Annotated in this window: 56 protein-coding genes and 3 pseudogenes (1 of these 59 cut by a window edge); 29 read left to right on the forward strand and 30 right to left on the reverse strand. The window is 61.8% G+C overall.

Going from position 1 to position 55,645, the window contains the following annotated elements; all coding sequences use genetic code 11:
• The first annotated feature begins 298 nt into the window (after positions 1-298).
• From J7E83_RS12410 to J7E83_RS12440, 7 genes and pseudogenes are all read left to right on the forward strand, one after another.
• Positions 299-730 (forward strand): LexA family transcriptional regulator, encoded by a 432-nt coding sequence (locus tag J7E83_RS12410; protein WP_214962509.1) that lies wholly within the window; start codon positions 299-301, stop codon positions 728-730.
• A 10-nt stretch (positions 731-740) separates the two neighbouring features.
• Positions 741-947: pseudogene (locus J7E83_RS12415) on the forward strand (DNA polymerase V subunit UmuC); the annotation flags it as partial.
• 640 nt (positions 948-1,587) lie between these two features.
• Entirely contained in the window at positions 1,588-4,350 is a 2,763-nt protein-coding gene (locus J7E83_RS12420) for a DEAD/DEAH box helicase family protein (protein ID WP_214962510.1), read from the forward strand.
• Positions 4,351-4,667: 317 nt separating this feature from the next.
• Positions 4,668-5,678, forward strand: coding sequence for a restriction endonuclease subunit S (locus tag J7E83_RS12425; protein WP_214962511.1), 1,011 nt, complete (start codon positions 4,668-4,670; stop codon positions 5,676-5,678).
• 118 nt (positions 5,679-5,796) lie between these two features.
• Positions 5,797-7,308, forward strand: coding sequence for a class I SAM-dependent DNA methyltransferase (locus J7E83_RS12430; protein ID WP_214962512.1), 1,512 nt, complete (start codon positions 5,797-5,799; stop codon positions 7,306-7,308).
• Between the two features lie 157 nt (positions 7,309-7,465).
• Entirely contained in the window at positions 7,466-8,200 is a 735-nt protein-coding gene (locus J7E83_RS12435; protein WP_214962513.1) for a hypothetical protein, read from the forward strand.
• 57 nt (positions 8,201-8,257) lie between these two features.
• The gene (locus tag J7E83_RS12440; protein WP_214962515.1) at positions 8,258-8,395 is read left to right on the forward strand and encodes a hypothetical protein; all 138 of its coding nucleotides are present in this window, start codon (positions 8,258-8,260) and stop codon (positions 8,393-8,395) included.
• Between the two features lie 140 nt (positions 8,396-8,535).
• Here J7E83_RS12440 and J7E83_RS12445 read toward each other — a convergent pair.
• From J7E83_RS12445 to J7E83_RS12460, 4 genes and pseudogenes are all read right to left on the reverse strand, one after another.
• A pseudogene (locus J7E83_RS12445) lies at positions 8,536-9,096 on the reverse strand (amino acid permease); the annotation flags it as partial.
• A gap of 53 nt (positions 9,097-9,149) precedes the next feature.
• A complete protein-coding gene (locus tag J7E83_RS21420) occupies positions 9,150-10,013 on the reverse strand; it encodes an alpha/beta hydrolase fold domain-containing protein (protein ID WP_311379661.1) in 864 nt (287 codons plus the stop codon).
• Between the two features lie 280 nt (positions 10,014-10,293).
• Positions 10,294-11,187 carry an SDR family oxidoreductase gene (locus J7E83_RS12455; protein WP_214962519.1) on the reverse strand — a complete coding sequence of 298 codons (894 nt, stop codon included), beginning with the start codon at positions 11,185-11,187 and terminating at the stop codon, positions 10,294-10,296.
• Positions 11,188-11,195: 8 nt separating this feature from the next.
• Complete coding sequence (locus J7E83_RS12460; protein WP_214962527.1) at positions 11,196-11,633, reverse strand: nuclear transport factor 2 family protein; 438 nt, start codon at positions 11,631-11,633, stop codon at positions 11,196-11,198.
• A gap of 51 nt (positions 11,634-11,684) precedes the next feature.
• Between J7E83_RS12460 and J7E83_RS12465 the strand changes: the two genes are divergently transcribed.
• Both J7E83_RS12465 and J7E83_RS12470 read left to right on the forward strand, forming a co-directional pair.
• Positions 11,685-12,374, forward strand: a complete 690-nt coding sequence (locus tag J7E83_RS12465; RefSeq protein WP_214962529.1) for a TetR/AcrR family transcriptional regulator — start codon at positions 11,685-11,687, stop codon at positions 12,372-12,374.
• 91 nt (positions 12,375-12,465) lie between these two features.
• Positions 12,466-12,783, forward strand: coding sequence for a hypothetical protein (locus J7E83_RS12470; RefSeq protein ID WP_214962531.1), 318 nt, complete (start codon positions 12,466-12,468; stop codon positions 12,781-12,783).
• Positions 12,784-12,899: 116 nt separating this feature from the next.
• Here J7E83_RS12470 and J7E83_RS12475 read toward each other — a convergent pair whose 3' ends face one another.
• The 5 genes from J7E83_RS12475 to J7E83_RS12495 form a co-directional block, all read right to left on the reverse strand.
• On the reverse strand, positions 12,900-13,220 hold the full coding sequence (locus J7E83_RS12475) for a GYD domain-containing protein (RefSeq protein WP_214962533.1): 321 nt from the start codon (positions 13,218-13,220) through the stop codon (positions 12,900-12,902).
• A gap of 155 nt (positions 13,221-13,375) precedes the next feature.
• A complete protein-coding gene (locus J7E83_RS12480) occupies positions 13,376-14,539 on the reverse strand; it encodes a methyltransferase (protein WP_396020540.1) in 1,164 nt (387 codons plus the stop codon).
• Positions 14,540-15,343: 804 nt separating this feature from the next.
• Positions 15,344-17,803 (reverse strand): SAM-dependent methyltransferase, encoded by a 2,460-nt coding sequence (locus J7E83_RS12485; RefSeq protein ID WP_214962535.1) that lies wholly within the window; start codon positions 17,801-17,803, stop codon positions 15,344-15,346.
• A gap of 4 nt (positions 17,804-17,807) precedes the next feature.
• Complete coding sequence (locus J7E83_RS12490) at positions 17,808-18,227, reverse strand: hypothetical protein (protein WP_214962537.1); 420 nt, start codon at positions 18,225-18,227, stop codon at positions 17,808-17,810.
• Positions 18,228-18,725: 498 nt separating this feature from the next.
• Positions 18,726-19,445, reverse strand: coding sequence for a GntR family transcriptional regulator (locus tag J7E83_RS12495; protein ID WP_214962539.1), 720 nt, complete (start codon positions 19,443-19,445; stop codon positions 18,726-18,728).
• 256 nt (positions 19,446-19,701) lie between these two features.
• Between J7E83_RS12495 and J7E83_RS12500 the strand changes: the two genes are divergently transcribed.
• From J7E83_RS12500 to J7E83_RS12515, 4 genes are read left to right on the forward strand one after another with little or no spacing between them, the layout of a single operon-like run.
• The gene (locus tag J7E83_RS12500; protein WP_214962542.1) at positions 19,702-20,619 is read left to right on the forward strand and encodes an ABC transporter substrate-binding protein; all 918 of its coding nucleotides are present in this window, start codon (positions 19,702-19,704) and stop codon (positions 20,617-20,619) included.
• A 6-nt stretch (positions 20,620-20,625) separates the two neighbouring features.
• Positions 20,626-21,588: an amino acid ABC transporter permease gene (locus tag J7E83_RS12505; RefSeq protein ID WP_214962544.1), complete on the forward strand. Its 963-nt coding sequence runs from the start codon at positions 20,626-20,628 to the stop codon at positions 21,586-21,588.
• Positions 21,585-22,349, forward strand: a complete 765-nt coding sequence (locus tag J7E83_RS12510) for an amino acid ABC transporter ATP-binding protein (protein ID WP_311379662.1) — start codon at positions 21,585-21,587, stop codon at positions 22,347-22,349. Before J7E83_RS12505 ends, J7E83_RS12510 begins: the two co-directional genes overlap by 4 nt.
• A gap of 30 nt (positions 22,350-22,379) precedes the next feature.
• Positions 22,380-23,558 (forward strand): alpha-hydroxy acid oxidase, encoded by a 1,179-nt coding sequence (locus J7E83_RS12515; RefSeq protein ID WP_214962546.1) that lies wholly within the window; start codon positions 22,380-22,382, stop codon positions 23,556-23,558.
• A 150-nt stretch (positions 23,559-23,708) separates the two neighbouring features.
• Here J7E83_RS12515 and J7E83_RS12520 read toward each other — a convergent pair whose 3' ends face one another.
• Positions 23,709-24,017: an Ltp family lipoprotein gene (locus J7E83_RS12520; protein ID WP_214962548.1), complete on the reverse strand. Its 309-nt coding sequence runs from the start codon at positions 24,015-24,017 to the stop codon at positions 23,709-23,711.
• Between the two features lie 340 nt (positions 24,018-24,357).
• On the opposite strand from J7E83_RS12520, the gene J7E83_RS12525 reads away from it, so the two are divergent.
• The 3 genes and pseudogenes from J7E83_RS12525 to J7E83_RS12535 form a co-directional block, all read left to right on the forward strand.
• On the forward strand, positions 24,358-24,573 hold the full coding sequence (locus tag J7E83_RS12525) for a hypothetical protein (RefSeq protein ID WP_251043825.1): 216 nt from the start codon (positions 24,358-24,360) through the stop codon (positions 24,571-24,573).
• 103 nt (positions 24,574-24,676) lie between these two features.
• A complete protein-coding gene (locus J7E83_RS12530; RefSeq protein WP_214962550.1) occupies positions 24,677-25,774 on the forward strand; it encodes a glycosyltransferase in 1,098 nt (365 codons plus the stop codon).
• Between the two features lie 20 nt (positions 25,775-25,794).
• Positions 25,795-26,082 (forward strand): annotated as a pseudogene (locus tag J7E83_RS12535) (Clp protease N-terminal domain-containing protein); the annotation flags it as partial.
• 122 nt (positions 26,083-26,204) lie between these two features.
• Here J7E83_RS12535 and J7E83_RS12540 read toward each other — a convergent pair.
• Together J7E83_RS12540 and J7E83_RS12545 are read right to left on the reverse strand one after the other, a co-directional pair.
• Positions 26,205-26,411: a DUF4177 domain-containing protein gene (locus J7E83_RS12540; protein ID WP_214962552.1), complete on the reverse strand. Its 207-nt coding sequence runs from the start codon at positions 26,409-26,411 to the stop codon at positions 26,205-26,207.
• 384 nt (positions 26,412-26,795) lie between these two features.
• Positions 26,796-27,440: a DNA alkylation repair protein gene (locus J7E83_RS12545; RefSeq protein ID WP_251043845.1), complete on the reverse strand. Its 645-nt coding sequence runs from the start codon at positions 27,438-27,440 to the stop codon at positions 26,796-26,798.
• 188 nt (positions 27,441-27,628) lie between these two features.
• Here J7E83_RS12545 and J7E83_RS12550 point away from each other — a divergent pair, with 188 nt between their 5' ends.
• Positions 27,629-29,044, forward strand: coding sequence for a S9 family peptidase (locus J7E83_RS12550; RefSeq protein ID WP_214962554.1), 1,416 nt, complete (start codon positions 27,629-27,631; stop codon positions 29,042-29,044).
• 56 nt (positions 29,045-29,100) lie between these two features.
• Here the strand turns inward: J7E83_RS12550 and J7E83_RS12555 are convergent, their stop codons facing one another.
• From J7E83_RS12555 to J7E83_RS12565, 3 genes are all read right to left on the reverse strand, one after another.
• On the reverse strand, positions 29,101-29,655 hold the full coding sequence (locus tag J7E83_RS12555; protein WP_214962556.1) for a pyridoxamine 5'-phosphate oxidase family protein: 555 nt from the start codon (positions 29,653-29,655) through the stop codon (positions 29,101-29,103).
• 141 nt (positions 29,656-29,796) lie between these two features.
• Positions 29,797-30,606 (reverse strand): alpha/beta fold hydrolase, encoded by an 810-nt coding sequence (locus J7E83_RS12560; RefSeq protein ID WP_214962558.1) that lies wholly within the window; start codon positions 30,604-30,606, stop codon positions 29,797-29,799.
• A gap of 189 nt (positions 30,607-30,795) precedes the next feature.
• Complete coding sequence (locus J7E83_RS12565; protein WP_311379663.1) at positions 30,796-31,209, reverse strand: helix-turn-helix domain-containing protein; 414 nt, start codon at positions 31,207-31,209, stop codon at positions 30,796-30,798.
• 86 nt (positions 31,210-31,295) lie between these two features.
• On the opposite strand from J7E83_RS12565, the gene J7E83_RS12570 reads away from it, so the two are divergent.
• From J7E83_RS12570 to J7E83_RS12580, 3 genes are all read left to right on the forward strand, one after another.
• Positions 31,296-32,111: an NAD(P)H-binding protein gene (locus J7E83_RS12570; RefSeq protein ID WP_214962560.1), complete on the forward strand. Its 816-nt coding sequence runs from the start codon at positions 31,296-31,298 to the stop codon at positions 32,109-32,111.
• A gap of 157 nt (positions 32,112-32,268) precedes the next feature.
• Complete coding sequence (locus J7E83_RS12575) at positions 32,269-32,868, forward strand: class I SAM-dependent methyltransferase (RefSeq protein ID WP_214962562.1); 600 nt, start codon at positions 32,269-32,271, stop codon at positions 32,866-32,868.
• A gap of 232 nt (positions 32,869-33,100) precedes the next feature.
• Positions 33,101-34,087, forward strand: coding sequence for a S66 peptidase family protein (locus J7E83_RS12580; RefSeq protein WP_214962564.1), 987 nt, complete (start codon positions 33,101-33,103; stop codon positions 34,085-34,087).
• Positions 34,088-34,197: 110 nt separating this feature from the next.
• Here J7E83_RS12580 and J7E83_RS12585 read toward each other — a convergent pair whose 3' ends face one another.
• Positions 34,198-34,668 carry a nuclear transport factor 2 family protein gene (locus J7E83_RS12585; RefSeq protein WP_214962566.1) on the reverse strand — a complete coding sequence of 157 codons (471 nt, stop codon included), beginning with the start codon at positions 34,666-34,668 and terminating at the stop codon, positions 34,198-34,200.
• Positions 34,669-34,766: 98 nt separating this feature from the next.
• Between J7E83_RS12585 and J7E83_RS12590 the strand changes: the two genes are divergently transcribed.
• Positions 34,767-35,345, forward strand: coding sequence for a TetR/AcrR family transcriptional regulator (locus J7E83_RS12590; RefSeq protein WP_214962568.1), 579 nt, complete (start codon positions 34,767-34,769; stop codon positions 35,343-35,345).
• A gap of 152 nt (positions 35,346-35,497) precedes the next feature.
• Here the strand turns inward: J7E83_RS12590 and J7E83_RS12595 are convergent, their stop codons facing one another.
• From J7E83_RS12595 to J7E83_RS12610, 4 genes are all read right to left on the reverse strand, one after another.
• On the reverse strand, positions 35,498-36,061 hold the full coding sequence (locus tag J7E83_RS12595) for a dihydrofolate reductase family protein (RefSeq protein WP_214962996.1): 564 nt from the start codon (positions 36,059-36,061) through the stop codon (positions 35,498-35,500).
• A 141-nt stretch (positions 36,062-36,202) separates the two neighbouring features.
• Positions 36,203-37,243 carry a protein kinase domain-containing protein gene (locus J7E83_RS12600; RefSeq protein WP_214962570.1) on the reverse strand — a complete coding sequence of 347 codons (1,041 nt, stop codon included), beginning with the start codon at positions 37,241-37,243 and terminating at the stop codon, positions 36,203-36,205.
• A 335-nt stretch (positions 37,244-37,578) separates the two neighbouring features.
• A complete protein-coding gene (locus tag J7E83_RS12605; protein WP_214962572.1) occupies positions 37,579-37,815 on the reverse strand; it encodes an AAA family ATPase in 237 nt (78 codons plus the stop codon).
• Between the two features lie 515 nt (positions 37,816-38,330).
• Complete coding sequence (locus J7E83_RS12610) at positions 38,331-39,140, reverse strand: aminoglycoside 6-adenylyltransferase (RefSeq protein ID WP_214962573.1); 810 nt, start codon at positions 39,138-39,140, stop codon at positions 38,331-38,333.
• A gap of 73 nt (positions 39,141-39,213) precedes the next feature.
• Between J7E83_RS12610 and J7E83_RS12615 the strand changes: the two genes are divergently transcribed.
• Positions 39,214-39,420 (forward strand): hypothetical protein, encoded by a 207-nt coding sequence (locus J7E83_RS12615; RefSeq protein WP_214962575.1) that lies wholly within the window; start codon positions 39,214-39,216, stop codon positions 39,418-39,420.
• On the opposite strand, the gene fdhA is transcribed toward J7E83_RS12615, so the two are convergent.
• Positions 39,413-40,624 (reverse strand): formaldehyde dehydrogenase, glutathione-independent, encoded by a 1,212-nt coding sequence (fdhA, locus tag J7E83_RS12620; RefSeq protein WP_214962577.1) that lies wholly within the window; start codon positions 40,622-40,624, stop codon positions 39,413-39,415. The two genes, J7E83_RS12615 and fdhA, sit on opposite strands and share 8 nt — an antisense overlap.
• A gap of 277 nt (positions 40,625-40,901) precedes the next feature.
• Between fdhA and J7E83_RS12625 the strand changes: the two genes are divergently transcribed.
• On the forward strand, positions 40,902-42,203 hold the full coding sequence (locus J7E83_RS12625) for a hemolysin family protein (RefSeq protein ID WP_214962579.1): 1,302 nt from the start codon (positions 40,902-40,904) through the stop codon (positions 42,201-42,203).
• Between the two features lie 28 nt (positions 42,204-42,231).
• Here J7E83_RS12625 and J7E83_RS12630 read toward each other — a convergent pair whose 3' ends face one another.
• The gene (locus tag J7E83_RS12630) at positions 42,232-43,743 is read right to left on the reverse strand and encodes an MFS transporter (RefSeq protein ID WP_214962580.1); all 1,512 of its coding nucleotides are present in this window, start codon (positions 43,741-43,743) and stop codon (positions 42,232-42,234) included.
• Between the two features lie 345 nt (positions 43,744-44,088).
• On the opposite strand from J7E83_RS12630, the gene J7E83_RS12635 reads away from it, so the two are divergent.
• Both J7E83_RS12635 and J7E83_RS12640 read left to right on the forward strand, forming a co-directional pair.
• Positions 44,089-45,327: an MFS transporter gene (locus J7E83_RS12635; RefSeq protein ID WP_214962582.1), complete on the forward strand. Its 1,239-nt coding sequence runs from the start codon at positions 44,089-44,091 to the stop codon at positions 45,325-45,327.
• 173 nt (positions 45,328-45,500) lie between these two features.
• Entirely contained in the window at positions 45,501-45,827 is a 327-nt protein-coding gene (locus J7E83_RS12640) for a hypothetical protein (protein WP_214962584.1), read from the forward strand.
• Between the two features lie 55 nt (positions 45,828-45,882).
• On the opposite strand, the gene J7E83_RS12645 is transcribed toward J7E83_RS12640, so the two are convergent.
• Both J7E83_RS12645 and J7E83_RS12650 read right to left on the reverse strand, forming a co-directional pair.
• On the reverse strand, positions 45,883-48,015 hold the full coding sequence (locus J7E83_RS12645) for an Ig-like domain-containing protein (RefSeq protein ID WP_311379664.1): 2,133 nt from the start codon (positions 48,013-48,015) through the stop codon (positions 45,883-45,885).
• Positions 48,016-48,602: 587 nt separating this feature from the next.
• A complete protein-coding gene (locus J7E83_RS12650; protein ID WP_214962586.1) occupies positions 48,603-49,478 on the reverse strand; it encodes a serine hydrolase in 876 nt (291 codons plus the stop codon).
• Between the two features lie 164 nt (positions 49,479-49,642).
• Here J7E83_RS12650 and J7E83_RS12655 point away from each other — a divergent pair, with 164 nt between their 5' ends.
• Entirely contained in the window at positions 49,643-50,389 is a 747-nt protein-coding gene (locus J7E83_RS12655) for an N-acetyltransferase (RefSeq protein ID WP_214962588.1), read from the forward strand.
• A gap of 47 nt (positions 50,390-50,436) precedes the next feature.
• Here the strand turns inward: J7E83_RS12655 and J7E83_RS12660 are convergent, their stop codons facing one another.
• Complete coding sequence (locus J7E83_RS12660) at positions 50,437-51,096, reverse strand: dihydrofolate reductase family protein (RefSeq protein WP_214962590.1); 660 nt, start codon at positions 51,094-51,096, stop codon at positions 50,437-50,439.
• Between the two features lie 153 nt (positions 51,097-51,249).
• Positions 51,250-51,804 (reverse strand): AAA family ATPase, encoded by a 555-nt coding sequence (locus J7E83_RS12665; RefSeq protein ID WP_214962592.1) that lies wholly within the window; start codon positions 51,802-51,804, stop codon positions 51,250-51,252.
• Between the two features lie 258 nt (positions 51,805-52,062).
• Between J7E83_RS12665 and J7E83_RS21425 the strand changes: the two genes are divergently transcribed.
• The gene (locus tag J7E83_RS21425; RefSeq protein ID WP_285289348.1) at positions 52,063-52,191 is read left to right on the forward strand and encodes a hypothetical protein; all 129 of its coding nucleotides are present in this window, start codon (positions 52,063-52,065) and stop codon (positions 52,189-52,191) included.
• Between the two features lie 143 nt (positions 52,192-52,334).
• Here J7E83_RS21425 and J7E83_RS12670 read toward each other — a convergent pair whose 3' ends face one another.
• The 4 genes from J7E83_RS12670 to J7E83_RS12685 are packed head-to-tail and all read right to left on the reverse strand — an operon-like array spanning position 52,335 to position 54,664.
• On the reverse strand, positions 52,335-53,099 hold the full coding sequence (locus J7E83_RS12670; protein ID WP_214962594.1) for an ABC transporter permease: 765 nt from the start codon (positions 53,097-53,099) through the stop codon (positions 52,335-52,337).
• The gene (locus J7E83_RS12675; RefSeq protein WP_214962595.1) at positions 53,096-53,920 is read right to left on the reverse strand and encodes an ABC transporter ATP-binding protein; all 825 of its coding nucleotides are present in this window, start codon (positions 53,918-53,920) and stop codon (positions 53,096-53,098) included. Before J7E83_RS12675 ends, J7E83_RS12670 begins: the two co-directional genes overlap by 4 nt.
• Before the next feature lie 25 nt (positions 53,921-53,945).
• A complete protein-coding gene (locus tag J7E83_RS12680; protein WP_214962597.1) occupies positions 53,946-54,311 on the reverse strand; it encodes a DUF1048 domain-containing protein in 366 nt (121 codons plus the stop codon).
• A gap of 2 nt (positions 54,312-54,313) precedes the next feature.
• Positions 54,314-54,664: a PadR family transcriptional regulator gene (locus tag J7E83_RS12685; RefSeq protein WP_214962599.1), complete on the reverse strand. Its 351-nt coding sequence runs from the start codon at positions 54,662-54,664 to the stop codon at positions 54,314-54,316.
• A 138-nt stretch (positions 54,665-54,802) separates the two neighbouring features.
• Between J7E83_RS12685 and J7E83_RS12690 the strand changes: the two genes are divergently transcribed.
• The gene (locus tag J7E83_RS12690) at positions 54,803-55,156 is read left to right on the forward strand and encodes a hypothetical protein (protein WP_214962601.1); all 354 of its coding nucleotides are present in this window, start codon (positions 54,803-54,805) and stop codon (positions 55,154-55,156) included.
• 299 nt (positions 55,157-55,455) lie between these two features.
• Positions 55,456-55,645, forward strand: partial view of a YciI family protein gene (locus J7E83_RS12695; protein WP_214962603.1) — the 5' portion only. It continues 146 nt past the right edge of the window; only the first 190 of its 336 coding nucleotides appear in the window; the start codon lies at positions 55,456-55,458; its stop codon lies off the right edge, out of view.

Below are 55,645 nucleotides of genomic sequence, written 5' to 3' on the forward strand. Positions count from 1 at the left end.
CACTGCCTCTTCCTCGTCAAGAAGAACGACACTCCGGGCGTGAGGAACAACGATGCCGCCCCTACCAAGACAGTTTTAGACCTCAAAACCTTCCTCCTAATGCAGTATTCCTGCATTAAACGCAGGAATAGAGCGGGCCGTCAAGCGGGGTAAGGTCAACTGCAGGCCTCCCCAAGGATCATGAAGCCTTCTGCCCGCGCCGATCCTGCATCAAACGCAACATGGTGGAGAGGGTTCTTTTGTCAGTGCCAGGGCGTAGCATTAAAGATTCGAACATATATTCGAATAAAGGTGTGTTGTGGGCGTTATTGTCGGTCCCCGCGTGATAAATCCGGGCATCTCATTGTTGTCGGTACTGATCTCCCCCGTCCCCGTGGCCGCGGGGTTTCCATCGCCGGCGCAGGACTATTTTGATGGCCGGATCGATTTGAACGAACACCTGGTTAAGGACATCACCAGTACCTATGTGGTGCGGGTGTCCGGGGATTCCATGGAAGGCGCCGGGATCAGCGACGGCGATGAACTGATCGTGAACCGGGCTTTGGAGCCGCGGGACAGGTGCGTCGTTGTCGCGTTCTTGGACGGGGAGCTCACGGTTAAGCGGCTGCGGATTACGGCCACCGGCGTGGTGCTGCAAGCAGAGAACCCGGCATACTCGGACATCCAGGTCCCGGCCCTGTCAGACCTGGTCATCTGGGGAGTCGCTACACGGTGCCTTCACCATGTCTAAGCCGACTGTGATGCAGCGGATGCCGCAGATCGCGCACGTGGATGTGAACTGCTTCTACGCCAGCGCTGAGCGCGCGTTCGACCCGTCGCTGGAGGGCAAACCCGTCATCGTTTTGTCCAATAACGATGGCTGTGCCGTCACCCGCTCCCCTGAGGCGAAAGCCCTGGGCATTCCCATGGGCGAGCCATGGTTCAAAATCGCACCGCGGCCCAAGGAATTGCTGGTATGTGGCGGTATTCAAATCAGCGGTATAGCGGCTCGGGAGTCGGACCCCTGTCGGCATCACCCAAGCCGTCGGCAACCATACCGTGAGGCATTCGAAGGAGCGCAGCTACCCGACTACCTGTTGCCAAGGCGCGTACACAAGCACAGGAGTACTACAGTCACACTGCTGGCCCTGCGGATGAGATCGAGTACTACGGCAATCCATTCTTGTCGCTTTTCCTCCGATCTTGCTCCAACAGCCGGGTTACGACGCTTTCGAGTTCAAGCCGCCCCGGGAAGCGATTTGGGCTGGACGGCACCTTCTTCACGCCTCGAGAGCAGTGCAAGAAAGCGGACGGCAGATACTAGTGCCGGATCGGTTGATCGGTATCTCCCAGGCGCCGTCCTCTGCAATATCCCGCGCCAGGGCTCTCTAGCAATCCACGCAAATCAGACCTGTTGATGCGGGCGGCGGCGGAATGTCATTCATATTAAGAACTCCAACATCAATGCACCGGCACGGAGATCGGACTGCATCGGATACAAATAGCCGACGCGCCGACCTCAGTTGAGGAAAATTCAGGTCTCGTTCCGATGGCGCAACACAAAGGCAACGCAACATCAATCTGATCCCGATTCAATAGACTGAGGCGATGACCTCCAGCGAAGAAGAACAGCGACTCGCCGCCGAACAGCGCGCCCGCGTACTTATCGACCGACAGTTGACAGACGCTGGCTGGGTCGTGCAGGACAGGAAAAACCTAAACCTCTTCGCCAGCCAAGGCGTCGCCTGCCGTGAAGTGACCATGGCCACTGGACACGGAAGAGCAGATTATCTCCTTTATGTGGACAAGCAGGTCGTAGGCGTCATTGAAGCGAAGCCCGTAGGAACGACGCTTCGGGGCGTCGAGTGGCAGTCAGCCATGTACGCAAGTGGACTGCCTGCAGAAGTTCGTCTAAGAGCCCTTACATTGGATGGTCGGCTTCCGTTTGTCTTCGAAGCCTCCGGTTCAGAAACGCATTTCACGAATGGGTACGATCCAGATCCCCGGGCCCGCAGCATCTTCAATTTCCCGCAACCGGGCACCCTCTCTCGCCTCCTGCGCGCAGTGGATGCGGAACCCGGGTGTCCGACTTGGCGAGGACAAGTACAGACCATGCCGGAGCTGGACAAGGCTCCCCTGCGCCCAGCGCAGATCACCGCAGTTGAGGGTGTTGAAAAGAGTCTCCGGGAGCAGCGATTCGACCGCTCCCTGATCCAGATGGCCACCGGCGCCGGCAAGACCTACACCGCGGTGACGCTCGCATACCGCCTCCTGAAGTTCGGAGGATTCCGTCGCATTCTTTTTCTCGTCGACCGGAACAATTTGGGTGACCAGGCATTGGCAGAGTTCCAAAACTATCGACTACCGGATGACGGGCGCCGGTTGACTGAGTTGTATAACGCCGACAAGCTCTCGGGAGCAGGAATGCTGGCATCCTCAGCAGTGGTCATCTCCACGATCCAGCGCGTTTTTAGGACCATCCAAAACGAGCCAGTAACGAATGATGACGACCAAGAACTGGACGCGTTTGTGCCCGAGCAACCCGTAGCAGTTGCCTACAACCCCCAACTTCCGCCCGAAGCGTTCGACCTGATCGTGGTCGACGAAGCGCATCGGTCAATCTACGGCGTTTGGCGAAACGTCTTGGAATACTTCGATGCCCATGTCATCGGCCTGACTGCCACACCCGGAAAGCAAACCTTTGCCTTCTTCCGACAAAACCTGGTCTCCGAATATACCTATCCTCAGTCCGTTGCCGACCGGGTCAACGTAGATTTTGACATTTATCAGATCAAGACAGATATTTCAGGCCGCGGCTCAACCATAGAAGCCGGGACCGTTGTCCCCAAAGTTGACCGCCGTACGAGAACCCAGCGACTGGAGGCCCTAGATGAGGACTTCGAGTACACACATAAGCAGCTTGATCGCGCAGTAACATCGCTGTCTCAAATCAGGACGGTTCTTGAGGCATTTAGAGACCGCTTGTTTACGGAGATTTTCCCAGGCCGTTCGACCGTTCCCAAGACGCTCATCTTCGCGAAGGACGACGCACACGCCGAGGAGATTGTGCGCACGGTGCGAGAGGTGTTTGGCAAAGGCAATGACTTTGCCGCAAAGATCACATATAACGCCAAAGATCCCAAGGCCCAACTGCAAGCGTTCCGCACGTCGCCGACACTTCGCGTTGCGGTAACTGTAGACATGATTGCTACGGGCACGGACGTGAAACCTCTGGAATGCGTATTTTTCATGCGTGACGTCCGATCTGCTCAATACTTCGAGCAGATGAAAGGCCGCGGCGCCCGCACTATTGCTGCGACAGATTTTCAGGCCGTTACGCCCGATGCCAAGAGCAAGACCCGGTTCGTCCTGGTTGATGCCGTGGGCATAACTGAACATGATTTCGTGGATCCGCCGCTGAACAGGCAAAAAGGCGCTTCACTCAAGCAACTTCTCGGGAAGGCTGCAACGCTGACCTTGAATGAAGATGAAACTGCGACCTTGGCCTCTCGCCTGGCAGCTCTCGACCTGCAGCTCACAGCTGAGGAACGCTCGGAGCTCGACAAAGTAGCTGGCCAGCCCATCCAAAACATCGTGCGCGCCCTGGTAGACGCGGTAGACACCGAGGTCCAACAGCAGGCCACTGCTGGAGTTGATGATCCTGCCGCAGCCATTCAAAGTCTTTTGGACAACGCTGTAGAACCCCTCGCCGCGAATCCAGAACTACGCAACCGCATCCTAGAGCTCCGAGCAACTCACGATCGCGTGATCGACGAAGTAAGCAAGGACACGTTGATCGACGCCCACGGACTCGTAGATCCCGATCGAGCGCGTTCGGTTGTAGACTCATGGGCGGCTTACCTCTCTGAGCACCGAGACGAGATCACAGCGCTCCAACTTTTGACAGAGGCCAATCATCGAAGAGTGTCATTCGTGGACATCCAGGAGCTCGCCGACCGAATTAGCCGGCCGCCGCATAACTGGACCCCAGACGTGTTGTGGAGCGCCTATGAGAAGGTCGCAGCAGGTCGGGTGCGCCACAGTGATCACCACACGCTAACCGATCTGGTTTCTCTTCTTCGATTTACGCTGGCTATGGATGACGAACTCGTTCCATATGCCGAGCAAGTCAGGGAACGCTACGCTGGATGGCTAGCCCAGCAGGCGCAGGCAGGCACAATATTCGAGGAAAGAGAACGGTGGTGGCTGGACAGAATGGTTGAAGTGATCGCCGGATCTGCCGGCATCTCTGCGGATGACTTGGATGAGGCCCCGTTTACTGAGCGAGGTGGCATCGACGGCGCCCTTCGTGATCTCGGCGAAAAGGCGGGGTCACTGATAACCCAACTGAATGAGGTACTGACAGCGTGAGATCATTTGCGACCAGCTATCCCTTAGCCCAGCTGTCGGAGGCTCTCAGTGTCTTGAGTAATAAGCGTCCCTTGCAGCAGGGTTGGAGCCCTCGATGCCTTCCGAACCCTTCCCCCGACGAAGACACTTGGGCTGTACTCAAGACCACTGCCATCCAAGAAGGTCACTTCGACGGAACTCACAACAAGCAACTCCCTCCGCATCTTGCTCCGCGGGAACAAATCGAGGTCAAAGTCGGCGACCTGCTTCTGACTAACGCTGGGCCCCGTGCCCGGTGCGGAGTGCCGGCGTTGGTAAGAAGTACCCGTTCTAAACTCATGATGTCCGGAAAGATGTACAGGTTCCGGCCCACAGACGACTTCGACCCGGAATTTGTTCAATACTGGCTGATGAGCCCAACTGCCCAAAGACTGATCGATGCGATGAAGACAGGTATCAGCGACAGCGGTCTCAACCTCACCCAAGACAAGTTCTTGAAGCTGCCCATCCCGGCTCCCTCCCTCGATGAGCAACGGCGTTTGGTAAACGTGCTAGAAGAGACGCTGTCCCTCGTTGCTTCTGCCGAGCAATCCCTTTCATCAGCGCTCCTCCGAACTCGAGCATGGAAGGCAGCGTCTGCCGACTCGATGATTTGGAAAAAGGGATGGCCTCAGAGCCAGATCGGGGATTTGCTTCGGCAGTCTATGCGCAATGGAAGATCTGATCGTGCGGTCAGAGACGGAGAGCCGGGAACTCGGACACTTACTCTGACCGCGATCACCAAGAACGATTTCACCGACCAAAACACCAAGATCACCACTACGTCCGAGGCCGCAGCCCGAAGCCTCTGGCTTGCGCCTGGGGACATCTTGGTGCAACGCTCCAATACTCCAGAGTTGGTCGGTACGTCCGCCCTGTACACCGGCGAACGAAACTGGGCCATTTTTCCGGACTTGCTAATACGGTTGCGGGCGGATGAGCAGGTCATTGACAGCAGGTTCATGGCTGCAGCTTTGAAGACGGAACGGGCTCACCGGGAATTACGTGGTCGTGCTAAAGGCTTGTCTGGATCAATGCCTAAAATCGACCAGTCAGACCTGGCCCAGACCCAGATCCCGGTCCCTCCTCGAAAGGAACAGGCAGCAGTTGTTGCAGAGCTCGAATCTATAGAACGAGATGCCCAGGCAATGATGCGAGGCCTGGAGACTCAGCGACGTCGAGCGAAGATGATGCGCGCTTCAATCCTTGAAACCGCATTTGCAGGCCGAATGAACATGAGGTGCCATCCACCTTTGGAGGAAGAGGGTCTCGACGTGCAACTCAGTTCCCTGGTCATGTCCGATTCATGACAGGCACGGGCTTGTGTCCACATATGGATTCCGAGTTGAAGAACTAAGGTGATCTTCGCGCTGGAAACCGTCCGAATCGAAACTCTGACACTACGAATGAATCTTGAGGGCTATTTAATTGACTGACACTCGCCGCCTTATCGACAAGCTCTGGTCCTACGTTGATGTACTCCGCGACGACGGAGTCGGCGTCTTGGAATACACCGAGCAGCTCACATATCTACTTTTCTTGAAGATGGCGCACGAACGTTCTACTCGAGCCCTCAAACCTGAACGAATCATCCCAGACGAGTTTTCTTGGACTCAGCTAACAGACGCCAATGGGGAAGAGATAGAAACCGAGTACACACGGATCTTGCGTGGGCTGGGTAGGCAATCCGGTACCATCGGCGTCATCTTCCGCAAGGCTCAGAACCGAATCCAGGATCCCGCCAAGCTTCGACGCTTGGTCGTCGATCTCATCGACAAAGAGCATTGGTCTTCGGCGGGCACGGACATAACCGGGGATGCGTATGAATCTCTTCTTGCAAAGAGTGCGTCCGACAAGGGTTCAGGAGCTGGGCAGTACTTCACGCCGCGTCCTCTCATTCAAGCCATTGTGGATGTTGTCCAGCCTGGTGTCACGGACTTGGTAACGGACCCCGCTTGCGGAACCGGCGGCTTCCTCCTCGTTGCCCACGAATATGCGTCGCGTGACGCCGAGAAGATGACACCAGCCGAACGCACCAAACTGCGCAGTACTTTCGTCCATGGCATTGAGCTCGTCGACGGGACTGCCCGCTTAGCCGCTATGAACATGCTGTTGCACGGCATCGGGGGCACCGACGGCGAGTCTGTAATCGAAGTCAAGGACTCCCTGATTGCGGATCCAGGGCAGCGTTGGTCCGTTGTCTTGGCTAACCCCCCATTCGGCCGCAAATCCGCAGTCGCCATGGTGGGGGCCGATGGTCGGCAGGTGCGGGAAGACCTGGAGATCGAGCGGCAGGACTTCGTCGCATCAACTTCCAATAAGCAACTCAACTTCGTCCAGCACATTATGACCATCCTTGAGATGAACGGACGCGCAGCTGTGGTGCTTCCGGACAATGTGCTCTTTGAAGGCGGCGCAGGTGAGATTATTCGTCGACGGTTGCTGAAGGACTTTAATCTGCACACGATGTTGCGGCTGCCCACGGGCGTCTTCTACGCCCAAGGCGTCAAGGCCAACGTGCTGTTCTTTGACAAGAAGCCTGCTAGCGAGCAAGCGTGGACGCAACAACTCTGGGTATACGACCTACGAACCAACAAGCATTTCACGCTAAAACAGAATCCCCTAAGGCGTGTTGACCTCAGCGACTTCGTGGCATGCTGCAAGCCCGGACAGCAAGGTGAACGGACAGAGTCCGAGCGCTGGAAGGCATTCAGTTACGACGATCTACTGGCGCGAGACAAAGTCAACCTCGACATCACTTGGCTACAAGACGACTCACTGGAAGACCTAGATGCCTTGCCTTCGCCCGACGTTATCGCGCGCGAGATCGTAGAGGATCTCACGGCTGCTCTGGCTGACTTCGAGGAGGCCGCCATCGCACTAGAGGAACAGTTAGGCACTTCGGAAATCCGCGCTGAAGCACTCCTCGGTGAGGTATAACTCTCCAAAATCAACCGACCGGGTTGCTCTCGAAGAGAGCATTGGCCAGGCTAACGCGAAACCCATTAGTCACGGCTGATCCAATAGACCTAACGGCGGAAGGCCCTCGTGCGACCATGTTTCGGACGAGGGCCTTCTGCCCCAGGTGCCCGAGGAAGTGAATTTTCTCGTCGGGGACATTGTCACCAACGCACGTTCCTGCCTCGACATGTCCATTGACTCAATCTGGAAGAACTACAACCTTGACCGTAAGGGGGTAGTCGTTCAGTTCCCTTTGGAGGATAACTACCAGGCGAAGCTTGCACGTGATATGCGTTTTCGAAAATTCATTGGACGGCTGGATCATAGGTTTGTTCGGGTCATAGAACAATCCCAACCCCACTATTCTGGCGGATCGTTGGATATTCCTAGAAATATCACGGCTCTTTTTATAAGTCATCTCTCCAATGCCAATAAGCATCGCAACATTACGCCCGTGGTAATGCACTTCTCATCGTCTATCGTGGGTACCCGCGCCAATATGGGGATGAAACTCCATAAAATCGTTGACCGGTTGCACTCAGGCGCACCGCTTCGGTTCGTCCTGAGCTACGACCCGAACCGGAACAGGGAGTCAGATATACGTAGGTACCTAACGGTGGCAGCGGAACGTCCACGTTCGTCTCCGTTGATTATTGGTATCACTCAAAAGTTGGTGATCGACCGACAGTCAATTCCACTTTCACCCCTTCATGTTCCGGAGCGCGAGTTCAATATACCCGCCGGCTTCGACGAACTCTTGAACAATGTTCCCACGTACATTGCGCTCACGTTGCGTAACCTCAATCGCGTTCATGATGCCGTCCAAGCCGGAGACGACGACGTCTTCTTGGACTTCAATGCCGGCCTTTGACGTGCGAAACCATCCAGAACTCACGACCTGGAAGCACCCGGGGCAACGGTCTAGGAGGTGCCCGATCTGCCGGATGGAGCCAGCCGGCCCACGCTCAATCCTGATCATTTGAACACGAGAGTGCTGGTGGGATCTGCCGATGCCCTCAACGAGGAGATCGTTCAGGCATTGCAGAGCGGCCACAGCGGCAAGTAGACATCTGGCGCAAGGTTTATCGGGCATCGGTGCCGCTCCCACGGCGCTGACGGGCGACTTATATGGCGAGGGCGCGGCCCGTCTAAGCCGGACGCGCCCTTCTCTTGCCACGAACCGGCGAAGCGGTTCAGGTGCCTGACTTAGTCGATGAGCACCGGAGTCTTCGTGTGCTCCGCTGCTTCAACCGGCGAAACCTTTCCGGAACGGTGGTGGAGCCAGTTGGCCACCGCCAGGAGCGCGACGAGTCCGAACGTGCTCAGGAGCTGGGGACGGGAGTCCTCGCCGATGAAGCCCACCGTGAAGATGGCCGCGAGGATGTGCAGGCCGAAGCACGTAAGCCACGGGAAGCCGGGCATCCGCAGGGGAAGCTCCGTTCCTTCACGGTCGGCGCGAAGACGTAGCGCGAGCTGGGCGAGGAGCGCGGACGTCCACACCAGCAGGCACGTCGAGCCCACGATGTTGAGCAAAACGGGAAGGACCTTTTCGGCGAATGCCAGCTCCAGCACAACCGTGACAACGCCGAAGGCGACGCTGGCCAGGACCGCGACAACAGGTACCCGGGCCGTAGACACGGAAGCGAGCAGGCGCGGCGCTTCACCGCGCTCGGCCAGGGAGAACGCCATCCGCGAGGCACCGTAGAGGTTGGCGTTGAGGGCGGAGAGCAGTGCTGCCACGGCCACCAGCGTGATGGCGGTGGCGGCACTGAGATCGCGTCCGTGGCGGCATCGGTCATCCGTTGGAAGCGGGGCCGCGTTCAGCAGGTCACAGACCACGAGGCCATGAGGTCAATCGCTGTTGTGAAGGCGTCCAGTCGTGGTCTGTTCAGGAATGCGTGTCGGGTCCCGGATAGAGTGTGCTGCTCGACGTCGGCTCCCGCGCTCAGCAGTTCAGTGGCGAATTGGTCACCGGATGCGCGCATGGCATCGCTGTCGGCATTGATCATCAGGGTTGGGGGAAACCCGTGGAGGTCATGGCCTCCCGGGAACGCGTAGCGATCGGTCAGCGCGACCCGGGAGCCTGCATAGTTGCGGTTCAGAGTGTTCAGGAGCCACCGGGAGTGTGTCAGCCGGCGGTGGTCAAGTACCCGTCGCCGGATCTCGCGCGCCCGAGGGTGCGACGAGTGGAAAAAGCCGTAGGCAAGGACGACGCCTCTGGGTGGCAAATCGATATCGAGGGCCCGGAGCGCCGCTGCGGACGCAAGGCATGCCCCGGCGCTTGCACCGCCAAGGACCACCCCTCCTACGGACTGGCCGCTGACACTTCGAAACGCTGTCAATATGTCTTCCACCGGGAGGGGAAACCGTCCTCGAGGCCGCACTTCTCCTCTGCTGACACGGGGCAGCCCGGGAAGTGGGGCAAGGCGGTAGTCGACCGTGACGACCGGGAGCCCTCGTTGAGCAAGTGCCCAGGCGACATCGTGTGCTTCAGGCTGATCAAGACCGCCAGCAAAGAAACCTCCGCCATGCGCCCAGACGATCGTCGGAACCTGTGTTGTCTCCGGACTCTCGACTGCTGGGTGATACCGGCGGATCGGGACTAGACCGTGGGGCCCGGTCACCGAATCGCGAACCATTAGTACATTGACACCACTAGAGGACACCGCCATGCACTCGACCATAGCGTCAATCGCCCGGCGGCCGCGCTCACCCCGTGGCCGCTCAGCGTTCCGCTTAGTGTTCCATTTCCTTGAAATCGGGAGGCTGCACGGCCGTCAAACGGGCAGATCTCAGCCGGGATCTTGGCGCAATCTCCCTGTCTCGGAAGATATTCCGAAGTCGTGCCAGCTTGGTCGCCTGCGGATCCAACTTTCGGTACCGTGCATAGATCATTTTCTCCCCTTTGCACCGGCCGCCGTGGGGACTAGCGTGTGGTTCGGGCGGTGGCCGACCCCGGACGCTCTACGCCGTTTCGGTGGCACCGGCTGGAGCGCCGGCAGACTCCAATACGAAGTCGTGCACCCAGGCCCGAAGGGTGGTCGGCACCACTCCGTAGCGCCCAGTCAGGTCGCGCATGTCGAGCCGAGAATCGTAGGTCTCCAGCAGCGCGAGAAAGCCGATAAGCAGATCCGGCATACCGGCAACGGGCTGTCCCGGCGGAACCGTTTGCACCGGAATCCGGCGCCCGAGTTCAAGCTCGAATGCTTCAACCACATCACGCCAGGAGACCGGCTCCGGACCGCCGATGACAAGCAGCTCGCCGTCCTGCTCCGGACGTTCCACTACAGCAAGCACGTACTGCGCCACGTCACGCATAGCCACCAGGGAGTGCACCCGCCTGCCCTCACCGACCAGAGTGACCGGCTGACCCGAGAGGGCCGGCACCCCAACCACCAGGACCGGCATTTTATCCATAAAGAGGTTGGGCTGAATTATCGTCCAGGACATTGTGCTGCTTCGAAGCAGCTGCTCGGTCTCGCCTTTTGCAGCCATGAAGGGATTCGGGTTGTCGGGGCTGGCGCCGAGGTTGGAAACAAAGACGAAGCGGTGGACGCCGGCACTGGCGGCGGCCTCGATAAGGTTCCGGTTGCCGGCGCGATCGACCGACTCCACGGTGTCCGCCCCGCCCCGCGCGGAGGAGTTTGCGGTGGTCACCACCGTATCCACGCCGGCACAGGCGGCTAAGAGTGAGGCGGGATCTTTGAGGTCACCAGTAGCAGGTTCGGCACCGGCCGTCATCAAGGCGTCGTATGCCGACCCTTCGCGCACCAAAATGCGCACCTGGAACCCTTTATCGAGCAATGTTTGAGCGATGAGACCACCAAGCTGGCCGGTGGCCCCCACGACAAGAATCATGATGTTTCCTATTCTCTGGATCCCGGAGCGCTGCCCACCACCCGGCTGACTGCTGCATTGACATCCCCGCTGACGTCCTCCACGGGTTCGAGGTAGAAGCGGGCAGATGAAATGAGCCCTTTGGTGACGCCGAAGATGACCACTCCCCGCATCAGGAACGACGCGGCATCGGTTCGCGTCCCGGACATTTCCCATTCAGTCCACAGGGTGTCGCCGTGACCCGCTGTTCCGTGCACTCGTGCGCGAATGTCGGGAACCTGGGAAAAGATCTGTGTCCAGTTCCGACGGACTTGCTCCCGTCCGCGGAAGCCCCGCTGGGGGTGGACAGGGGTCTCGTTGAGATAGTCGCCGGCGAAGCATGCCACAAGATCGTCCAGGCTGTGGGCGTTCACTGAGCGGAGCAAGCGCTGCAGGATATCTCCCGCGGGATCTGCTGTGTTCATCATTCCAACTCCTCGAATGATTCTGATACAGTCATCTGTATCTGATACTCAAGCATGGAACGAAATTTGGAAAACGTCAAGAGTAAGCGGCGCTATAACTCGACCGGCCGGTTGGAGCAGGCCCGGCAAAACAGGGATGCCATCCTCAGGGCAGCCGAGCGGCAGCTTGGTGAGCGCGGGTACGCAAGCGCCACAGTGGCGGCCATCGCCGCCGAGGCCGGCGTTTCGGTCGAGACGGTTTACAAGGCGTTCGGCGGAAAGGCGGGGGTGGTCCGCGCCCTCTACGAGCGAGACCTCGCCGGCGCTGGTTCCGTCCCTGCGTACGAGCGCTCCGATGCCATGCGGGAACGCGAGAGCCACCCGCGGACGGTCATGCGGGAGTGGGGCTTCCTCACCGCCGAGGTAGCTTCCCTGGTCACGCCGATCCGGCTGCTGATGCGTGCGGCCGCCGTCACTGACCAGGAGATGGCAAGCCTGCTCGCTGACATCGAGGACGAGCGCCTCAAACGGATGCGGCACCACGCCCGGTACCTGAAGGACCGCGGCTACCTCCGCGAGGGCGTCTCCGTGGGCGAGGCGACCGACATACTGTGGGTCTGCAGCTCAGCTGAGCTCTACGAGTTGCTCGTGTTGAAACGAGGCTGGTCGCTGCCACGGTTCGCCCAGTACGTCACCCACTACATGACCGCCTCCCTGCTCCCCGAGATGACCCAAGAAGGGCCCGCTGAAACGGCGCCTGCTTAGGCACTGAAGCATCAGGCTGATCCCCTTTGCACCGCCCGCCGTGGGGACTAGCGTGATCTGCATCAGTGACCACCGCCGTCGAGGAGCCGTCATGTCCGGGTTTGTGCAAATCGTCGAATTCAAGACCTCCCGCATCAACGAGATCGAAGAGCTGGGCCGTCCCTCAAGAACCGAGGGAAGCACCCACCCGACGTTCCGCCGCATTGTTGCCGCGGCGGACAGGGACCATCCAGGGACCTATTTCACCATCGTCCACTTCGATTCGTATGACTCCGCGATGGAGAATTCCGGCCGCCCGGAAACGTCGGAGTTCGCCGCCAAGATGGCGGAACTTTGCGATGGACCCGTGATCTTCCACAATCTGGATGTCATGTGGGAGGACGCGGGAGACGGTGCGCAAACCGGCTAGTCGCAGGACAGGCTTCTGAAGTCCCGTCCCGCAGCGGGCCGCCGTCGTAATTTACGACGGCCCGCCGGCAGGGTGCCAAACTCCCCCAGTGTCCCGGCCGCCTTTTGGAGGGCCGCCTATTGTCCCGGGGCGCGGTAGGACGGCGACTTCTTGGAGGCCTCGTCGAGGTCTTCCACCGACAGGAGCGGCTTCAGGCGGACGTTGACGCTTCCCGTCGAATTGATGAGCAGCGACAGTGCTGCGGCACTCGCGTCGTCCGGCGCCTCAAAAACGCCGAGGACGTCGTAGTAGCCAAAGGCGTAGTAGAAGCTTTCCAGCGTTCCCCCCACGGAGCTGAGGGCCTCCCTAAAAGTCTCGCGCCGCTTGGTGCCGCCTTCCTGCATGAGCCCCTTGATGCCCTGGCCCGCGTACGTCGCTTCAAACAGATACTTCGGCATGGTCTTTCCTTCCCTGGTTCCTGGCAGTGCAGGAGCGGCCCAGATCCGGCCCCTTATCCCTGGAAACGGGGTGAATGACCCCGTTACGGCCGACGCTATTCCTCCGGCTCCGGGCCGTCAATAACACGGGGATACCTTTGCGGGGAAGCCTGTGGCTATTGGCGAACCAGCCGCCACAGCGACGTGACCTCGGCTGCGCGCGCCTCGAACAGAGGATCGTCGCGGTCCGATGCCTTCGGGTGCGTTGGCTTGGTGTCGAGCCGCTCCATCACCTTCAGCCCGGCCGCCGTGATGGCAGCAAGCAGGTCATCACGCGACCGCAGGCCAAGGTGCTCGGCCAGGTCGGAGAGGACCAGCCAGCCTTCACCGCCCGGCTCCAGATGGTCCGGGAGTTCGTTCAGGAAGCGGAACAGCATCCTGCTGCCGGGGTCGTAGACGGCGTTGTCCAGGGTGGAGTGCGGTGTGGCCGGAATCCAGGGCGGGTTGCACACGATGAGGGGTGCCCGCCCGGGCGGGAACATGTCGGTCAGGACGGCCTCAGCACGGTCCTGGACACCAAGGTTCCGGAAATTCTCCGTGGCGCAGGCGATGGCACGCGGTTCATTGTCCGTCGCCACCACGCGCTGGACGCCACGGCGCGCCAGGACGGCAGCCAGCACCCCGGTGCCGGTTCCGACGTCGAACGCCAGCCTGTCAGAGGGCAGTGCAGCGGCGGCCACGAGATCCACATACTCGCTCCGGGTGGGGAAGAAAGTGCCATAGTGCGGGTGGATACGGCCCTGCAGGGCATCGACGTAGACGCCATTCCGTCGCCACTCGTGCGCACCAATTGCTCCGACAAGCTCATGCAGGGACACAACGGAAGATTCGCCGATATCCCCGTACGCTTCAGCGGCGGCCTCCCGGATATCCGGTGCGCGGCGCAGCGGCACCACCGGGCCCGGATCAAGGGGGATCAGCAGCAGGCCGAGAATGCGCGCACGATGCGAGCGGGACTGGCGATGCCGATAGAACTTTTCGGCCGGAGTTCCTGCGATCTTCTTTCCGGCGCCTACCCGCCGGTCCATGGCGTTGAGGATCTGCCGCGCGTTGTGGAAGTCACCGTGCCAGAGCATCGCGATCCCCTGCGACGCCATCCGGTACGCAACATCGGCCGTGAGGGAGTCGGAGACCACTTCGACGCGCGTCGGTGCCGGCCTGCCGTTCGCCGAACGCCACCGCGCGGTGATGCTCTCACCAGCCTCGACCCACGTCACCATGGCGGGCTCATCCGCCGCAGCTGTGCGCGAGGGGTTGGGGTCCGACGTCGGAATTCCCATGGGAGCTGACGGGTCAGTACTGATATGGATCCATTCCAAGAGTCCGGGGACCGATCGGAGACTGACGATTGCGGCGATTCCACGACGTCCAAGTCCATGGCCCAAGATTCCAGGCGGTCATCCGGCAGCGAACCGGGCTTGATCGACGGCCACGGAGCCCTTGAACCTACATTGTCAGGATACAGGGGTGCCCTGGCCTCGCCACCCGCCGCCAGCGTTGGGGAAGGCCTTGACCCCAGCCGAAGCTCACCATCCAGAGCCGCCGTTGCCGGAACAGGCCTGCCCCACCGAGCAATTCTGCCGTGACGCCGGCACCGCCGCCACCCGCATAAGACGGGCGCGCGCACTAAAGCCGCGTGCCGCCGTCGGAATTTCCGACGGCGGCACGACAGTCAGTCAGGGGGATCAGCGCACCCGCACCACGGCCGGGACGCTGCCAGACTTCCACTGGGGAAGTCCGGCAGTTGCCCGCTGCTTTCGTGCGTTCCACCCCAGTTGCTTTGCCCGGCAGCCTCGGCCGGGCGGCCCGAAGTCCCGTAATCCGGGCTTCGAGTGGGCCGTGGAACTCCCTAGGCACGGACTAACTGGGCTGGAACGCGCGCGTCCGCGGCTGACCCTGGCGGAGAAGCCGCCCATTCCAGCGCGGACGGTATTACCGGTCGGTCTTTACCACCGTGAACAGCACAGCCGAGTCCTCCTCCACGCGGCAGAAGCGGAGAAGGCCAAGGCCGGCACGGAAGGCACCGCCGGGCAGGCCGCCCAGCAAAACACTGCGCCCGTCGTGCCGGCACCGGAACAGGGAAACTAAACCAGCAATCCCAGCTTCTGCAACACTTCCCGGTCCGTCTCCGGGGTTGTTGCAGGTGGCAGATAAAGCGTCGAAATCCCGGAGAGGTCTGAAGCCTCGATGGTGTCCAGGCGCTTGAGCTGGATCACCGGAGGCAGGTGGCCGAATGTGGACGCGTCATAGATCACCACCGGATGGTCCTGAGGATAGAACTCGCCCACCCGTTCGAGCAGGATCGGAAAGTTGTGCCGCCTGTAGCCGGCGAAGTTGAAGCCATCGTCGCCCGCGCACTCGGCCTGCCAGAGCAGGACATGCATGGAGGGATCCAGGGAACGGTTCCTGATCAGGAAGTCCGTGGCGTCCAGCGTCATCAACCCGAACGACGACGGATCCAGACCCAGGTCTGCAAAGAGGCTGTCCTGCGCCGACACCGCCGATCCCATTTCTGCCCGGTAACCCTCGCTGCGCGCCCGGCGGATGGCCTCATGCGTCGACCAGGCGAACACCCCGGGATGCCCGTAAAACACGGCGCAGGTTCTGCGTCCGCGCCGGACCTGCTCCAGCATGGCATCCACCATGGCCCGGTAGGTTTCGATCCGCGGCACGCCGTTTCCGTACAGCCCGTACAGCGACGTGGACCTCGGATTCAGCTCGTGGATCCGCAGTTCCGTGGCCGGATCGGCAACGCAATACAGCACAATGTCCGCCGCCACGATCTGCGCCTGCGCCCCCAGGCTCAGGTCACTGATCGGCAGGATCCCGGAGCCCACCACATGCAGGCTGCCCGGAGCCTTGAACCCATCTCCCGAGAAGTACCTGATGGCCCCCTCGATGTCAGCCAGCGCACGCTCCCGCCAATCACTGGAATTAGTGGTGGTTGTGGTCGTGTTGTCATTGCTGGTGGTCACCGTGGTGTTGTCGTTGCTGGTGTTGGTGCTCGAATTGTAGGTGGTCTGGATATTGATGGTGTTGTTGTTGAAATTGTTGGTGTTGATGGTGATCGGGTCCATGGCACCGACCCCGGGGGCGAGTTTGTCCGTGACCAGCGCGGCGTAGCCCGCCCGTTCGAGTTCCGCGAGTGCCCCCAGCCGCAGCCTTCCCCGCTGCCCCTCCAGCACGGCACGCGTCTCCTCTTCGTTGAGCCGGGCCGCGGCAAGAACGGGTTCCGGATTCCGGCGGTATTCCGCCAGCACCGAGGGGTCCGCCAGTGACACCAGGAAACTGGTCAGGGGCGTGTCGGCCGGCTGGAGTCCGGAGGTGGATTCGGCCGGCGCAACGCGGGGTGTCCTCCCCACAGGCTTGACCTCGGCCGTGATCCGCAAGGCGTCCGCGAAGGTGGCACCGTCCAACCGTTCCACCACACGTTTGGCTTGGCGGACCACCCGCGCGGTGCGCGCAGGGGCATCCTCGGCAACGGCGTCCAGGACAGTGTTCAGGCGTTGAAGCGACTGCCGTCCGATCGGTGCCGACTGGTTCTCAAGCCAGGTGCCGACGTCGTGCAGCAGACCGTTCAGCGCATCCTGCACCTCCGGCCGCTTCTCCGCAAGAATGGCTAACGCCGGGCTTGCCGTGGTGAATTCTCCCCACCAGGCGCCCAGCCCCGGAAATTCCCGGAATCCTCCTTCCCGGAAGGCCCGCATGGCGTCGAAGCCCTTCGTCTGGGACGCGCCCTGGTGGACGTTGCCGGCAGCGCTGAACGCGAAAAGAGATTCGAGCTTGCAGTCGATCTGCGGGAAGCCACGGAACACACCGCTCAGTTCCCAGTCCCCGTCTCCTGATTCGTCCCCGGACCACCGCCGGTTGATGGTGATTGCCGGGGTCGCTACCAGTTCGTCGGTGGTGGTGGTGAAGGCTTCCGTGCCAATGCCGTCATCGTTGTCACCGAAGGTTCCGTACCAAATGAGCTGCCAGCCGGACATGGCATTCTTGACCGCCGCCTTGACCGATGACGCAGCAGAGTCCTTGACCACCTCGATCTGGTCTTTGATCTGCTGCGGGGTAGGCGCCGCCAGCGCATGTTGGAAGCTGGCGGCCACCTTCACCACGGCCAGTTGGACAGCATCGACGAACGCCGAGTAGCCGGTGTCGGCCAGATCATCGGGCCATCCGTCCTCCTCCATCAACGAAACCACGACGCCGGCAATGGCGGGTATATCGTCGGCGCCGAGCAGGGCACGCAGCCCGGCGTCATTGACGGGAATCGGCTTCAGTTTCGTGGACCAGAGGCCCACAGCGTCGGGCACCGGGACATCGTCCCCGGCGTCCACGTCGGTGTTGCCCAGGTTCCCGTGGCTGCCGTTGCTGGAGACGATCGTGGGTGAACCAATGAGTCCGGATCCGGCTTCAACGGCGAAGTTGTCCCCGTCAACTTTGAAGAACACAGTCCAGATATAGGGCTCGGCATTTCCCCAACCGTCGCCTTCATCGTGGCAATGCACGTTTTGCAACACGGTTTCCAAATTGAGTGTGGCGCGCATCTGGCTATTTCCCGGTCTCGTCGCCAAGCATTGGCTGGTCTTTTTCACCGGTTAACGGTCTGTGCACGGGGCGGCGAATTTGGCGGCGGGCCGTTGACTGAATGTGCGGCACTTCAGCGGTTATCGTCAGCCCTGATACAGCGGATCCATCACAACGGCCGGAGGAACTCAACTGGCTGGTGAAGCACATTGTTCCAGGACCGTAATGGGTGCTGCCGAAGATACCGAAGGAAAAAGCCCACCAAGTATACAGAGTCCCGTTTTCACAGCCTTTCAAGTGGCTGGCCAATCCGTAACCCGTCTCTTCAACCCAGCTGAAGCTATAGCACCACTTGGTGACCTGCCGGGTGCAGGTGTCGAACCATTCCCACGGCCAGCCCCCGGGGCACCAATAACGCTCTGTAACTACTACTTTCTGCGGCATGACCGCCTCCTGATACTGTGCCTGCCAGAGGGCAGACTGGTAGCCCGGCAACTGCCGAACGACGCGAATAAACTAAGAGCGGTTCTTCTTACTGAACCGCGGCAGGCGCAATAACCTGTTCAAGAAGGCTGCACGCTGCTCACAGCCACTGCACGGCGGGATTCCAGCCAGGGTTGTCACATCCTTAACCGCATCGCCCATTCCGATGGTGCCCCCATCGTTTATCCGAAAAAGGGAAATTCGCCGATCCTGCCAATGGCGTGAACGCGCGGGCCATTCCTGAAATTGATTTCGGACCATAACCAATCCCTTTACGGACATCACGGGCTGTGGATTTTCGCCTTTCCGGCTACCACGGCCTCTGTTTCAATATCTTCCTCGCCGTGGCATGGTCCGTCAATGCTTTCTGCTGTCAATTACTAAAGTCGTTGTAGACTCTTATTTCGGCCGCTTTCACAGGACCATAAGACAGCCCGGCCGATGCCCATGGTCCGCAGATCAGTTCCGGCCAGCGTCTTCCGTGTCAGAGAAAATCGCGAGGTTCGATGACCGCGACTTGATGCCGTCGATGTGCTCGCTCATGGCAGTTCTGGCACGTTCCGCATCGTTGGCTTGGAAGGCGGCGATGATGGCCTGATGTTCCCGCACGGTGTGTTCACCGCTCATATCGTTGTGCACCAGGAGCCTGAAGCGCTGGATATGCCCTTCGACGGAATTGTAGGCACGGAGCAGGAACTCGTTGCCGGTACATTCCGCGATGCGGCGGTGGAACATCTCGTCCGCTTTCCAGTAGGCCCGGTAGCCGGCAAAGGTGTCGCCGCCGAGCTGGGAGGTATCGAGTTCCGTGTTGAATTGCTCGAGGTCAGCCACGAGATCCGGGGACACGTTTTCGCAGGCGATGCGGGCGATGGCCGGTTCCAGCACCTGGCGGGTCACCAGGAGGGCGCCGATATCCGAGGCCGTGGGTGCGGGCGCCACTTTGTAGCCCCGGAGCGCTTCGCGCCGGATCATCCCCGTGGCCTCAAGCCGGGCCAGCGCCTCCCGCACCGGTGTCGAGGACACGTTGAACTGTTTGGCGAGTCCGTCGATGTTCAGCGCCGAACCCGTCGGAAGCCCATCGTCCAGCAGCAGGGACAGAATCGCCTCGAAGACGTGGTCCACCAGCATCTGCCGGTTCCCGATGGCGGGTACTTCTGCCCGACCTGAGGTGGTGTCCATTTTCGAAGTCCTATGTGAGTTTCTCGTACCAGCTGCCTGGAACATCCTCTTGTGCGGAATCGTGCATGATGTACGATGCATGATGTAGATCACTCTACTACATGATCTGGAACACACTGCGTGTTCCATTGGGCACGAATGAGGGCCCCGGGGGATGCAGGGCTCTCATTCGGCCGGTGTCAGGGCCGTGCTTGGTATTTCAGGGACTTCCCAACCAGTCCTCGTTTAGCTGTTTACTCTCAACAAAGGTGCTCAGATGGCGAATCACTTCAGAACGATCTTCATGTCCATTGCCGCGGTTTCACTCGCATCCATTGCCCTTTCAGGATGTTCAAACCCCGAAATGTCCAATGCTGCGGCGCCGGAATCCTCCAAGGCATCGGGGTCCTCGCAGAAGGTGGAGGTCAACGCGGCCGCAGCGGCTGCCCTCCCCCAGGCTGTCCGGGACAAGGGCACGCTCACGGTGACCATGAGCCAGAGTTCTCCGCCGCTGCACTTCATGGCGGACGACGGAACCACCACCATCGGCGTCGACCCGGAAATCGCCGTCGCCCTCGGGGAGTCTCTCGGCCTGAAGACCACCATCGCCAGCGGCCCGTTCGACGGCATCATTCCAGGCCTGGCCGCCGGCAAGTTCGATCTGGCTGTCTCTCAAATGTCGCCGTCGGCCGAGCGGTTGAAAGTCCTCGACTTTGTGGACTACTACCAGTCCGGCAGCGGCATCGGCGTCGCGCCCGGAAACCCCCAGGGCCTGACCCTGGATACCCTGTGCGGCAAGCGCGTCGGCGTGCTGAAGGGATCCTTCCAGGATCTCAAACGGCTTCCCGCCCTGTCCGCGGCGTGCACTGCGGCGGGCAAGGAAGCAATCCAGGCCATGACGTACCCGGACATGCAGGCGCCCAACCTCGCCCTCACGGCCGGCCGCATCGACGCCGTCTACATTGACGGCCCCACCCTGGGCTACGCCATCAAGCAGGGTGGCAAGATCGAGCTGCTCGGCGAGAAGGACGTCTCCCCCGTCAGCATCGGCTTCAAGAAGGGCGCCGGCCTGGAAACAGCGATCAAACTCGGCATGGAGTCCCTCGTCAAGAGCGGCAAGTACGGGGAAATCCTGGACAAGTGGGGCGTAGGCACCGGCGCCATCACGGACTTTGCCTTCAACAAGGCTCAGTAGGCCGGCATGACTGATACTGCGAGCGCCTTAGGCGCCGAATCGGTTTCCGACGACGGCATAGACCGCGCGCTGCTTCGCGGACGGCCGCGCCAGCACCACGGACTGTTGTGGCTCACCGCGGGAATCGTCCTGTTTGCCACGTTCCTGATCGGCTATTCGCTGGTGACCAACCCCCGGTTCGAGTGGGGTGTGGTCTTCGGCTGGTTCAGCTCCGAGCGCCTGTTCACCGGGCTCCTCCGCACCCTCTCCCTGACGGCGATATCCATGGTGGTCGGGATCGTCGTCGGGGTCCTTCTGGCACTGGGCAGGCTCGCCCCCAACTTCATCATTGCGGCGGTGGCGGCCTTCCTTGTCTGGATCTTCCGTGGAGTGCCGGTCTTTGTCCAGCTCCTCTTCTGGGGCTTCATCGCGGCCATCTACCCCCGGATCGCCGTCGGAATACCGTTTGGGCCGGAATTCTTTTCCGTGGACGCCAACGTCCTCATCACCCCGTTCCTCGCGGCGATCCTGGGCCTTGGCCTCAATGAGGGCGCCTACATGTCCGAAATTGTCCGCGCCGGGCTCCTGAGTGTGAACCGCGGACAGACGGAGGCGGCGAAGGCCCTTGGCATGCGGCGGTTCACCATCCTCTGGCGGATTGTTCTTCCGCAGGCGATGAAGATCATCATTCCTCCCACCGGGAACCAGACGATCTCCATGCTCAAGACCACCTCGCTGGTCAGTGTGCTCGCCTTCCCGGAGCTGCTGTACTCCGCGCAGCTTGTGTACAGCGCGAACTTCAAGACCATCCCGCTCCTGATCGCGGCGAGTCTCTGGTACCTGCTGGTCACCAGTGTCCTGAGCCTGGGGCAGTTCTACATTGAACGGCATTACAACAGGGGTTCAGGGAAGCCGCTCAAGGTACGCAGCTTCCCCCGCTTCTCCACGTCATTGCGCCCCCGGGCCGCGAAGCGGGAGGTTCAACCGTGAATGAAGTAGTGGTGGAGGCACGGGGCGTTGAGAAGAACTTCGGCGACCTCAACGTGCTCAAGGGAATCGACCTGACCATCCGCAAAGGCGACGTCACCTGCATCATCGGTCCTTCCGGATCCGGCAAATCAACATTCCTTCGCTGCATCAACCAACTGGAAACGCTCGACGGCGGCTACATCATCGTTGAGGGACAGCCGGTGGGCGTGAAGATCAGGAAGGGCCACGTCGAGGCGCTGTCCAATGCCGAGGCCGCGCGGTCCCGGGAGAACATCGGCATGGTCTTTCAGAGCTTCAATCTCTTTCCCCACATGACGGTGCTGGAGAATATCTGCGAGGCACCGATCCGGGTAAAGAAGGAAAACCGTGCAGTCGTCCGGGAACGCGCGTTTGCCCTCCTGGAACGGGTGGGCCTCTCCAGCAAGGCCGACGTCTATCCGGCAGCCCTGTCCGGTGGCCAGCAGCAGCGGGTAGCCATCGCCCGCGCTCTGGCTATGGAACCCCGGCTGATGCTCTTTGACGAGCCGACGTCGGCACTGGACCCGGAGCTGGTGGGTGAGGTGCTGGACGTCATGCGCGGACTGGCCGACGCCGGGATGACGATGATCGTGGTCACCCACGAAATCGGCTTCGCCCGTGAAGTCAGCGACCATCTGATCTTCATGGATGACGGCTGCGTCGTGGAGCAGGGCGACCCGCGGACCGTCCTCCGTTCACCCCAGCACGAGCGGACCAAGCAATTCTTGGCGAAAGTACTTTAGACCTTCATCTTCCACACTGGAGCAGAACCCATGAGAAAAAAATGGATTGTCAGCCTGGACGACTACCGCCTGGCATCACGCAAGCACCTTCCCAAGATGATCTCCGACTACCTTGAGGGTGGTGCCCTGGACGAAACCACCATGCGCGCCAACGAGGACCGGCTCAACGCCCTGATGCTGCGCCAGCGTTCCCTCGTGGACGTATCGGACGTGGACACCTCCACTACCGTGCTTGGACACTCCCTGGCGCTGCCGCTGATGGTGGCGCCGATGGGCATGCTGACCATCTTCCACCCCGGCTCGGATCCTGCCGTTGCCCGCGCCGCCGTCGGGGCGGGGTCCATCTTCATCCACAGTGCCTGGGCCGGCTGTTCGCTCGAAGAGGTGGCCAGGGTGGCGCCCAACAACCTCTGGGCACAGATCGCCTTCTGGAAAGACCCGGCGGAAACCGCCAGCTACGTGAAGCGCGCGCGGGCCGTCGGGGTGGAGACGCTGGTGGTTGCGGGCGACGTCGGCTCCTCGAGCAAGCGGGAACGCGACCTTCACCACGGGCTGTCCATGCCGCCCCGGCCTCCTGTGCTGGACTACTTCAACGCGGCAACGCGCCCCGGCTGGCTGTGGGGCTGGCTCACCGGCCGGAAGATGACGTACGGGAACTATGAGATTGACGGCCGCCCGCTCAGGATGAACGAAATGAACAGCTGGATGGCGTCCAACAAGAACCCTGGAGCCACCTGGGACCAGTTCGCCAAGCTTCGCTCCGAGTGGTCCGGAAACCTGGTGATCAAGGGAATCATGGACGCCGAGGACGCAGCCCGCGCCGTCGACGAGGGGGCCGACGGGATCTTCGTGTCCAACCACGGCGGCCGGCAGTTCGATTCCCAGCCCGCGACCATCGACGTCCTGCCCTCCATCGTGGAAGCCGTGGGCGGACGGGCGGAGGTCTACCTCGACGGCGGCATCCGGCGGGGCCACGACGTCGCCAAGGCGGTAGCCCTGGGCGCGCGGGCAGCACTTGCCGGACGCCCTTTCGCGTACGCCCTCGCCACCGGCGGCGAACCAGCAGTGGATCACGCTTTCGCCATCCTTCAGGAGGAGCTCAAGGGGGCCATGGGGTTTGTGGGGAAGACGTCAGTGGCAGCCCTGGATACCACGATCTTCGCGAACAACAACCACGCCTACGCACGCGAAGGCGTCCTCGTGGAATAACTGGTGCGAGGAGCTCAGGGGTGAGGCTGCCGCTGCAGCGGCCACAGGATCGATTGGAGGGTTTAGTTCGCAAAACCCTTGGGCGTTTCATCGCGACCCTTTGTGGAGACGCCCAGCAGGACGACACCCGAGGCTGGCCTTTGCGTCGATTTAGAGCCCCGTTTGGCTTACTCCAAACTCAGCCTGCGCAGGCGTGAATCCGTCGAAGATCAACTGGTTCTTCAAACCTTCATGCGCGAACGAGGTGATCTTCAGGTAGCTTGCTGCGTTCTTGACTGCCTGCTCGATCCAGTCCTCTTTTGCTCCCCCAGCATCTTGTGTAGCTAAGACCAAGTGCCTGCCTGGAAGTGCGCAGTGAAACGACGAGTCAAAGGCGGAGTTCCCCTGTCCCCGTCCTCGGGACAGGGAAAGCCCCGGTTCAGGGCAATTCCGATGAACAGTTTGATCTGTTCTTCCCATGAACACAGACGTAGTCTGAATTCACTGTCCGGAGCCACATGAGCTGAGGGGAACATCATGACCATTCCGCCGCAACGCGAGCCCGCGCCGTTCCCGCCAGATCCTGTTCCTGCTCCGGGATCCCCTGATCCGACCTCACCCCCGGACCCGGGCCCGGTTCCTGACCCTAATCCAGGTTCTCCTGACCCAACGTCCCCCGTGCCACCTGGCCCGGGGCCCATTCCGGAGCCAGGACCGCCAACCCAGGACCCCACGCACAGATCTTGAATCCGAAACGGGACCTTGCCTACCTCATGGCAGTATCCCGTTCCCGGCCGGGCCGTACAGGAAGGCATCATCAATGGAGATGAACATCCGGGATCACTGGGAGCAGATCAGTCCCGCCACCCAGCAATGGCTTATCGACAACCCCGGATGTCTGATCCTGCCGCGCACCGTCACGGAAACGATCCTCCAAGAGACCGGCCAAAGCGCTGACTGTGACCAACACGGCCAAGCCATACTCACCCCTGAGGACCTCGGCTTTATCCGCGGCAAAGGCTACATCGGGGCATGATCAACTCCCAAGGCCAGCAGGCTTTTCCTGAGCTCCGTCCGCTCCCTGACCTGGGCAGCGGCACGGCAAGAAACCCCGCGTGCTGGTGGACAGGAGAGCTGGGATGCGAATAGGCCTGATCGCTCCGCCCTGGATACCCGTGCCTCCGCCGGCCTACGGCGGCATTGAGGCGATAGTTGATGTGCTGGCTCGGGGTCTGACCGCCGCGGGACACGAGGTCCTGCTGGCCGCCGCGGCAGGCAGCACCTGCCCAGTCCCACAGGTCCCCGGGGCACCCGCCGGGGACCTGACAAGAGTTGGGGCGGGCTCTGACGAACTCCGACATGTTGTGTCGGCCTACGAAGCGATGGACGGCGTCGACCTGGTCCACGATCACACCCTCGCCGGACCGCTGTACCGGCACCGGCCGAACCAGACAGCCATCATCGCCACAGCGCACGGGCCTCTCATCGGAGGTCTGGGCGGAATTTACCAGGCGATTACCCTCGAAGCGTCTCTCATCGCCATCTCACATCACCAAGCCAACGCCGCACCCGAAATCAAGATCAGCCGCATCATCCACCACAGCATCGACGCCGCCGAGGTTCCCCTCGGGCGTGGCGAGGGCGGCTACGCCTGCTTCTTGGGCCGGATGAACCCGGACAAGGGCCTCCTCCAAGCCATCGGAACCGCACGAGTGGCCGGGATGCCGCTGCGGATTGCGGCGAAGATGAACAGCCGAGACGAGCACGAGTATTTCTGCGCCGTTATCGCCCCGTTGCTCGGGCCCGACGTGGAGTATCTGGGCGAGCTGAACACCAGAGACAAATACGCGCTCCTCGGCGACGCCGTTGCGCTGCTGAATCCTATTCAATGGCCTGAACCCTTCGGCATGGTCATGATCGAGTCCCTCGCTGCGGGAACCCCCGTCATCGCCACCCGCCGGGGCTCCGCCCCGGAAATCATCGACGACGGTACAACAGGCTTCCTGCGCGCCGGAATCCGTGAACTGGCCGACGCCCTGGGCGAAGCCAAAACACTGGACCGGCGGAACTGCCGGAACGCGGCCGAAACACGCTTCAGCACCACGCGAATGACCTTCGAACACCTTCAGCTCTACGAGGATGCCCTCACCAGGGGCCCCATTCGGACACGGCCCACACCAGACCACCACTGGACGCCTACCGCTCCGCTGCGTCCCACACCAAGCTCCGTCACATGAAGCACAAGGAGTGGGCGAAAATGTTTGAGCGATTTACGGACCGTGCCCGTCGTGCAGTTGTGCTTGCCCAAGAAGAGGCGCGACTGCTCAACCACAATTACATCGGAACGAGCACATCCTCCTAGGGCTGATTCATGAGGGTGAGGGCATTACCGCGAAAGCTCTGGAGTCCCTAGGCATCTCACTCGACGGCGTCCGCGAGCAGGTGCCGGGAGATCATCGGCCACGGCCAGCAAGCCTATCCCGGCCACATCCCCTTCACGTCCCGCGCCAAGAAGATCCTTGAGCTCGCACTCGGTGAAGCCTTGTCCCATGCAGGCGGCCCGGGTAAGGTGCGGCGGATCGTCTTCCGGGCGCCTAGGACAGCGAACCTGTCCCGCCGGAGTGCGGCGGGCCATCCAGACGCCACAGCTCGTTTCGCGATGTGCGATTACCCGAGGCTCTCGAACACCATCGTTGCCTGGAGGCGGTCGCCGCCACCGATTCCCTTGCTCCCGCTGTTCGCGGTTGTTATGGTGTGGAGTCGGTAGCCCTTCGCGGCCTGATCGTTGATGGCCTTCTCCAGGGATGTCAGGTTGCCCGAACCGGTTCCCAACAGTTTCTCTTTGAGGATCACCTGCACGACGACATACTGCATGACACGACTTCCTTCCGTTGCTGGTCAATTGGGAGCAATGCTACTCCGTGCGGCGGAGCGCTCCTCGGGGGTGTGAGCGAGCGCGCCTTGAGGATATCGACGGTGCCTGCTGTCAGGTCTCGCCAGCGACACTGAACTACACGGCGTCACAATCCGCGCCGACAGATCGGCGCGGGTACACCCGAGGAGACTGGCGCACCCACCGCAGGCGCCGCCGTCGTACTCCCTGCGACCGTCAGGGATGCATTGTGTCCCAGCGCAGGCCACGGCGCGCCCACGTACTCGCGCGAGCATCCCGCCCCCACCGCGTCAGGCCAGCCTAGGCCCGCCGTGAGCCTCTGAATCCCTGGCCTGCTCCAAAGCGCCGAGCACGGGGTCGGGCAGTTACATAGCGTCCTTGCGGCGCACCATCTCGCCGATCCAGATGGGTGCGAACGGGGACGTGCAGCCAGGGGGCGTCGGGTAGTCCCGGAGGACCTGCAGCCGCTCACCGATGTCCAGGGCCCGCACTCGGTACCCGGGGTGCTCGATCCCGATCTGGGCCAGGCAGGTGTTCATCGCCCACTGCAGGCGGTCTGGAGCGCCCTTCATCTCCGCCTCGATAACGTCGAGCAGGCCTGCGAGGTCCAGGCCTTCGGGCTTCTTCACCACACGTTCGCTGGTCAGCGCCCAGCCCGCACTCGCCACCACTGGATCCGGATCCGCGGACCAGGCCAGGCGCAGATCCTCGGCGTGCGGGCTCTTCTTCACCACGTAGTTCACCAGCCAGTCCTGCACCTTGGGGGCCCGCGCCTGCCGCACCATGGCGTCCAACTCGTCGTCCCCGAACGCCTTCGGGCGGCAGACCAGGATCGCCAGCAGCCTTGCAGCGGTGTCCCCCGACGCCCAGAGCTCACGCGCGAGTTCGTGCTGCGTCTTCAGCCGCTTCGCCAGCGCCCGCAGCTTGCCGAGGTTCACGCCGTGGTCGTCCCCGTGCCGCTCGTTCACCTCGCGGGCCTTGCTGTCCTCGAGCCCGGCGAGCTCGGCCATCACGTCGCCCAGCGTCCCTGCCGCCGTCGTCTGTGCCACCTCAGCCTCCCCGTCCGTTACGTACAGGATCCAGCCTACGACGCCGACGGCGGTCCTGCCGCAGGCGCCTTGGAGAACCATTGACATACTCAATCGTTAAGATAAACATTAGTTGTTCAGTTCAACCATTCCTGGAGTGAGGTTTCCGAATGACCCGCACACTGCGCCGACGCTGCCGCACAATTGTTTCGACATCAGCCCTTACCGCCATGCTTGCCGCGGCCACGGTGTCCCCTGGGGCCGTGGCCGCCCCACCTGCTGCCGGCTCTTCAATAGATGACACAGCGACAACCGCGGCCCTTGCGACCGCTACCGGAACACTTCCGGACGGAGCAACCTGGCGCGCCGATGTGCCCGCGGATTGGAACGGGAAGCTGGTGCTTTTTGCGCACGGCTTCCGCCCCGGACCGGCAAATCCGGCCTGGGACACCGGATTCGCCCCCACCGCCAGCGAGCTGACCCGCCGCGGCTACGCGGTCGCATCATCGTCGTACGGCACCACAGGCTGGGCCTTTGAGACGGCAGCGCGGGACCAGCTCGACACCCTGACGGCTTTCGAGGAACGCTTCGGCGATACAGGGCGGGTCATCGCCGTGGGCCGGTCCATGGGAGGTCTGGTGACCAGCATGATGGCCGAAATCCCGGGATCCGGCATCGACGGCGCCGTCAGCACGTGCGGCCTGGTCGGGGGCGGTGTCTCGCTGAACAACTACCAGCTCGACGCCGCATATGCTGCGGCCGAGCTGCTCCTCCCCGGGCAGGACATCCGGCTCACCGGTTTCACCGCCCCGGAGCAATCCACCCAAACCATTGCGAGCCTGAAGTCGGCCCTGCAGCAGGCCACCGAATCGGGTGAGGGCCGGGCCAGGCTCGCGCTCGTGGCGGCCCTGCTGAACACCCCCACCGAACTGGATGGTGTCGACATGAAAAGCCCGGAGGCCATCGCAGCTGCCCAGGCGAAGCTGGTCCTGGCAACCCTCCCAACCGTCATCGAGCGCCGCTACAGCATTGTCAACGCGGCAGGAGGCGACAGCGGCTGGACTGCCGGCGTCGACTACTCGAAGATCCTGCGGGCCTCCAGCCAGCGCCAGCAAGTGGAGCACATGTACGACGTGGCTGGCCTGGACCTGACCGCAGACCTGTCCACATTGACCGCCAAGGCCGATATTGCACCCAGCCAAGAGGGCCTCGATTGGATGCTCCGCACATCCACCCCCACGGGGGAACTGCAGGTCCCGCTGCTGACTACGCACACCACTGTGGATCTGCTGGCGCCCGTGGAATTCCAGGAAGAATACGCCGAAACGATCCGCCAGGCCGGCAAAAACTCCCTGCTCCGCCAGGCTTTCGTTGACCGGGCAGGACATTGCAACTTCACCGTGGCCGAGAACATCGCAGCCATCGAAGCCATGGACCAACGGCTCGATACCGGGAACTGGGGGTCCGTGGCCACGACCTCCAACCTGCAGCGGACCGCGACGTCACTGGGACTGGACGGCGCCAACTTCGTTGAGTTCCGTCCGGACGAATTCATCAATGACCGCGACTGGACCCCCAATTCCTAGACGAACATGTCTATTTCGAGACCCGGACAGATCGCGGGAGAATCGCCTCCCGGTTGTCAACTTTGCACCTGGGGGAACCCAGGCAGACCGTCTATGCTCCGCGCGTTCCTCTCGGCGCGGTACTCGGCCATGCCGTCTGCGCCCTTGTTCTCGGCCCGCAAGCGAAGAAGGTCACGCTCGCCGGTCACTTCCATGATGGGGACGCCCCAGCCACACGAGTCGCTGATGCGGGTGACATCTACCGTGATGACCGCTCGGGTGCTTGGGTGCTCAGGGTGAAGTGCGAGTACTTCTTCGAATGTTGCCTCACCCGGGAGGAACACCGAGCCTCGGCCGTGTAGCCGAACGATGCGGGGCCGGCTGCCGAACGAATTGAACATGATGCACACGCGGCCGTTTTCTCGGATGTGTGCGATTGTCTCGACGCCGCTGCCGGTGTAGTCAATCCAGCCGACTCGGTTGGTGCCCAAGACAGAGAATGAGTCGTGGCCGCGGGGGGACAGATTCACATGTCCCTCTGCTCCAAGGGGCGCCGTTGCGACGAACCACATGGGCTGTTCCTCGATCCACGCTTTGAGGTTCTCGTCAATGGAATCGAAGATTTTAGCCACGTTCAAAGCATAGTCCGTAGAATTGGGCCCTCTCGATTCCGTCCGACAGGGATCCCTTACGGACGCTCCTTGGAGCACACGACGTACATCAGCGCGACATGATGGCCCTTCAGGCCATGGGTTCGCTCGAGATAACTAAGGCTACCCAGTCGCAAGACCCTCGTTGATCGCCCGTGCCAGGCCTTGAGGAGAGGTCACGTGCGCCAGGTGGTCCTGATCAGCCAAGATCGTGACATCTTCCAGGTTCAAGGCTTGTAGGAACATGTCGACGCTTGGCCCATAAGGTGGGCGGTTCCTGCTCAGCTCACCTGCAATCAACGTTGTAGGCGTAGCCCATGATCCCGGAGCCGTGAAGACAAAATGGTTGATTGCCAATAGCTCTGCACTGGCCGGCGCTGCCAGCTCCATGAGCTTGGGCCAAGCAGGACCGGATCGAAGTGTTTCAACGTGCGCCCGGTCGTAGCCGGAAAGATCGACATTGATAATCTCGACCGCAGCGTCAAGGTCGCCGCCACTGACGGCCGCCGTCACGAGCGGCAGCGCCTCGACACCGAACGGGTATGCGACCGGCTCGTACAGTACTAGCGAACGAACATTGGCACCTTGCCGGATAGCCTCAACCGCGATGAGGCCCCCGTAGCTGTGTCCGACTAAATCAACGGGACCCTCAATGGTCGCTAGCCAGCTCAAGAGGTCCTGAACTTCAGTCTCGACCCCGTACGTTTCATTCAGAGAAACGCTCGGGACGCGCCCTCGTCGGTTAACCAGAAAGACCGGGCGCTCTGGCGCGATATCTTTGGCAACCTGCTTCCAAGCGAATGCATCCGCCATCACCCCGTGTACGACCACGATCGGGACTCCTTGTCCCGAACGGGCAAGTGCGGTGAGTGCTGCATCGTCGAGTCCGAGCGTCACCACAGTAAACGGGACGACGGTGCCGGGATCATTCATTTTTCCCCCTAATGGTGTCCATCCATCCATCCTCGCTGAACAGCAGCTCAACAGTCACTCTCAGGAAATACGTGGTGGATCGGGGTTACCTAACGCATCTCTGTGTCGTCAGTCCACCAACACTGGATAGCTATTCCAGCAAAGCTTGCGACGGGCCTCATGCTACGACCGGCATCGTCGCTGTGACTGCTACCGGATGACTTGGTCCGGGTTCGCCCTGTCGTACGATTCGCGTGATTGGCTAATCTCGTCCTTGTGTTCCAAAGACCAGTCGGCCAGTTGCTTGACCAGATGGGTCAGGCTTCGTCCACGTTCCGACAACTCATAGGTAACTTGAGGGGGCACGGTAGGATAGACGGTCCTGGTGACCAGGCCGTCCCGTTCCAGCCGCCTCACTGTCAGGGTGAGCATGCGCTGTGAAATCCCCTCGATTGAACGCTGCAGCTCACGAAACCTTCGGACACCGGAAGACAGCTCAACGATGATCAGCACGGACCACTTGTCCCCGATCCGGTCCAGGACGTCCCGGATTCCGCAATCAACGTGCCCTTGTGTCCCGCATGGTTCAAGCAAGGGGGTTACTTCGATGTGCCCCTGTGACACCAAAGTGCCTCCTTGTGCAGTCGTGGATGGTTACGGAGGATGAGTCTAGTTACTCAAGAGAACCACCGAAAGAAGAAAACTCTCCCATGATCCTCGTGACCGGAATCTCCGGCAATCTCGGCCAAGCAATCTTCCAATACCTCAAGACCCACGGAGCGGACGTCACCGGAGGAACCCGCAATCACGATGGGAGCGCACAGACACAGACGCGAACCCTGGACTTCGACGACCCACAGACGCTTGCCCTCGATGACGTGTCCACACTGGTCTTCGTGTCTGCCGGCACCGCCGAAGATGACGTCGTGATCGGCCGCCACCAGAACCTCATCACAGCCGCCGAAAAAGCAGGTGTGGGCCACATCATCTACACCAGCTTGGCTGACCATGGGGATCACCTGGGCTTCGCCCTCGCCCACCGCTGGACAGAACGGCGGATCCAGGAAGGATCGATCCCCTGGACTATCCTGCGCAACGGCCTCTACGCGGAACTTATTGGTCAGCTCCTTACCCCTGTCGACGGAGTAATCACTGCGCCCTTCGGGAATCGCGGCGTTGCAGCAATTCCACGGCAGGACCTGGCCGAAGCAGCGGCGAACATAGCCCTAGCCCCGAAGAAGCACGCAGGCCAAGTTTATAATCTGCCCGGCACAAGGGCCATCACAGCCAAGCAAGTAGCGGACAGACTAGGTACTGATTACCGGCCCCAAACAATGGCAGGCCTCCGGAGCTCACTTGACGCTGCAGGGCTGTTGCCGTTCCAACCGGACATGCTGATGTCCATTCACTCCGCTGCATCCTATGGATTCCTCGAAGACACCACGGACACCATCACCTCGCTCCTGAATCGTGCACCCCTGGATCCCCTCATTATCGCCGCCAACTCAGCGCGCCAGGTTGGATAACAGCACCCTCTCCATCACTTGCTCAACATCGATTACCGGCAGTGCGTCGACCGGTTGAGACTACCGATCGGCTATTGGGACATCAGGAGTGGTGCGAAGTGAATGTGGGAGTGCGTTCAGATGGCAACCCGGCAATCTTCCTCCTACTCTCGTAAGCATGACTGATGAACATGTCCGAGCCGCGTACGGGGCACGCGCCGCGGAGTACACGAGCCTTCTTGGTTCCGTCGAGGACATGCACGAGCTGGACCGGCAACGCATCGAACTATGGGCAAAACGCATTGACGGCCAAGTGATCGACGTCGGGTGCGGTCCCGGCCACTGGACCGATTTTCTGCACAAGAGCGACGTGAAAGTGCAGGGCATCGACCTCGTACCCGAGTTCATCGACAGCGCGCGAGCACGCTTCCTTGGCGTGTCATTCCGAGTCGCCTCGCTCCGGGACCTCCGCGTTCCGGACGGATCACTGCAGGGGGTACTCGCGTGGTACTCCTTGATCCACGTTCACCCCGACGAGTTCCCTGCCATGCTCGGGGAGATCGCTCGCGCTCTCGCGCCGGGAGGACGCCTGCTCATAGGCTTCTTCGAAGGTGTTGAACCCGAGCCTTTTCCACATGCGATCACGACGGCGTACTACTGGCCGGTCGAACAGATGCGGCACATGCTCAGGGAATCAGGGTTCGATGTGCTCGACGTAGAGACGCGCCAGGATTCGGGTAAGCGACCCCACGCAGCCATCGCCGCCATTGTCCGGTAACGGATCGGCGGTCAGGCGGTCATTGCAACAGGAGCTCAGGTCCGTGCCCTCGGGGAAATATTGGCGCAGCAGCGCGAAAGCAGCCACTCTGGCTAACGGAAAGCGGACTTTGACCCGCCCGATCTGCTTACGGGCGCTGCTCAACTAGCGGGGTGGTGGTTGCGGCATCCGTGGTCCGTCCGCAGTGTCCGACGATTGGCCTCGGAGGGCATCGCACGTTAGCGTCCCTGACATGAATGTCACATATCCTCGGAAACTCATGCCCGGCGATTTGGTCCGAGTTATCGCGCCGGCCCGGAGCCGGGCGATGGTAGCCGAACATGACCACAGCGCCCTGATCGAGCAACGGTTCGCTCAGATGGGACTGCGTATCTCGTACGGGTCCCACGTGGACGAACGTGACAGCCTTGACTCATCCTCCATCAAGTCCAGGGTCTATGACGTTCACGCTGCTTTCGCGGACCCCCAGGTGGCAGGCATCCTCACGGTCATTGGTGGGTTCAACAGCAATGAACTCCTTCCCTATCTGGACTGGGATTTGATTGCGGCGAATCCAAAGATCCTGTGCGGATACTCGGATATCACGGCCTTGCAGAACGCCATCCTCGCCCACACCGGACTGGTGACATACTCCGGACCACACTGGTCCAGCTTTGGAATGAGAGACCATTTCGAGCAAACTCGACAATGGTTCACTGAGACCCTCCTGAACAACCGGGGCCTGGACTTGAAACCTTCAGAATTGTGGACCGACGACGACTGGTTCCTTGACCAGGACAACCGGAACCCTCTCGCCGGAGACGGCTGGTGGTCGCTCCAGCCGGGCACGGCTTCCGGCCGCGTCGTCGGCGGCAATCTATGCACGCTTAATCTGCTCCAAGGGACGCCTCACATGCCGGCCCTCGATGGTGCGCTGCTCTTCCTTGAGGATGACTACGAGAGTCATCCGGCAACGTTCGCCCGTGACCTGACCTCCCTTTTGCAGGTGCCGGATGCCAGAGGTATCACGGGACTGGTCATTGGCCGCTTCCAGCGGGCAAGCCAGATGACCCGGGACCTTCTGGATCAAATAGTAAGGACCCAGCCGGTCCTCAGCGGGCTTCCCGTCCTTGCCAATGCAGACTTTGGACACACACAGCCGCAGATCACGCTGCCCATTGGCGGCCGGGCCGAGCTGACAGTCGGACCGACCAACAGAATCCGCATTGCGGCGGACTAGCCAACAGCAGGGGCAAGCGAGAGATCGTCCGCTAAAGGATCCTCTGCGGACGCCGTTCACGATGCAGTTCCCCTGTCTGTGGCGGCCGCCGTGTCGCTACGCCAATCGGTTTACAGCCCGAGGTCAGAGAGGCCCGGATGCTCGTCAGGTCGGCGGCCCAGCGGCCAGTGATACTTGCGCTCCTCCTCGGTGATGCGCAGGTCGTTGATGCTCGCGTGGCGTGCGCGCATGAGGCCGTTGTCGTCGAACTCCCAGTTTTCATTGCCGTAGGCGCGGTACCACTGGCCCGAGTCGTCGCGGTACTCGTAGGCGAACCGCACCGCGATGCGGTTCCCGTCGAACGCCCACAACTCCTTGATGAGGCGGTAGTCCAGTTCTCTGTTCCACTTGCGGGTCAGGAGCTTCGCGATCTCATCGCGGCCAGTGACGAATTCCGCGCGGTTGCGCCAGCGCGAGTCCGGCGTGTAGGCGAGGGCGACCTTCTCGGAATTGCGCGTGTTCCAGCCATCTTCGGCCTGGCGGACCTTGGTGATCGCCGTTTCCCGGGTGAATGGCGGGAACGGGGGACGCTGCTCGGCCATGATGTACTCCTGTTTCTGGACGGCGAGAAACGACCGTTCTCATGACGTGTTCCTGATACTATGAGAACGCTCGTTCTCACGCAAGGGGGCAGGAAACTATGGATACCAATCCGGCGCGCGAACGCATCCTGGACGCCGCCGAACACCTCTTCTATGCCCGCGGCATCCAAGCCGTCGGCATGGACGTGATCCGCAACGCCTCGGGCGTTACGCTGCGGCGCCTCTATCAGCTGTTCCCCTCCAAGGGCGATCTCGTCAAGGCGTATCTGGCCCGTAGGGATGCGCGTTGGCTCCAAAGCCTTGCCAGACATGTCGACATGGCCACGGAGAACCCGCGGGGGCGGCTGCTCGCAGTTTTCGACTGGCTGGAGGACTGGTTCACCCAGCCCGACTTTCACGGGTGCGCCTTCATCAATTCCTTCGGCGAGCTGGGCGGCACATCACCGGAGGTCGCTGCCGCGGCCCGACACCACAAGGACACGTTCCACGCTTACCTGCAGGAACTGGCAACAGCCGCGGGAGCATCAGCGGCTACCGGTACCCAGATCGCACTGCTGGCCGAGGGGGCCATGAGCACCGCCGCCATCTCAGGCACACCTGCATCGGCCAGCCATGCCAAGCTGGCGGCGCAGCTTCTGCTGACACCCGGCAATCGCAATGACGCCTTCCCCTCCTAATCCGCCTTCGTAGAACAGGAGGGCGGCCGGTGCAGGACGGCCAGCGGGGCCAGCGACATACTTCCTGTACAGGCCGACGTCGTCGGGCCATTACCGCCACACACCAGCCAAACGGCGAAGTGTCATGGGGATCCCTATCCGGACGGATCGTCTCAGCGCCTGGTCTCGTACCTGGTGAGGACCACACCGTCGGGAAACGTCCGGGTCTCCACCAGGCTGAGGTTCACCCAGTTGTCCAGGGCTGTGAAGAACGGCGTGCCGCCGCCCACTAGGACCGGATGGGTGACGATCGCGTACTCGTCGATCAGCCCGGCCCGCATGGCCGCCGCGGCGAGTGTGGCACCGCCGATGTCCATGGGGCCGCCGTCGTCGGCCTTGAGCCGGGTGATCTCGGTGACCGCGTCGCCGGTGACCAGGCGGGTATTCCCGTCGACCGTGCTGGTCTTCGAGGAGAACACCACCTTCGGCATGTCCCGCCAGCGGCGGGCGAACTCGATCTGCGCCGGTGTGGCGCCAGGCTGCTGGTCGGCGGTCGGCCAGTGGGAGCTCATCGTCTCCCACAGTTTGCGCCCGTACAGCGCCAGGCCCGTCGCCCCCACCCGGTCCGACCACCATTGGAACAGCTCGTCGCTCGGTACGCTCCAGCCGAGGTCGTCGCCGGGCGCGGCGATGTAGCCGTCCAGGCTCAGGTTCATGCCGAAGGCCAGTTTGCGCATGGGCTCAGTCTCCCGTGAGTTTGTATTCGTTGTACAGACCAGCACGGGGCCGAAAAATCATCGGTCAGGCCATGTTCTCAGTGTCGTGATGCCGGAGGCCGAATCATCGTTGCCGATGGGTCATTTCGCAGTCCTGTCCAGCTATCGCTGCATGTTCCTATCGTGAGTGCTGTTGTACCGCGTAGCGGACGCATCCTGCATGAGGACGCCGAACATCTCGGTTACATAGACAGCGACATTCGCGTGTTGAGCAATCAGGTCAGCACCCCCGCCCAGTGCCACACGAACTGGATCCAGCGCTGGCGTAGCAGGGTCGGCGGCGGCAGCACGCAGCAGTGCCAGGCGCTGCGGGCCGGTGGTATAGCCGAGTTCGAACAGCACCCAGTGGAACAGATGCATAAGGGCAGTGTCACGGTCGTACCCTTCATGCGCGGGCATGGAGGCTTTTTCCTCCGGAGTGAGGTCGAACTCGCGGTAAAGCGCTAGGCCGAAGTCCGTGAAGAGCAGCCTGCCCTCCTGTACGAGGATGTTTCCCGGATGCACATCGAAGTGCTGGAAGCCCTGTGTCTTCATCCATGCTGTGGCTTCGATGATCTGGTCGATTACGTCAGCAAAGTCGTTCGCCGCAGTGCCGGAGGTTAAGCTCCTGCGCACCCAAGCGCCCAGCGTCTCGGGCACGTACTCAAGAAAAAGCACCACACTCTTAGACGCGTCCTTCATCGCGGTGACTTTCCTCTTAACCTGAGGCCAATGTGTCCCCCACTGGCGTTGAGGAACACAGCCGTCAAATTCACTGAGGTCCGTATCGCACTTCAGATCAACGACTCGCCACCCGAGCAAAAGCGGGAAGAAATCCACCGCTCCTGCCTGAACCCACTCGGAGGTCGCCTGATGTGCTGCCAATTCTCGTCCGACTCCATGGGTAGGGCTTCCTATCCCGTAGTGGCAGACAAAAGGAAGCTGAACTCGACTAGCAGTGGCGGTTGGATCCGCCTCTTCGATGCTTGTCAGTGGGAGCTGTTTCACAAAGACGGTCGTTTCACCGATACGGGCTGTCTTGGTTGTTCCCCCGATACCTACGCCGACCGGTTCAGCAGCATCGATGAGCCTCCGCACGTCAGCGTCGTCGAGCCCAGCGAGCATATCGGAGATACTTCGGGCTTGATCTATACGTACCGTCATCACTACACCCTAGAGCTGGGCCTTGCGGCCCGTTGAGTCCTCACCGGGTGCCCCGGTGAGGGTTCGGCATGCGGGCATATAGATCAGTCGACTGGTGAGTGCGAGCGAGGGGCGCCTATGACCTTGAGTGGTCCTTCATCCTCTGTTGGGACTTCGAACTGATCAAAGTATTGAGCGGCCAATTCTTCGCTTAGGCAGAAGTCGTCGGCGTGGTCTGCCCTTCGGGCACGAATACGTTCGAGGGCGACAGATCGGGGCGTTGCCAGGTAGATGGTTTCTGGCTCAACACCTAGAGGCCTTAACAGGTTGCGATAGTCCTCACGCATCCTTCGGGATCAGAAGGAAAAGTCGAGGACGATATCTGCGCCAGTCTTGATGAGGGCGGTTATACGGTCCTGAAGTGATGCCTCGATCACGCGTTGAGTCTCCGCATCCAGGGGCATTGTGCGTAGCCCCATATCCCATGCGACCTCGTCGAAAGAGAGGCGGACCATGCCTTCACGCTCCAACCGGCGAGCGACAGTGGACTTGCCAACACCGGCTGGCCCACACATAAATACGGCTCGACTCATATCTACGATCGTAAGAGCAGGTTTGGCGAGCACCTACCCGGCGCCCGGTGAAGTATCCTTCGACGGGCGTTCCATCAGCGGATGGATCATTGGTTCAGGGCGGACAGCACCCTTGCGCGAAGCAGCCGGTACTCGCTGGCGTACGCTCGGGGCCCTCCTGGGGGTCGAACGACGACTCGGGGCTCCCCGATGATGCGGTGACTTCTGAATTGCTCTCGGGTGAGGTCGATCTCAAGGCCAGAGGGGAACCGGTTCCAGTAATGGACTTCGTCCGACTCATTGCCACCGCTCACGTCTGCGATGAGGAGATCACCGCCGAGCAGGTCTTGAACGATGAGAGCCGTGGGTCCGCACTGGCCATGTGCCGCATTGTCGGGGTGCCACTTCGAGAGGCTCTTCGTGTCGAGACAGGTCGTATCTGCACCCCAAGACAGACGAAATGCACGTTCGAGCTCGAGCAACGTATGAATCATGGCGACAGCGTAGCAAGGGACCAACTGAACGGTGGCGATCCTCTAGCGGACATCTGTATGCATCGCAAGGATGGCTTCGACCTCGCGGTGAACGCGGTCGTGATCGAAGGGTTGGAAACGAAGCCTGTCCGCGATAGGCGTGCCAAGGTCGGCGAACAAGATGATCGAAGCGCGCAGGGCATTGGCAGAATCCACGGCGTCGAATTGGCCCCAGCACTGTTCAAGCGCTTGCTGCACGTCGAGGTCCATCCATTCCCGCATTCGGGAACCGAGGAAGCGTACGTCGTAGTCAAGTCCGTAGCGGGCGTGGTGATCCCATTCGATCAGCATCAGCAGCGACGCTTTCAGGTCTCGGTCGCGGATCTTGCTTGACCACGGCTCGTCTCGGACGATCGCCTTCGCACACATCAGTGCAGCGGCGTATCCCCATTCCAGGCGCTCACGAAATGCCGTCTCGTCGGGCAACGAATTCCGCGCCGCAGCCTGGCGAAGTGAGCCGGAATGACCGTCCTTGTCGACAAGGACGGCGAAGCGCCGTTCATAGCGCATCGTCGGTAGAGCGTCGGCCTTGATGACGGTCAGGTCGAGCTTGCCGCCGACGTAGTACACCAAGCGGGTGGGGTGCCAATCGGGGTTCGCCAGGCGCTCGACAACAAGGACCTCCCCGAGTTGATCCCACCAGGAATCGTCTGAAAGGAGCGGGGCCGGGTCGGTGGCGTATACCTCGATATCGCGATCTGATAGGGGATGCGTCTCGCTGGCGGCCGCGGAACCGGTCAGCACCATCGCGCGCACATTGACGTTGTCCTGAGCCCAAGCGGCCAGCGTGTCGATTGCCTTGTTGTAGTCCACGTCTCTAGGTTGTCACGAGGTTCGCGTCGACCTGCCCGGGTGTCCAGTGACGCAGAGTCAGCAGGACGCCGCTGTGGATGGAACCCCCGTCTACGGCTTGTTCGCCATCGTCGGTGAAACCAGCTTCATCTTCTGGCTCCTCATCAAAGGCCGCAAACTCACCATCCGCTCAGGGCAACTCGCCTCAGGCGACCAGCAAAGCGAAGCCAGCAGCCGCCGTCGTAATTCACGACGGCGGCTGCTGGCTTTGTACGGGAACGAACGGCCAGCGCTCAGCTGAGATATCCGTTCGGGTTGAGGACGTACTTGGTGGCAGCCCCGGCGTCGAATTCGGCATAGCCCTTGGGCGCATCCTCCAGCGTGATCGCCTTCGCATTCACGTTCTTGGCGATGCTCACCTTGTCATGCAGGATGGCCATCATCAGTTGCCGGTTGTACTTCATCACCGGGCACTGTCCGGTGGTGAAACTGAGCGACTTGGCCCAGCCGGTTCCCAGGCTCAGGCTCAGCGCACCCTTCTTGGCAGCGTCGTCCACACCTCCGGGATCGCCGGTGACGTACAGCCCCGGAATGCCCAACGCGCCACCAGCCGCAGTAATCTCCATCAGCGAATTAAGCACCGTCGCGGGCGCTTCCTTCGCGTCGTGGCCGTGACCGCGCGCTTCAAAGCCCACAGCGTCCACGCCGCAGTCCACTTCCGGTACGCCCAGGATCTGCTCGATCTGCTCCGCCGGGCCACCCTCCCCGAGGTCTATCGTTTCGCAGCCGAAGCTGCGCGCCTGCGCCAGCCGGTCCCCGTTCAGGTCCCCCACAATCACGACGGCGGCACCCAGCAGGTGCGCGCTTGTTGCGGCCGCGAGGCCCACGGGACCGGCGCCGGCGACGTACACGGTGGAACCTACACCCACCCCGGCGCTGACGGCGCCATGGTAGCCCGTGGGGAAAATGTCCGAGAGCATGGCCAGGTCCAGGATTTTCTCCATGGCGCGGTCCTTGTCCGGGAACTTCAGCAGGTTCCAGTCGGCGTAAGGCACCAGTACGTAGTTCGCCTGGCCGCCCACCCAGCCGCCCATGTCCACGTACCCGTAGGCGCTGCCCGGCCGGTCCGGGTTCACGTTCAGGCAAATGCCGGTCTTGCGCTCCTTGCAGTTCCGGCACCGGCCGCAGGCGATGTTGAACGGCACTGAACACAGGTCTCCGACTTTAATGAACTCGACGTCGCGGCCCACCTCCACCACTTCGCCGGTGATCTCGTGGCCCAGCACCAGGTCGGGCGGTGCTGTGGTGCGCCCGCGGACCATATGCTGGTCCGAGCCGCAGATGTTGGTTGCCACTGTTTTGAGGATTACGCCGTGGTTGACCGCTCGTCCCACGTTTGCGGGGTTGACCCCCGGCCCGTCCTTAAGTTCGAACGTCGGGTAGTCGATGTCGATCAGCTCGACCTTGCCGGGTTCCTTGTAGGCAACGGCTTTGTTCCCTGTCATCATTGCTCCTCTTGCCGTCACGGCAAAGCCCGGTGAGGCCGCCATGAACTCTAAGTGTTTGCGATGGACCCCCACGTGCAGAGGCCTGCCCGTGGCTAGAGCAGCCCGATGTTTTCCTGGCGTCGGAGGTCCAGCCAGTTTATGCACGCCCATCCAAAGGGGTCCAGAGCCAGTGCCCCCTATCTGCTCCCCTACTTACCGGTTCCTGGGTCAGCCGACGAGGGTAGACCGAGCGGCGACGAATACCTTGTCCCCGCCCATTCGGTAGTGTCAGATTATGGATAGCCACACGCTGGTCAATTTCCTGTTGGTCCTCTTCTTCGTGCTCTTGGGAGGTGTCTTCTCCGGCACGGAAATGGCGCTGGTTTCCCTTCGCGAAAGCCAGGTGCGCCGGATTGAAAAGGCAGGAAAACGCGGGGCCAGAATTGCGGCCCTGGCCGGAAATCCCAACCAGTTCCTCTCGACTGCCCAGATAGGTGTGACCCTTTCCGGTTTTTTCTCAGCTGCCTACGGTGCCTCCACCATCGCCCCCGATGTGGAACCTTTCCTGGAGGCCGTGGGTTTTGGTCCCGCGGCCGAACCTGTGTCCTTTATCGGCGTGACGTTGCTGGTGGCCTACCTTTCCCTGGTGCTGGGCGAACTGGTGCCCAAGAGGCTGGCCCTGCAGAGCGCCGTCGGTTTCACGAAGATCATGGGTCCGCCGTTGAGTGTCTTCTCGAAAATCATGCGGCCCGCCGTCTGGCTGCTGTCCGTTTCCACTAACGCCGTGGTCAGGCTGTTCGGTGGTGACCCACACGCAAGAAAGGAGAGCATAACCTCCGAGGAACTCTGGGACATGGTTGCCCAGAGCGACATGCTGGAAGAAGACAGCAGAAGCATCCTGACTGACGTGTTTGGAGCCGGGAACCGATTGCTCCAGGAGGTCATGCGCCCCCGGACCGAGGTCACCTTCGTCGACGGCTTCCTAACCATTGCGGCCGCACGCAACATGCTCAGGAACCGCCCGTATTCGCGATATCCCGTGATTAACGGGACCCCTGACGACGTTCTCGGCTTTGTCCACATTCGTGACCTGATGCCCCGGGATGACAGGGATGACGAGGGAATGGTGAGGGACATTGTTCGTGAGATCATTCCGCTGCCGGGAACGAACAGGGTCCTGCCTTCGCTATCACGAATGCGCAAACTCGGCCAGCACATAGCACTGGTAGTTGACGAGTACGGCGGCACGGACGGGATCGTCACCTTTGAGGACCTGATCGAGGAACTGGTCGGTGAAATTTACGACGAGTATGACACCGGCACTGACGCCGAGGACCACGTCAGCGTGGGAAACGGGTCCGTAGAGGTCGACGGCGGCCTGATCCTGCAGGAGTTTGCCTCAGCCACCGGCGTAGCACTACCGGAAGGCCACTACGAGACAGTGGCCGGGTTCGTCATGGACCGTCTGGGCCGCCTTGCCCGGGAAGGGGACAAGGTTGAGATATCAAGCCACGTGCTGACGGTGACCGCGATGGACCGGCTGCGCATCGCCCGCATCCGGGTGACCCCCGCGGAGGGGCGGCCGGCGGAATCCTGAGCCTCCGGCAGCCTCAAAGCCCCGGGCCTCAGGCCCCCGCCCTCCCATGGGGTGCCGCGTGCGACGCCCTCGCGGCCTCATAGCTGCTGTCGAACGGCAGGGAGTCCATTTCCAGCAGAGGGTTCTCGTCCTGCGTCGCCACCAGTTCGCGGGCCGCTTCATCCGAGTCCACGCTGGGCATTGAACCGGGCAGGTGCCGCCGGGCGGATTCGGGCAGGAAGTAGATAGTGACTGCGGCGATCGCCGAGGTGGCCATCAGGTAGTAGGCGGGCATCATGTCATTGCCCGTCACCTGGATCAGGGAGGCAATGATGAAGGGCGTGGTGCCGCCGAAGATCGCCACGGCGAAGTTATAGGCGATGCCCATCGCCCCGTAGCGGTGGGCCGTGGGAAACAGCGCCGGCAGGGCCGACGCGAGGTTGGCCACGAAGAACGTGACCGGGAAGGCGACCAGCGCGAGGCCGGCTATGGTGGCCGGGACGGTTCCTATCGAGATCAGAATGAACGCCGGCATCGACAGCACCACCGTGCTGACGGCACCGATCCAGAGGACGGGGCGGCGCCCGATCCTGTCCGAAAGACGCCCGGTGAAGGGGATGCACAATGACATGACCACCAGGACGGGGATAGTCAGCAGCGTCCCGTGGATCTCGTCGTATCCCTTGTTGCTCGTCAGGTACGTCGGCATATAGGACGTGAGGGCGTATCCCACCGTGTTGGCGGCAGCCACGAGGATCATTGCCAGCACGATCCTGCGCCAGTGGGCCTTGAAAATGCCCACCGGGCCCACGGGTCCGAGCACGTCGCCGGTCTGGGGGTGGCGGGCCGATTCCTCTTCCGCATCCAGGGTTGCCTGGAACGTTGGTGACTCCTCAATCTTCAGCCGGAAATAGATGGCGATGATGCCGAGCGGGCCGGCGATGAGGAACGGGATGCGCCAGCCCCACGCCTCCATTTGCTCCTGCCCCATCATCAGCTGCAGCACGGAAACCAGGGCCGCGCCGAGGGCGAAGCCCAGGTAACTCCCCATGTCCAGGAAGCTCACGAAGAAGCCGCGGCGCTTGTCCGGCGAATGCTCGCAAACGAACGTGGTGGCGCCGGCGTACTCGCCGCCGGTGGAGAAGCCCTGCACCAGCTTTGTCACCACGAGCAACACGGCAGCCCAGATGCCCAGCACGGCGTAGCCCGGGAGCAGTCCGACGACGAAGGTCGACGCTGCCATGATCATCAGGGTCATGGCCAGGACCTTCTGGCGGCCGATCTTGTCGCCCAACCAGCCGAAAAAGACGCCGCCCAGTGGGCGGGCGATAAACGTGGCAGCGAAGGTTCCCAGCAGGAACAGATTCTGCACCGCTTTGTCGGCGTCGGGCAGGAACACCGGCCCCATGGTGGTGATCAAATAGCCGAACACACCGACGTCGTACCACTCCATGGTGTTGCCGACGATGGTTCCGCCCAGCGCTTTCCTCAGCGTTGGATGGTCAACAACGTTGATGTCCGAAACTCGGAGGCGGCGTTTTTTCGCGGGCTGAACTGTCACAGCTGCCTCCCTCCCGCGTCGATTTTCGTCTGGGCTTGGCACTGGTTCTGCGGCATTTCATTCCTCCACTGGAGGTCATGCGTCATCCCCACATGGCGCCGACTTGGACGTTTGACTCACGGTGCTCCGACCATCTTGGCACCGCTGCCCGAGCACATCAATGAAACGCAACGCTTCCCCGGTTCCGGGGTGCGTCGCTGCCCCAACAAAGACGTCGACCAGTGTCACTGATCACCGCCGACTCTGGCGGGACGGAACGCAATAATCAGGTAAAATTGCTGGAGGAATTGTCCGGCCGAGCAAGAGCCGCCTTCCACCCCTCCCCCTTGAATGGATCCCTTCCGCATGTCCTCCGCGATTTCCGCGCCGGCGTCCCAGCGTTTCCCGCTGGCCGCCATGATGGTTTTGGCCACCATCGCCTTCACCGCCATCACCACCGAGCTCCTGCCTTCGGGCCTCCTGCCGCAGATCAGTTCGGGCCTGAACGTGTCCGAGCCGGTGGCCGGCTACCTGGCCGCCGCCTATGCCGCGGTGATTGTTGTCACCGTGGTTCCCGCCGCCCGGCTGCTGGGCCGGGTGCCCAAGCACACCCTCCTGGTGGCGCTGGTCCTGACATTCGCCCTCAGCAACGCGATGGTGGGGCTCGCCCCCACCTTTGAGGCGGCCCTCGGTGCGCGGCTGATCGGCGGCCTGGCGCACGGGTTGCTGTGGACCACCATGGCTCCGTTCATCGCCCGGGTGGTTCCCGCCGACAAAGTGGGCAAGGCGCTGGCCATCGTCTTCAGCGGCAACAGCGTGGGCCTGGCCATCGGCGCACCGGTCGGCACCGTCCTGGGCAGCCTCCTCGGCTGGCGCGCGTCATTCCTGTTCCTCGCCGGCTTCGGCCTGCTTCTGACCGGCCTGGCGCTTTGGCTACTGCCCCCGGTCCGGCTTGCGGACGAGGCTCGCCCGTCCCTGCGCCAGGCGATCTCCCAGCCCGGCGTGAAATCCGTGGCCATCGCCTGGCCGCTGCTAATCCTGGCCCACTTCGCGCTGTTCACTTACATCGCGCCGTTCATCCGCGACGCCGGCCTGCCGGACTATGCCATCAGTGTCTCCCTGACGGTCCTTGGAGTCTCAGGCCTACTGGGGGTCTGGATCGCCGGCCTCACCGTTGATACGCGCCCGCGCCGTTCGCTGATCATCACGACGGCGGCAATTGCCGTTTCGATGCTGCTGCTGCCTTTCGTGGGCGGCAGCCTTGCGGGCGCGCTGGCACTGATGGCGGTCTGGGGCGGGGGACTGGGCGCGATCGGCATCTACAACCAGTCGGCCATTCTCCGTGCCGGCCGCGAGAACAAGGATGCTGCGAACGGGCTGACGGTCCTGACGATCCAGCTCGGCATCACCATCGGAGCACTGTACGGCTCGGCGTCGCTGGTGGTGGCCGGCCCCATGCTGGTGCCGGTTGCCGCGGCGCTCCCGGTGGTTGCCGCACTCGTGATCACTGTGGCCGGGCGAAAGAATGCCTACCCGCCGGGCCCGCGTGAAGTGGTGTGGAAGACGCCCCGGCCGGTCCGGGAAAAAGTCGAGGAGCGCGCCTAACGTCGAACCCTCCCAAGGTGGCTTCCACCCCTCTCCCGGATTAATTTGCCAGGGGAAACAGTCCCGTGACGTGGTTCCTTTGCGTCGGCATGAATCCTTCTGCGACCTTCTAGTGGAACCTGTTGACATGAAAGGTCTGCGGGTTTATGGTCACAGCCCGGATGGCGGGCCACATGTATGTGACTGAGTTCAGGAACCAAGATGGTTCACTCAATCGGGTTACCGAACATCCCAGTTTCCGCTCCACTCTTACGAGTCCGACGGCGACGATCACGACGGCAGATGTGGGTTTGGATCGGTTCGTCGAAAATGAGGACGGCACCCTGAGCGTCTTCGGCACCGGCGTTCACCTGAAATTAAACGGGGACCTGAAGGCTGTTGGGCTGTGGCGGCTGGTAGTTGACCTTGAAAGCGGAGAACCAATCTCCCAGGAATACCACGGGAGATTCGATGTCACCGCTGAGGAGACCGCAACGGCTCTCTGCGAAGCGCTGAGCTAAGCACAATCCGGCCCGTCCGGGAAAAGGTCGAGGAGCGCGCCTGTCCCTGCACCGGTCAGGGCAGGGCCGGGCGTACGACGATGGCAGAGCCGCACTGGTTGATGATCGTGCCGGAGCTTGAGGCTGCGGTCGCGGTTTTCGTGCCAGTGGTGGATGTGTCTGTCAGCGAGAGGGAGTCGACCTCGATGGCCGCGTTGGACTTGGACGCAACGTTTGACGTTACGTCGCTGACCTCGGCCGTCCCCGACGGTGGCGTGAAGGCCGTAGTCGCCGAGTTGGTGCCGTTCCTCACGCCGTGCGCGGTTAGTAGCAACGCCCCCGGCGTCACCGGCGTGATCGACGGTGCCCGAACATCAGGGTAAGGCACCCCGCTGTTGGTGTCAGTGGTGGGCGTCACGTCCAGCGGCGTGGTGGCGTCTGCGCCCTGCACGGCCACCGTCGTCCAGGCATACCGGGAGGCGGGTTCAGCTACGCTCGGCGCGGTGTCGCCGGACTGCATCACCCGATACCAGACCGTCTGGTGCGCCGAGGTGGATCCGGCGCTGGTGAAGTCGGCGATTGCGCGCGTCCATCCCGCTGGAGTCGTGGTGTTCGCCGACCCAGAGACGGTCACCTGCGAGTACAGGAAGACTACGTCGCCGGGCTGCCATCCTGCTGGCAGTGTGGGCGTGTATGAGCCCGAAGCGGTCAGCTCACCGGATCCGGCAGCCGACGCTCTGACCGAGGCCGGCGTCGCCAAAGTGGTAAAGGTCCAGGTCTTGTCCGACGCCAACGCGTTACCAGCAACATCCTTCACGCCGCCAGGGCCGCCCTTGATCGTCGCAGTGTATGTCGTACCCGCCGCCAGATCAGCACCGGGGTTCAACGTCGCGACCTTGCCCGTGGCGTCATAAGTCACCGTGGCCGTCACCGGCGTCGTCCCGGCCGTCAACGTGAACGTACTCGACGTGACCGTCGCGGGATCCATCGCCTCCGAGAACGACCCCGTCACATCCGCGCTCACAGCCACGCCGGCCGCACCAGCAACCGGAGACGTATCCGTCACCGTCGGAGCCGTCGTATCACCACCACCGACGGGGGGATCGTAAAAGTGCCAGTACGTGCTCGTGGCGCTCACATCGGCGAGCACCAGCAGACCGCTGTTGGCCGTGCCCCGCGCCGCACTGTTCAGGTTCTGCTTCGTCGAGGTGACGTTGTGGACATACTCGCCAGCGTCCACGATCCGAGTCGTTTTCGCGGTGGTGAAGTTGATATCGTTCAGCGGCGTGGACTTCTCGTAGATCGCACCCCCCAAGCTGGTGCAGACGCCGGCATTCGTCGTGCCACTGGGCTTCGGATAGGTCGCGAACGTACGCAGCATCTGCGTGCTCTCGTCAATCAGGACGATCACCCGGTTCGGGCACTCCGACACAGCCGCGATCGGGTACGCCGACCACGTAGCACCACTCAATGCCAACAGCTGGATCAGCGGCTCAGGCGCGGACGTGAACGACGTCTTGACAGCGGCGAACACCCGGCCGCCCGAGGAATCCAGCCACTTCAAGTTCATATGGTCATCACTGCTGCGCTGGCCCGACACCGCCGCCACAGGAGCGGACCAGGCAGTGTTCGACGCCCCATCGAGGTGGTAGCTCCAGTACATGCCGTCGGTGGCATCACCGACCTGCCGGCTCCACATCACACCCATCTTGTTCCCGTCGAACGCGATCACAGCCGACGTGTCATCCACAGAGACATTGCTCAACGCCGCAGGATGCGCAAACGGCGTCCACCACGTCTTGCCATCCGTGGCAGTAACGTTCAGATAGATCCGGTTCCCCTGCTGCCAGGTGGCCCACACCCGGCCAGTCGAGTCCTTATCGATGGTCAGAACCTCAACCTTGGAGTTGTTAATCTGCGTAGAACTCAGCAGCGAGTACGTCTTATTAGCCGGATCGTAGCTGTAACGCCGCATCGTCGTCGGAAAGTTCGGCTCAGCCGGCAAACCATCATTGACGAACCGATAGCTCGCCACAAACAACGTCGCCCCGTCCCACAGCACGTCATGATGAGTGCTTGCCCGCGTTTCCGTCACCACACCCGTATCAACCCACGAACTCGCCGCAGCGTTGAACTTGAAGATATGGAAATCCGAGCTAGCCGTGTCCCACAGATTCCCCCACCAGAGCCCGTCGTTGAACCACAACACACTCGTAGCCCGCTTCGTACCCGTCGGCGTCCCCGTCCCCGAATGCGACGGACCCTCAACGCCAACATCACCCGCAGCAGCCGACGCCGCAACCGGCACAACCAGAGCACTCAGCACAAGCAGCAAAGCTGTCAGCAGCGCTGCCGGCAGTCCAGAGAGCCGCAGATTCCGTGACCCGCGTAGACGAAAACCACGTAGGCGAAGACCAGACGAGCGATCACCTCCAGGCCCTACACCGAGCCAGGAAGTCCTGCGGCCGCTACCGCGCCCGCCTATGTGAAAAAATCGATGGCCTAGCATAATTGCTCCCCGGAGTTGAACTCCATAGCCCCACCAGCACCTGCAGCAAGATCGAGCATTGCCATGGCCGCCCTCAGATTGAGCCTAGGATTCAGGTCAAGCGGATGTCACGAGTAACAGGTACCTGCTTTGAAGCATGGGAAGGCGCTCTGCTACTTGGAAGCTACTCACCCCGGTACTTGAAGGAACTCAGCCCGCAGCGTGTTAGGCGATCACATCGTCGTCGCGTGACGCGATCCTTGCGCGCGCCGGCAGGCAGCAACGGTTTCCTCGAATACGCGGCTTGTTCAGCCGGCCATGGCCGTGTAGGCGAGTTCTGCCAGGCGATGGTCCCGCAATTCCTCGTGTGCGGTGATGGTGATCACGGTGTCTCGCGTTTGGTCTACGACCACGTATTGTCCGTATCTGCCGTCCAGCCGCCAGCAACTGCCAGGGCCGTCCCACGCTGCAAAGCCGTAGCGTTCGGAACTCCCTCCGCCTCCGGTCTCTACCCACGAGGCGTGCATCCTGTCGACCCACGCTGCGTCGACGAGCTGCAGGCCGCCCCAGCGGCCATGGTCGCGAAGAAGGCGGCCGATTCGCGCGAGTTCTTCCGTGCGTAGTTCCAGACCACTCCCTCCGATGATCCAACCCAGCGGGCACCGGTGCCATTGTGGATTATGGATGCCAAGGGGGTCGAACAGGCGCGGCATCAGCCAGTCGCGCACATCACCGACAATCGCGCCGAGCATGCGCATCGCAATGTAGGTGCTCGCGTCCGTGTACTGGAACACAGCCCCAGGTCCACGAGTGGGCTTGCTCAGCATTTCCTGCGCGAGGTCGGGCCAGGGCACCGGTTGGTCGCCGAACCATATGAAGTCGATCCCGCTCGACATCGTCAGCAGGTGCCGAACCGTCACTGTCTCGACGCCGGCGCCGAGGTTTATCGCGGGGAGCAGTTCCGGCACCGGGGAGTTGAGTGACAGGATGCCCTCGTCGATCGCGATACCTATCGCAAGTGCGCACACACCTTTAGACGCCGAATAGATGTTCTCCCGATCGTCGCTGCGCCACCGATGCTGTGCTGCGTCCTCTCCTATGAGAACGTGCACCCCGTACGCACCGAGTCCCTCCTCGTCGACTGCGGAGACGAAGCGATCGAGAATGGACGAAGCGATTGGCATCTGAACAGTCTGCCAGTTCAACGGCTGTTACGTGGCGAAAGCGCAGTGTCGACTTGCCCGCACCGGACATGCCCGTAATGGGAACCCGAGGCAGGGCAGCGCCAACAGCCGATGAGGATCCGGATATGCGACACATTCGCTATTCGGCCCAATAGGGTCGGTGGATGAACTTGACCGTGGTTACGCTGTCGGAGCGACCTGATTTGATCGACGAGATGTGGTCATTGCCTAACACCTGGCCTGTGTTCATGCGCCAGGATCCGGTGGCCAACCTCTGCTACAGGAACCTGGTTGATGCCTTCCCCGAACACCAGTTGGTCGGGCTTGACGAGCAGTCGAAGGTGGTCGGGAAGGTCCATAGCGTCCCTATGATGTGGGACGGGTCCTTGGAAAACCTTCCAGACCGCGGCTGGGATGCTGTGTTGGAGCGGGCCTTCGCTTCGTCATTCTCAGCATCGGAATGCCAGGCGGTTTCTCTCATTGAAGCATTCATTTCTCCTCGCTACTCCGGACGGGGACTCAGCAGCACGATGCTGGTCGCCGCTCGGAAGAACGCGGCAAGGATGGGGTATCGGGACCTCCTGGGGCCCATCCGACCCACAGGAAAGGCCGCGTTTCCGCACGAGGGCATGCGAGACTATGTTGCCCGCCTCGATGTTGACGGGCTTCCCATTGATCCGTGGCTGAGAACACATGTTCGCTTGGGCGGTGTGGTGATGAAGGTCTGTCCGGTCGCAATGACGATTCCGGGGACCCTGGCTCAGTGGCGGGAGTGGACAGGCCTGGAGTTGGCATCGAGCGGAGTGACTGAGGTTCCGGGTGCGTTGACGCTCCTGCATGTTTCGGTGGAGCACGATCATTGTGTCTACGTCGAACCCAACGTTTGGGTTCGCCACAAATTGGCCGCCTAACCAAAGGCGGCATAACCGAGGCGCAGCAGCAGCGCGCCCAAGCCGGACTACCCGTCCGTGCGACGTGTGAAGATCAGATGAAGAACTCCGAATGGAGAAGGGGTCACTTCGATTTCGAAGCGTTGTTCGAGTCCTTCGAGTCCATCCCAGAGCCGTTCGCCCCGGCCCAGGACGATCGGCACGAGGACGATGTGCATGTGGTCGATCAGATCGGCCTCGAGGAACTGTCGAATCGTGCTGACGCCGCCACCGATCCGGACGTCGAGGTCGCCGGCCAGGGCGCGAGCATGCTTGAGCGCGGAGACGGGGTCGGCGTCAACGAAATGGAACGTTGTTCCGCCTTCCATTTCGAGTACCGGCCGGGGATGGTGGGTCAGAACAACGACAGGAGTATGGAAGACAGGGTTATCGCCCCACCATCCCTTCCATTCCTCGTCCTCCCAGGGACCGCGTTGAGGGCCGAACTTGTTGCGCCCCATGATCTCCACGCCGATTCCGGGCGCCCACTGGCTGGCGAACGCTTCGTCGACGCCGAGGGATCCCTCCGACTCCCCGCGGATGCCCATCTGGCTGAAGGTGCGCGTCTCAAAAGCCCATTTCATGAGCCGTGGGCCTGCGTGACCGAACGGAGCGTCGAGTTGCTGCCCCTCGCCGGTGCCGAAGCCGTCGAGGGAGACCGAGAAGTTATGCACGCGGACGAGGGACATGTCATCTCCTAAAGTGCTAGTCGTTCGCAATCACTGTATAGCTTCACAAACTCGAAAGTTCCACAGGTCATCGCCCGAGCATCTTATCGAGCCAGTTCTTCTTTTCTGGCCGCATTCTTTCATCCCAAGGCCTGCTATCCCCCGCGGCTCGACCTATTCTGGCGCAAGCGCGTAGATCAACTTCGCGTAGGTCTCCTCGATTGCTCCGTGGGTACTGTGGATGACGGTCGCGGCCTGTCGCTTTCGAAGTCCGCCGACGAGGCCGTCATACATGGACTCCAGCAGTTGCGAGCCGCCGCCTTGTTCCACGATGGCCTTGATCTGCCCGTGCCAGGGAACATCCTCACCGGCGCCACGGTCCTCAAACCGCGCGACCGAATTCTCTTTCGTGTCCATGATGACAATCTCCCGAAAACCGCTGCCGGTCTCCTCGGCAGCGGATCGGAAGCCCGCAATCTCGTCATCCGCGTCGAGAAACTGCGGCATGATGACGTTGTGTCCTGCGGCCAAGTGGGTGACAGCCATGCTGAATGCGACCGGCCGGACTATCTCCCCGGCTGCCTGGAAGTCCTCCTGCCACCCGCCGATCAGGCAGCGCACCTGATCGACGTCCAGATTTAATGTGCCCGGGTGGCGATCGACAAACATCCTGGCCAAAGTTGATTTGCCGATTCCGGGCGGGCCGTTCAAAAGGATCAGATCAGCCATGGCTGGTCCGGCCCGTAGGCCACAGAGCTGCAAGGCCTACTGGTATTCGCATAGGCAACACCCTAGTCCTGCACCTGCGCCCCTTAGGACCGGGCCACGCGCCCACGCAGATCCGAGGCCACTAGCCCGTTCGAAATGGGCTTGCTATGGGAACAGCTCTTTCATCGCACCATTTGGGTACTCCTCTGTGGGAAGGCCGAGCGGTAGTTCCAGCGGGCAGACTGGTCGCTTTCCCTCAAAATGCTCGCTGCGGGTGTTATGGATGACCTTGAATCTTTGGAGTTGAAGCGGAAGCTCCTGTCCACCGGCGACGCACATGGTCTCTACGCCCAGTACGGCTTCACGGCGCTGACCGACCCGTCCAAGATGATGGCCCGTGTCCGCTGAAGGGTCGGCTGACGTGCACTGAGATCACCCAGCCGAGACCTAGCTGGCGGGGTCGAACTGGAAAGCGCGCACCTCCTGCGCGCAACGGCAGGCGACCGCCATCTTCGTCAGCCAGCGCGCCCTGCCACGAACGGCGCTCGACCTCAGCTGATCTTGCGGCGGTAGGTGGCGATTGCGAAGGCGTAGGCCACGACGAGAATGCCAATCAGCCAGGCGAGGGCAATCCAGATGTCACCGCCCACCGGTTCCTGTGTGAGCAGGGCCCGGATGGTGTTCACGATGGAGGTCACAGGCTGGTTCTCGGCGAACCAGGCGACGGGGCCGGGCATCGAGGCGGTGGGCGCGAACGCCGAGCTGATGAACGGGAGGAAGATCAGCGGGTAGCTGAACGCGCTCGCGCCGTCCACTGTCTTCGCCGAGAGCCCGGCGATGACGGCTAGCCAGGTCAGGGCGAGGGTGAACAGGATCAGGATGCCGGCGACGGCGAGCCAGGCGCCCACGGATGCTCCGCTGCGGAACCCCATGATCAGCGCGACGCCGATGACTATAGCCACCGAGACCAGGTTCGCGACCAGGGAGGTGAGCACGTGTGCCCAGAGCACGCTCGACCTCGCGATCGGCATGGACTGGAAGCGTTCGAAGATGCCTCCCTGCATGTCCAAAAACAGCCGGTATGCGGTATAGGCGACGCCGGACGCGATCGTGATGAGCAGGATGCCGGGGAGCATGTAGTTGACGTAGGACGCGTCGGACCCGGTGGTGATCGCGCCGCCCAGCACGTACACGAACAGCAGCATCAGCGCGACCGGGGTGACTGCGGTGGTGATGATCGTGTCGGGGCTTCGGAGGATGTGGCGCAGCGACCGGCCGGTCAGAACGCCGGTGTCGCCGAGGACGTGGGTGGTCATCGTGGTTCCTTTCGTGCGGCGACCGTGCGGTCGTCGTCGGCCGTGTCTGTCTCGCCGCTGTCACCGACGAGGGCGAGGAAGACGTCCTCGAGGGATGGCTGCTTCTCCACATATTCGACCTTGGCCGGCGGGAGGAGTTGCTTGAGTTCGGCAAGGGTGCCGTTCTGGATGATCGTGCCTTTGTGCAGGATCGCGATGCGGTCGGCCAACTGTTCGGCCTCGTCAAGGTACTGCGTGGTGAGCAGTATCGTCGTGCCCTGACCGGCAAGCTGCTTGATGGTCTGCCACACCTCGATGCGCGCCTGGGGGTCGAGCCCCGTCGTCGGTTCGTCGAGGAAGATGACCGGCGGGTTCCCGATCAGGCTCATCGCTATGTCGAGCCGGCGCCGCATGCCGCCCGAGTACGTGGACGCCTTGCGGTTTCCTGCTTCGGTGAGTGAGAAGCGGGCGAGCAGGTCATCGGCGATCACGCCCGGGTTCTTCAGGTGGCGCAACTTGGCGACCAGCACGAGGTTCTCCCTGCCGGTGAGCACTTCATCGACGGCGGTGAACTGGCCGGTCAGGCTGATCGACTCGCGCACGTCGCCGGGCTTGGCGCCGACGTCGAAACCGTGGACCGTGGCGGTGCCCGCGTCGGCCTTCAAAAGCGTCGACAGAATCCGCACCAGCGTGGTCTTGCCCGCGCCGTTCGAGCCGAGCAGCGCGAAGATGCTCCCCGTCTCCACGTCGAAGTCGACGCCCCGCAGCACGTGCACGTCCTTGAAGGACTTCTCGATCCCCCGCACCCGGATCCCCGGGTCGAAGGCCTGGTTGATGGTCATGTCAGGGTTCTCCGTTCCCGCGCGTTCACGCATCGTCGTTGGCGGCCTGATCGATGGCGTCGGTCAGGCGCTTGCGCTCCTTGTTGATCCACTGGCCGTCCGAGTAGTTCTGGATGAAGGTGTCAGCGAACTCGACCGGGTCGTCCCCGACGATGTCGCGGATCGGTGTGCCGTCGATGGCGGCCCGCTCGATCAGGTCTGCGAGGTCCTCGAGCATCTGCACGAAGACATCGCCTTGGCCGATCGACCCGGCGTACATCAGGTAGCGCTCGATCCCGTCGATCGCGGTCCGGTAGCTCGTGGGGAGCTGCTCCTTGCGGGCCTTGTACTGGCGCCAGCGCTTCTTGTCCTCGAACGAGCCCGTGATCTGCTCGATCCATCCTTTGGCCATGGTTACTCTCCTTCTTTCTGCGGGTGTTCAATGCGGTGATGGAGCTGTTCGATCCGTTTCTCGAGGAAGCTCCAGGTCCTCCAAAACTCTTCGAGGTACTCGCCGCCCAGAGCGTTTAGCGAATAGACCTTGCGCGGCGGCCCCTTCTCGGAGGGGACCTTCACCACGTCCACGAGGCCGCGCTGCTCGATCCTGACCAGCAACGCGTAGACGGTTCCCTCGACGATCTCGGAGAAACCCTGCTCGCGCAGCCGCGCCGTGATCTCGTAGCCGTACGCCGGCTGCACGGCCAAGATTGCAAGGACGATGCCCTCCAGCGTGCCCTTGAGCATCTCTGTCATCTGCTTGCCCATGGAACGCTCGCTTTCGACTACTTAGTGATGTTGACTACCACTAGATAGTATCACCGAATAGCGGTGTGGCAAGAGGGCGGATCAGCTCCGCTTATAGACTGCTGGAGTACGTGTCCCTCGACCTTTTAGGAGAAGTTCATGAACTACAGCGGAAGCCAGTCCGAGAAGCCAGTAGCAGCCGGAGACCTTGACCGCAGCCATATCGGCCAGACTGTGAGCTTTCAGCCGAACGACTTCACGGTTGTCTTCGGAACGCTCGCCGGCGTTGCCCGGACGGACGCCCAGGTGTACCTGTCCCTCCAGGGTGTTGGCGGCGGCACCCATCTGAAAGACGAGTACGACCTCCCGGTCGGCCAGGACGTCTACCTTCAGCTGGACCCGCTAAGCAGCGCCGGGAAGACCCTCTCTGAGGCGGAGCGGGTCATCAAGGAGAAGTTCGACGAGATCAAGAAGAACCTCCGGGACCGGGAACAGAAGACCGATGCGGAGTAACGATCCGTCCAGTTGACGGAGAACCGCGCTGCGCCTGGCGCAGTGGGCTTCCGACGGTCGTTGCAGCACCCACATCTTGGAAGCTGCAACGACCGTGATGGTTAACGGGCAGTCAGGTTTTAGTTGCCGTGTGAAATCTGGTCGCAGTTGTCGATCTGGGCTTCCCTCGAGCGTCGGATAAGTAAGGACCCAAAGGAAGGGCCTGCGGCCGGCCAGGAATCGTGCGAATAGTGGATTCCGCAACATGCCGGTCGATGTAGTGAAAACTCAAACCCGAGAACAGATGAGGGGATTCCGAAATGTCCAAATATTTGGTTCTGATCTACCAGGATGACGCGGTGGCCAGGCAAGCCGAAGGCGAGTCGGTCAGCCCCGCCTACCAGGAGTTCATGCAGCGGCGCGACGGGTCTCTGCTCAGCGGGGCAGCACTGCAGCCAGCCTCGACGGCGACGTCAGTCCGGCGCGACGGATCGGGCGGATTCTCGGTGA

The sequence above is a fragment of the Arthrobacter sp. ISL-48 genome, assembly GCF_018613805.1.
Taxonomy (GTDB): Bacteria; Actinomycetota; Actinomycetes; order Actinomycetales; family Micrococcaceae; genus Arthrobacter.

Excerpts from the sequence above, each read along its gene's own strand:
- fdhA (WP_214962577.1), bottom strand. The coding sequence starts at position 40,624 with ATGACAGGGAACAAAGCCGTTGCCTACAAGGAACCCGGCAAGGTCGAG.
- J7E83_RS12420 (WP_214962510.1), top strand. The coding sequence starts at position 1,588 with ATGACCTCCAGCGAAGAAGAACAGCGACTCGCCGCCGAACAGCGCGCC.
- J7E83_RS12655 (WP_214962588.1), top strand. The coding sequence starts at position 49,643 with ATGAACTTGACCGTGGTTACGCTGTCGGAGCGACCTGATTTGATCGAC.
- J7E83_RS12480 (WP_396020540.1), bottom strand. The coding sequence starts at position 14,539 with ATGGGAATTCCGACGTCGGACCCCAACCCCTCGCGCACAGCTGCGGCG.
- J7E83_RS12660 (WP_214962590.1), bottom strand. The coding sequence starts at position 51,096 with ATGTCCCTCGTCCGCGTGCATAACTTCTCGGTCTCCCTCGACGGCTTC.
- J7E83_RS12595 (WP_214962996.1), bottom strand. The coding sequence starts at position 36,061 with ATGCGCAAACTGGCCTTCGGCATGAACCTGAGCCTGGACGGCTACATC.
- J7E83_RS12475 (WP_214962533.1), bottom strand. The coding sequence starts at position 13,220 with ATGCCGAAGTATCTGTTTGAAGCGACGTACGCGGGCCAGGGCATCAAG.
- J7E83_RS12530 (WP_214962550.1), top strand. The coding sequence starts at position 24,677 with ATGCGAATAGGCCTGATCGCTCCGCCCTGGATACCCGTGCCTCCGCCG.
- J7E83_RS12600 (WP_214962570.1), bottom strand. The coding sequence starts at position 37,243 with ATGACGGTACGTATAGATCAAGCCCGAAGTATCTCCGATATGCTCGCT.
- J7E83_RS12670 (WP_214962594.1), bottom strand. The coding sequence starts at position 53,099 with ATGACCACCCACGTCCTCGGCGACACCGGCGTTCTGACCGGCCGGTCG.
- J7E83_RS12520 (WP_214962548.1), bottom strand. The coding sequence starts at position 24,017 with ATGGGAAGAACAGATCAAACTGTTCATCGGAATTGCCCTGAACCGGGG.
- J7E83_RS12505 (WP_214962544.1), top strand. The coding sequence starts at position 20,626 with ATGACTGATACTGCGAGCGCCTTAGGCGCCGAATCGGTTTCCGACGAC.
- J7E83_RS12690 (WP_214962601.1), top strand. The coding sequence starts at position 54,803 with ATGAACTACAGCGGAAGCCAGTCCGAGAAGCCAGTAGCAGCCGGAGAC.
- J7E83_RS21425 (WP_285289348.1), top strand. The coding sequence starts at position 52,063 with ATGGATGACCTTGAATCTTTGGAGTTGAAGCGGAAGCTCCTGTCCACC.
- J7E83_RS12470 (WP_214962531.1), top strand. The coding sequence starts at position 12,466 with ATGTCCGGGTTTGTGCAAATCGTCGAATTCAAGACCTCCCGCATCAAC.
- J7E83_RS12560 (WP_214962558.1), bottom strand. The coding sequence starts at position 30,606 with ATGAATGATCCCGGCACCGTCGTCCCGTTTACTGTGGTGACGCTCGGA.
- J7E83_RS12460 (WP_214962527.1), bottom strand. The coding sequence starts at position 11,633 with ATGATGAACACAGCAGATCCCGCGGGAGATATCCTGCAGCGCTTGCTC.
- J7E83_RS12685 (WP_214962599.1), bottom strand. The coding sequence starts at position 54,664 with ATGGGCAAGCAGATGACAGAGATGCTCAAGGGCACGCTGGAGGGCATC.
- J7E83_RS12495 (WP_214962539.1), bottom strand. The coding sequence starts at position 19,445 with ATGGACACCACCTCAGGTCGGGCAGAAGTACCCGCCATCGGGAACCGG.
- J7E83_RS12485 (WP_214962535.1), bottom strand. The coding sequence starts at position 17,803 with ATGCGCGCCACACTCAATTTGGAAACCGTGTTGCAAAACGTGCATTGC.
- J7E83_RS12455 (WP_214962519.1), bottom strand. The coding sequence starts at position 11,187 with ATGATTCTTGTCGTGGGGGCCACCGGCCAGCTTGGTGGTCTCATCGCT.
- J7E83_RS12635 (WP_214962582.1), top strand. The coding sequence starts at position 44,089 with ATGTCCTCCGCGATTTCCGCGCCGGCGTCCCAGCGTTTCCCGCTGGCC.
- J7E83_RS12675 (WP_214962595.1), bottom strand. The coding sequence starts at position 53,920 with ATGACCATCAACCAGGCCTTCGACCCGGGGATCCGGGTGCGGGGGATC.
- J7E83_RS12680 (WP_214962597.1), bottom strand. The coding sequence starts at position 54,311 with ATGGCCAAAGGATGGATCGAGCAGATCACGGGCTCGTTCGAGGACAAG.
- J7E83_RS12550 (WP_214962554.1), top strand. The coding sequence starts at position 27,629 with ATGACCCGCACACTGCGCCGACGCTGCCGCACAATTGTTTCGACATCA.
- J7E83_RS12640 (WP_214962584.1), top strand. The coding sequence starts at position 45,501 with ATGTATGTGACTGAGTTCAGGAACCAAGATGGTTCACTCAATCGGGTT.
- J7E83_RS12515 (WP_214962546.1), top strand. The coding sequence starts at position 22,380 with ATGAGAAAAAAATGGATTGTCAGCCTGGACGACTACCGCCTGGCATCA.
- J7E83_RS12650 (WP_214962586.1), bottom strand. The coding sequence starts at position 49,478 with ATGCCAATCGCTTCGTCCATTCTCGATCGCTTCGTCTCCGCAGTCGAC.
- J7E83_RS12625 (WP_214962579.1), top strand. The coding sequence starts at position 40,902 with ATGGATAGCCACACGCTGGTCAATTTCCTGTTGGTCCTCTTCTTCGTG.
- J7E83_RS12590 (WP_214962568.1), top strand. The coding sequence starts at position 34,767 with ATGGATACCAATCCGGCGCGCGAACGCATCCTGGACGCCGCCGAACAC.
- J7E83_RS12525 (WP_251043825.1), top strand. The coding sequence starts at position 24,358 with ATGGAGATGAACATCCGGGATCACTGGGAGCAGATCAGTCCCGCCACC.
- J7E83_RS12585 (WP_214962566.1), bottom strand. The coding sequence starts at position 34,668 with ATGGCCGAGCAGCGTCCCCCGTTCCCGCCATTCACCCGGGAAACGGCG.
- J7E83_RS12490 (WP_214962537.1), bottom strand. The coding sequence starts at position 18,227 with ATGCCGCAGAAAGTAGTAGTTACAGAGCGTTATTGGTGCCCCGGGGGC.
- J7E83_RS12605 (WP_214962572.1), bottom strand. The coding sequence starts at position 37,815 with ATGAGTCGAGCCGTATTTATGTGTGGGCCAGCCGGTGTTGGCAAGTCC.
- J7E83_RS12425 (WP_214962511.1), top strand. The coding sequence starts at position 4,668 with ATGATGTCCGGAAAGATGTACAGGTTCCGGCCCACAGACGACTTCGAC.
- J7E83_RS12545 (WP_251043845.1), bottom strand. The coding sequence starts at position 27,440 with ATGGCCGAGCTCGCCGGGCTCGAGGACAGCAAGGCCCGCGAGGTGAAC.
- J7E83_RS12570 (WP_214962560.1), top strand. The coding sequence starts at position 31,296 with ATGATCCTCGTGACCGGAATCTCCGGCAATCTCGGCCAAGCAATCTTC.
- J7E83_RS12575 (WP_214962562.1), top strand. The coding sequence starts at position 32,269 with ATGACTGATGAACATGTCCGAGCCGCGTACGGGGCACGCGCCGCGGAG.
- J7E83_RS12665 (WP_214962592.1), bottom strand. The coding sequence starts at position 51,804 with ATGGCTGATCTGATCCTTTTGAACGGCCCGCCCGGAATCGGCAAATCA.
- J7E83_RS12500 (WP_214962542.1), top strand. The coding sequence starts at position 19,702 with ATGGCGAATCACTTCAGAACGATCTTCATGTCCATTGCCGCGGTTTCA.
- J7E83_RS12580 (WP_214962564.1), top strand. The coding sequence starts at position 33,101 with ATGAATGTCACATATCCTCGGAAACTCATGCCCGGCGATTTGGTCCGA.
- J7E83_RS12540 (WP_214962552.1), bottom strand. The coding sequence starts at position 26,411 with ATGCAGTATGTCGTCGTGCAGGTGATCCTCAAAGAGAAACTGTTGGGA.
- J7E83_RS12465 (WP_214962529.1), top strand. The coding sequence starts at position 11,685 with ATGGAACGAAATTTGGAAAACGTCAAGAGTAAGCGGCGCTATAACTCG.
- J7E83_RS21420 (WP_311379661.1), bottom strand. The coding sequence starts at position 10,013 with ATGGTCGAGTGCATGGCGGTGTCCTCTAGTGGTGTCAATGTACTAATG.